Consider the following 56,158-nt stretch of genomic DNA (forward strand, 5'->3'; position numbering starts at 1 on the left):
CTGTTGATAGAGTTCGCGCAGCGTTGTGCCGAACTCGGTGTATTGACGATCCACGCCCTCGACCCGTCCGCTCAGGCCATGAATCAGGGCGTCAGGGTAGCGCTGCTGGATCTGTCGGGCGGTGGCGAGACTGCCCGGGCCGAGGATGACAATGGCCGGCACTTTGGAAGTCATCAACCCTGCCACCGTTCGCCGGGCACGATGATCAGCGAGAAGTACGGCGAGGACATCGGCTCGACTTCATCCAGCGGCACGATCTTCTGGTTGGCCATGGTTGCCCGCTCGACGTACAACGCCCGACCGTCCAGGCCCAAATCCTGGAGCACCTGCCGGACCTTGGGGAAGTTACGCCCCAGTTTCATGATGACCGCCGCATCGGCGTCGGCCAGGCGGCGCTTGAGTTCCTCAAAGGGCAGCACGCCAGAGAGCACCGACAGGCTCTGGTTGCGATAGACCAGCGGCGCACCGAGCACCGAGGCGCCACCGAGCATCGAGCACACGCCAGGAATCACCTCGGCGTCATAGCGCTCGGCCAGGCGATCGTGCAGGTACATGTAAGAGCCGTAGAAGAACGGATCGCCCTCGCAGATCACCGCCACATCACGACCGGCATCCAGATGCACGGCCAACTGCTCGGCAGCGGTGTCGTAGAAGTCGGCGATGACCTGTTCATAGGACAGCGGGGCCGGCAGCGCTTCGGTAGTCACCGGATAGACCAGCGGCAGCAACGTCTGCGCCTCCTGCAAATGCGCCTCGATGATGCCGAAAGCGTTGCCCTTCTTGCCCTTGGCGACGAAGTACGCCACCACCGGCGATTCGCGCAGCAGGCGCAGGGCCTTGACCGTAATCAGTTCCGGGTCACCGGGGCCTACGCCGAGGCCGATCAGACGTCCAGGCTGCTGCATCATTCAATCTCCGTAGCGAGGGCGTTGACGGCGGCGGCGGCCATGGCGCTGCCGCCGAGCCGGCCTTGCATGATCACGAACGGCACGCCACGGCTGTTGGCTGCCAGCATCGCCTTGGACTCGGCGGCACCGACGAAGCCCACCGGGAAGCCCAGGATCAGTGCCGGTTTCGGCGCGCCGGCATCGAGCATTTCCAACAGGTAGAACAGGGCGGTCGGCGCGTTGCCGATCACCACGACACTGCCTTCCAGATGCGGACGCCAAAGCTCCAGGGCGGCCGCCGAACGGGTGTTGCCCAATTCAAGGGCCAACGCCGGCACGCTCTCGTCGCGCAAGGTACAGATCACCGGATTGTTCGCTGGCAGGCGAGCCCGGGTCACGCCTTCGCTGACCATCCGCGCATCGCACAGGATCGGCGCACCGGCGGCCAGCGCCTGGCGTCCCGCCGTGCCGGCGCCCTCGGAAAACTGCAGGCCATCGACGGCCTCGACCATGCCGCAGGCGTGAATCACCCGCACCGCGAGTTTTTCCAAGTCGGCCGGAATGCGCGCCAGGTTGGCTTCGGCGCGAATGATCGCGAAGGAGTTGCGATAGATCTCCTGACCGTCGCGGATGTAATCAAGCATCAAGGGGGCTCCGGGGGCGAGCGTCGAGCCAGTGGCCGAGCGCTTCAATAGTTAGATCGTGCGCCTGCAACGCGCCGAAACCCGGCAGCGTCGCATCGCGAAAATACAGGTCGTAACGACCGGGGGCGACCGCCAGCAAGGTGGCGGGCGCGACATGGGCCGCTGCGCAGGAACGCGGACAGCCCGAGAGATGGATCTTCAGGGCACGGCCCTGGCGTTGCAGCAGCTCGGCCAATTGACGAGCATCGGCCTTGGTGTCGGCCAGGGCTTTGCCACAGCCACTGGAGCCGGTACACGCGATGAGTTGCGCCAGGGGTTGCTCGAGCGAGCACAACAGCCCCAACTCCTCGAGCCGCGCCAGCACATCGGGCGCATCCTCGCGGCGCACGTTGGGCAGCAACAGGCTCTGCCAGGGGCTGAAACGCAGGCTGGCGTCGCCCTTGTCCCGCGCCAATTGCGCCGCTGCGCGCAGCATGACGGCGTCGAGCCGGCCCAGAGGTGCCGCCGCGCCAACGTAGACCCGGTCGTCGTGCTGGGAATGGATGCCGATGTGCAATCCGTCGATGGACTCGCCCCGCCGCCAATCCGGAGGGGGCTGCAACGCCACGCGGCGGGCCAACTGGACGAGGAACTCACCCCTCGGGATTTCGGCCAGCACGTGACGCATGCGCGTCTGGTCGGGACGGGCCAGGTCGAGAAACAACTCCAGCACCGCCACCACCAAATCATGTCCCTGGGCCAGGCGCACAGCGCCGTCCGGCTTATCCAGCGGGGTGCCGGCCAGCCCGAAGGCCAGCCACGGTTCGCCGTTGCGAACCAGCGCCGAGAGCCACAGGTCATGGTGATGTTCAAGCATCGCCAACCCTTCCCCGCCGTCCAATTGCACGGCGAACTTGGCCGACAGTTCATGGAAGCGTTCATGGGTTTGCAGGGTGAAAAGAATCCGCGCGGCCAACGGACGGGTATCGAGCAGCATCTGCCGGTCGATCCCGGCCGTGGGGCTGAGCATCAGGTTGCGCACGTCATCGCCGGCTAGTTTGCGGGGGCCAAGTCCGGCGTTCAGCAAGGGCTCGATCAACGCATCGTGCTGGGGCCCAATCCCACGGATTTGCAGGTTGGCGCGGTTGGTCGCCTCGATGACGCCACCGGCGAACCGCTCGGCCGCCAACGCCACGGCGTCGGCCTGATCCGCCTGGATGGAACCACCGTCGAGCTTGATCCGGCAGATCCCTCCGTCCAGCGCCTGGACGACACGCAGCAACCCCGGACAACCCGAGGGGCGTATGACGCTGGATGATGGACGTTCGTTCAAGGGCAAACCGGTCGATAAGGCACGCCGCAACGGCGAGGGCCCGCCATTATGCCTGCTTTGCCGGGGGGCATGAAAAGCTTGCTGGTCGGATTGCGGGCATCGCGCTGCGCCAGGGAGCCGATCACGGCCACAAAACGGGGGGAGCGAGCCTGTTCGCGATAGCGGTCCACCTGAAAGGGTGATGTTGAATGTGTCAACGCCTTCGCGAGCAAGCCCGCCAAAGGGGTTCGGTGTCAGGCACGCTGACGTAAGTTTCCGGCGCCTTCCATGTAGGGATTTTTACCTTAAAAAACAGGCACATATCTTGGAACACATGCTCATTTGAACAAGCCGCAAAACCCCGCTTTATTCAAAGGGCAACCACTCACTTCACTTCATGGGAATCTTTGATAAGGACATCAGGATATGCCACACACATCGAATTACGCCTACACCCCGGAACAGGTCACGACCGCATTCACCGGGATCACCGACACGCTGTTCAATGGCATTACGGTCGAGTCCGTCCCCAAAATGCTGATCGTCGCCGGATCGCAGGGATCGGGTAAAACCTATCTGCTGGAAAAAAGCCTCCTGCCCTCCCAACGCTACGACAATCATGTGCGCCTGTACCTGCCCGAGTACCGGGAAAAACACCCTCACTACGCCGAAATGATCAAACACGGTGTGCTGCATGCTTATGAGCATACAGAGGCCTTTGTTCGAGAGGTTTGCTCGAAAATCTTCGCAGAGGCGTTCAGGAAAAAATACAACATCATCATGGAATGCGCGTTCGACAGCATCGATTTCGCGGCCTTCCCGGCGATGGCCACGGCAGCGGGCTATCAGCTGGAAACCCACATCATCGCCTGCAAAAAAGAGTTCGCTCATCTATCGAGTATCAAAAGAGCCCTCAGAAGCCTGGAAAAACAGGAGCTGGAAAGGTTCGTCACGCTATCGGCGCTCAATGCCAGCCTGGGCAACGCCCAGCCGACCCTGCTGGCTATCGAGACGGCGGCCAAAGCAGTCAGCGGCTCGCAGATATGCTTGTACGAGCGCGGGTTCGGCCCTTTGAAGGAACGGATCCTGCGCACCCAAAGCACCTATACCCTCGATCCGGACGGGACTTTGCTCATCGCGGGACCGAAGGTGGTTTATGCAAATGCCTTCGAGATCATCACCAACAACCGCCTCCACCTCATCGGCGACCGCGAAGAAATGGTAAAGGAGTGCCACCTGACACTGCTCAAGACCCAGCCCCATGCTGAACACGTACCCGACTCGGTCTACAACGATCTGTATGCCTATATCCTCAAATACGTCTACCGATGAATCGGCTGCCTGCTTGAGAAGGTGATGTTGAATGTGCCGGCGCCATCGCGAGCAAGCTCGCTCCCACAGGGGATTTGTGACGGCCTCAGACTCTGCGGGACCTGTGGCAAACACAAACCTAGTGCCTCCCCCAATCAAAACTGTGGGAGCGAGCCTGCTCGCGATAGCGGTCTGTCTGAATCGGCGCCGCACGCCGGCAGGCTCCCAACAGCCCACGCCATAACCGAAGGCGCACGGTATGATGGCGGCCCGGTTCGCGTGCGCAACAAGCCCGTCGATCAAACCTATCCATTCGAGGAACAGAGATGACCCCCTGGCTGACCGTAGTGGGCATCGGTGAAGACGGCTTCAAGGGCCTGGGCCGAGCGGCTCGCCACGCTTTGCTGCAGGCCTCGCGTATTCTGGGCAGTGAGCGCCAGTTGGCGCTATTGCCGCTGTGCATCCGCGGTGAACGGGAGCTGTGGCCCAGTCCATTTTCCCTCGAACCGCTGCTGGCACGGCGCGGAGACCCCGTGTGCGTGCTGGCCAGCGGCGATCCCATGTTCTATGGCGTAGGCGCCAGCCTCGCCAAACACCTGCCTGGCGAGCAGATGCGGGTCATTCCAGCGCCATCGTCCTGTTCGCTGGCGGCGGCCCGCATGGGTTGGCCCTTGCAGGAGGTGGTCACCCTGTCGCTGGTGGCACGGCCCCTGGCGGCACTCAGCGCTCACTTATCCACAGGCGTCCGGCTGTTGCTGCTGAGCAACGACCGCCACAGTCCTGCCGCCGTGGCGGCGCTACTTCGCGAGCGCGGCTTCGGCCCCAGCCCCATGACCGTGCTCGAACATCTGGGCGGCGCCGCCGAACGGCGGATCGAAAGCTGTGCGGCACAATGGTCCGATCCCACCGTCGCGGACCTGAACCTGATCGCCATCGAATGCCGCGCCGAACCCTCGGCGTTGCGCCTGTCGCGCCTGGCCGGTTTGCCGGACACTGCGTTTGAACATGACGGCCAGCTCACCAAACGTGACGTGCGCGCCATTACCCTCGCCCGTCTGGCCCCGATGCCCGGTGAATTGCTCTGGGATGTGGGGGCGGGCAGCGGCTCCATCGGTATCGAATGGATGCGCGCCCACCCCAGTTGCCGAGCCCTGGCCATCGAGGCCGACGAAGGCCGCCAAGGGTTGATCGAACGAAACCGCGACACCCTAGGCGTGCCCGGTCTGCAACTGATCCGCGGGCGGGCACCGCAGGCTCTGGAAGGACTGGAGCCGCCGGACGCGGTATTCATCGGCGGCGGCGTAACCCGCGAGGGCGTGCTCGACGCTTGCTGGGCTCGACTCAAGCCCGGCGGACGGCTGGTGGCCAACGCCGTGACGCTGCAGAGCGAGATGACGCTGATGAACTGGCGCGAACTTCATGGCGGCGAACTGACCCGTATCCACATCGCCCAGGCCCAGCCATTGGGCGAGTTCGACACCTGGCGCCAGGCATTGCCCATCACCTTGCTCGACCTGGTCAAACCCTTCGATGCGTGACGAAACCGCCGAACAACCCGCGCCCCTGCGCAGCGGCCTGACCACCGGCAGTTGCGCCACCGCCACCAGTCTGGCGGCCGCCCGGCTGCTGCTTTGCGGCATCCAGGCCGATGCCGTGGAGATCGTGCTGCCCAAAGGCAAGCACGTGCAGATGCGCCTGGAATTCTGCCGCCTGACCGAGCAAGGCGCCGAAGCCGGGACGATCAAGGACGCCGGCGATGACCCGGACGTGACCCACGGCGCGCTGCTGTTTTCCCAAGTGCGGCTGACAGCCGAGCCTGGGGTGCGCTTCATTGCCGGGCGTGGCGTGGGCACCGTGACGCGGCCAGGATTGGTATTGGACGTCGGTGAGCCGGCGATCAATCCGGTACCACGTAAAATGATCGGCGACCACCTGGGACGGCTGGCCGAGCAAGCCGGGTATGCCGGCGGCTTCGAGGTCACGGTCAACGTTGAGGGCGGCGAAGCGCTGGCGCTGAAAACCATGAATCCCCGGCTGGGGATCCTCGGCGGCCTGTCGATCCTCGGCACCAGCGGCATCGTCCGACCATTCTCCTGCGCGGCCTACATTGCCTCGATCCACCAGGGCATCGACGTGGCGAAAACCAACGGTTACCTGCACATCGCCGCCTGCACCGGCAACGCCAGCGAAGACACCATGCGCCGGGTCTACAACCTGCCGGAAATCGCCCTGATCGAAATGGGCGATTTTGTCGGGGCGGTGCTCAAGCATGTGCGCAAGGTGCCCGTGGAGAAACTCAGCCTCTGTGGCGGCTTTGGCAAAATCAGCAAATTGGCCGCCGGTCACATGGACCTGCACAGCCGTCATTCAAGTATCGACCTGCCACAACTGGCGCAATGGGCAGCCGCCATCGGTGCCGATGAGGCATTGCAGCAAGGCATTCGCCAGGCCAACACCAGCCAGCAAGCCCTGGCGATGGCCAGCGCCGCTGGCATCGCCCTCGGCGACGCAGTCTGCGAACACGCCTTGGCCTTCGCTCGCGGCATCGTACCAGCCCAGGTCCAGGTCGAAGTCTTCGCCATCGACCGCCAGGGCGCCGTCGTCGGTCACGCCGGAGCTTTCAAATGAAACGCATCCTGCTGCTGGGGGGTGTCACCGAAGCCCTGGCCATCGCCCGCACCCTGGGCCCAACACACCTCTACAGCCTGGCGGGGATCGGCCGCGTTCCCACCGACCTGACCTGTCAGGTGCGCGTCGGCGGCTACGGCGGCGCCGAAGGGCTGACGCAATTCATTCGTGACCAAAGCATCGACCTGTTGCTGGATGCGACCCACCCCTACGCCGCACAGATCAGCCACAACGCCGCCCACGCAGCCCGCGCTTGCGGCATTCCCTGCTGGGCCCTGCGCCGTCCGGCATGGCAACCCCAGGCCGGGGATGACTGGCGCGAAGTGGCCGACTGGGCCGAACTGATCCAGGCCCTGCTGCCGTTCCACCGCCCCCTCTTCACCCTTGGCCGCGAGCCGCTGCAACACCTGCACGAAATCCCGCCCGAGCAATTCTGGACCCTGCGGGCCCTGGAGGTTTACCCCGGTAATGAGCGCTGCGAAGTCATAGGTGCTCGTGGACCGTTTCATATTGACGGTGAGCGCGAACTGTTCGAACGGCGGCGGATCGATGTGCTGATCAGCAAGAACAGCGGCAGCACGGCCACCGAGCCGAAGCTGGAAGTAGCGCGGGAGCGGGGGCTGCCGGTGTTGGTGTTGAAGCGGCCGGTGTTGCCGGGGGTGGATCGGGAGTTTGGGACGGTGGGTGAGGTGCTGCAGGGGCTTCGGCATTTGGTCTGACAGTCCCCTGCACCCAGGGCCGCTTCGCGCCCCAACGGGGATAAATCCCCTCGCCACAAAGAGTGCGCACACCCCTAGATTTTCAAAGGAATGCTATGGCCCTGACACGAAGCTATAAACACATGATGAAGCCCCTACTCTGCTTTTGAACGCAGAGCCGGAGATGATCAAAATCCCTTGCCATAAAAGCACTTCCTTGAAGATCTGTTGCTACTGTTAACCCAAGCCCTGCGACCCTACACCGCACGTGCTCTTTTTACTTATCAACCCCGATCAGGCTAAATACCGCCACCTGATCGACCATCGAGCGGATTGCCCCATGTCCCGACAACGGCTTGCATTTGCCTGGATCGCCTGCTTCGCAGTGCTGTTCAACATGCTTGCCATGCCGCTTTCCGGCAGCGGTGGGGCGATGGCACAGGCCCAGTCGCCAGCCGAGCAATTGCTGTGGGGCAGTTTCTGCTCTTCCAGCGGAACGAAACTGGTGGCGATTTCCCTGGGCAAGTTCGAGCAGAGCACGCCGCAGAACGACGATCACTCGACGATGCAGCATTGCTGGTGCTGTGCGGGGTCGCCGCCCTTGGTGGCGCTCACCGGGCACGAGCCGCAGTTGTACCTAAATGCTCAGCCGGCCCATCGCGGCGCTGCCCACCCACTGCTCGACAGCCCCACACCGCGCCAGCAATGGCCGAGCCTCAATCCCCGCGCCTCACCTCTGGCCTGATTCTTCCCGCATGCCCCTGCGCCCTGAATCGTTCCGGAGAATGACCCATGCTGAACAGACTTATCCTGCTGGCCGCCCTGCTGCTTCCCGTCGGCTTCGCCCAAGCTCACCAGTACAAAGCGGGCGAGCTTGAAATCGCTCATCCATGGTCCCAGGAGTTGCCGCCCAATGCGCCGACCGTGGCCGCGTACTTCGTGATTCACAACAAGGGCACAACCGCCGACAAACTGCTCAGCGTCGATTCGCCGATTGCCGACAAAGCCGAGCTCCACGAACACGTGATGCAAAACGACCTGATGAAAATGCAAGCGGTGCCCGTCGTTGATATCGCCCCCGGTGCGACTGTCACCTTCGCGCCGATGGCTTATCACGTGATGCTGCTGGGGCTGGAGGATCGCAGCCTGCTCAGCGACGGCAAACGCTTCCCTCTGACCCTGCATTTCGAAAAAGCGGGGGATGTCACGGTCGATGTCGCGGTGCAGAAAAAAGCCCCCGACAGCAGCAAAACCCAAACGCACGCCCACTGATCACCTTTGCCCATGCGAACGCCCCGCGCCAGGTCGGTCATGCCCCGCCGTCAGCTGATGAGCCTGACACGCGGCAGCTGGATCAGCCTGTTCGCCATGCTGATGATCTTTATCGGTCCGCTGATTTCTCAGTCGATGCCGATGGATCAGCGCATGTCTTCGTCCATGACCATGAACATGGAAATGGACATGTCGGCGGGCGTTCACGCCGAGCATGAAGCACCGAAAGCCGAACATTGCCCGCCCCAGAGCGAGCATCACGTACTGTGGGAAAAGTGTGGTTATTGCAGCCTGCTGTTCAATTGCCCTGCGCTGACGGGGGGGCATAGCTTCGCCGTCTTCGATACCCCGCCACCCCACACCTACACCAGCCCCTCGCCACGCCTGGGCCATGCCCGGACGTCATTCTTCCCCGGTGCCCGCACCCGCGCACCGCCCCTCGACGCGTAGACCCCGACACTTACTTCACCCGGTCGCAAAAGACAGCCCCAGGTTGCCCGACCGTGTCGTTTACGTCTGTTCGATGGAATCATCATGTCCAGGTTTTCTGCCGACATCGCATTGGGCGCAGCCCAGGTTCGCTGCTCCCCGAACGAGCCACGGGTTCGTTTTCGCTACACCGCCACCGCACTGTGCGGCCTGCTGCTCACGCCCTGTGCGCTGGCCGACGAGCATGCTCACCACGAAGCTCAGATCGAAGAGCTGAGCCCGACGGTCATTACCGCCGTCGCTCCCAGCTCGCCCCTGACCGTGGTCACCAACCCCAAGGATCCGCGCCAACCGGTGCCGGCCAGCGACGGCGGCGATTATCTCAAGACCATTCCCGGCTTCGCCCTGGTGCGCAACGGCGGCACCAATGGCGACCCGGTACTGCGGGGCATGTTCGGCTCGCGGCTGAACATTCTCACCAATGGCAGCATGCTGCTGGGCGCTTGCCCGGGCCGGATGGACGCGCCGACGTCCTATATTTCGCCGGAAACCTACGACAAACTCACCGTTATCAAGGGCCCGCAAACCGTGCTCTGGGGCCCTGGTGCATCGGCCGGGACCGTGCTGTTCGAACGCGAGCCGGAGCAGTTCGGCGAACTGGGCACCCGGGTCAACGCCAGCGTACTGGCCGGTTCCAACGGGCGCTTCGACAAGGTCGTGGATGCGGCCGCCGGCGGGTCTTTGGGTTACGTGCGGGTGATCGGCAACACCGCTCATTCAGACGATTATCGTGACGGCAACAACGACACGGTGCCGTCGCGCTACGACAAGTGGAACGGCGACGTGACGCTGGGCTGGACGCCGGATGCCGATACCCTGCTGGAACTGACCGCTGGCAAGGGCGACGGTGAAGCACGCTACGCCGGACGTGGCATGGATGGCTCGCAGTTCAAGCGTGAAAGCCTGGGCTTGCGTTTCGAGCGTTCGAACATGGGCGATGTACTGGATACGCTCGAAGCGCAGGTCTACTACAACTACGCCGACCATGTGATGGACAACTACACGCTGCGCACGCCGTCCGGCACCGGGATGATGGCCGGCCCCATGGCGTCCAACGTCGACCGCCGCACCCTCGGCGCACGCATCAAGGCCACCTGGCGCTGGGCCGATGTGCAATTGATCAGTGGCCTGGACGCCCAGACCAACGAGCATCGCCAACGTAGCAGCATGGGCATCGACACCTACAAGGAACGGCCGCGCACCAAGGACGCCGACTTTCATAACTACGGCGTGTTCAGTGAGTTGACCTGGTACGCCGCCGACCGCGATCGGTTGGTCAGCGGCGCCCGCCTCGACCGCGCCTCGGCCAAGGATTACCGCCAAAGCATCGGCTCCGGCATGTCCGCCCGGCCCAATCCCACTGCCGACCAAACCCGCGCCGACACGCTGCCCAGTGGTTTCGTACGCTACGAACACGATCTGGCCGACAGCCCTACTACCCTCTATGCGGGCCTGGGCCACGCGCAACGTTTCCCGGATTACTGGGAGCTGTTTTCGGCCAACGCCGGCCCCGCCGGTTCGCTGAATGCTTTCGACTCGATCAAACCGGAGAAAACCACCCAACTCGACTTCGGCCTGCAGTACAAAACCGAAACCCTCGAAGCCTGGGCGTCGGGTTATGTCGGGCAGGTGCGCGACTACATCCTGTTCGACTACACGCCCGGCATGATGGGCACCACCTCCCGGGCCGAGAACATTGATGCACGGATCATGGGCGGTGAGCTGGGCGCGGCCTACAAACTGACCGAGCGCTGGAAAGCCGATGCAACATTGGCCTACGCCTGGGGCAAAAACAGCAGCGATGGCAGCGCCCTGGCACAGATGCCGCCACTCGACGCCCGCCTGGGCCTGACCTACAGCGAAGACCGCTGGAGCGCCGGTGCCCTGTGGCGCGTGGTGGCCGCGCAAAACCGTGTCGACGAGAACAAGGGCAACGTGGTGGGCAAGGACTACGGCAAGAGTTCCGGGTTCGGGGTGTTCTCCCTCAACGGTGCCTACCGCATCAATAAACACTGGAAGGTCAGCAGCGGCGTCGACAACCTGTTCGGCAAAGCCTACGCCGAACATCTGAACCTGGCCGGCAACGCCGGGTTCGGCTACCCGGCGAGTGACCCGCAAGCCATCAACGAACCGGGGCGCACGCTCTGGACCAAGGTAGATATGAGTTTCTGAAAGCATCGCGGGCAAGCCTTGCTCCCACAGGTAGTTCATTGCTGAGGGGCACAACTTGTCCCACTGCACTGACAAGTACTGTGGGAGCAAGGCTTGCCCGCGATCGGTTGCGCAGCAACCGCAAAAAACATAACGATCACATTTGCCCTGCGGAGCGCTTCTAAAATGAGCCAACCGAAACCCAATTTCTACAACCTGGCCTGGCGCTGGCATTTTTATGCCGGGCTGTTCGTGGCGCCGTTCATGGTGATGCTGGCCCTGACCGGCATCATTTACCTGTTCAAGCCGCAACTCGACCCTCTGATGTACGGCAGCCTGCTGAACGTGCCGGCCGGCCATCACACGATGGCGGCGGACGACCTGCTCAAACAGGTCCGCCAGGCCTACCCCGAAGGCCAGGTCAAACAGTACCTGCCGCCGATCAATGCCGAGCGCAGTGCGCAATTCGTGGTGATCGACAAGAGCCGCGAGCTTAACGTGTTCATCGACCCGTACCATGGCGATGTCCTCGGTGAACAGGACGCCAAGGACAACCTGCAAGCCATCGCCCGGGCCATCCACGGTGAGTTGATGATCGGCACCGTGGGTGACCGACTGGTGGAAATGGCCGCCGGCTGGGGCGTGGTCCTGGTGGTGTCGGGCCTGTACCTGTGGTGGCCTCGCGGGCAGTCGTCGGCCGGAGTGTTGTGGCCACGCTGGAGCGCTCGCGGTCGTTTGTTCTGGCGCGACCTGCATGGGGTCGTCGGCTTCTGGGGCGCGGCGTTTCTGCTGGTGATGCTGCTCAGCGGCATGACCTGGACCGGCTTCTGGGGCAAGCAATATGCTGACCTCTGGAACCGCTTCCCGGCTGCCATGTGGAACGACATGCCCAAGTCCGACGTCGCGGCCGGCAGCCTCAACAATGCGCACCGCCAGACCGTACCCTGGGCCGTGGAAAATACCCCGATGCCGATGTCCGGCGACCATGCCGAACACATGGCCCACGGCGGCGCCCATGAAGGTCCCGCCGCGCCGACCGTAAGCCTGCAAGCGGTGCAGGACATCGCCACCGAACGCAAAGTGGAACCTGGCTACAGCATCACCCTGCCGACCACCGCTACCGGCGTATTCACCATCGCTGTATTCGCCGACGACCCGCGCAACGACGCGACCCTGCATGTGGACCAGTACACCGGCAAGGTCCTGGCGGATGTGCGTTGGGAACATTACGGCGTCGTCGCCCGCGCCACCGAAACCGGCGTGATGCTGCACGAAGGCAAGATGTTCGGCCCGCTGAACCAGATCATCGTGCTGCTGATTTGCCTGATGATCCTGCTCAGCGCCGTCAGCGGCGTGGTGATCTGGTGGAAGCGTCGGCCCCAGGGCAAGTTCGGCGTACCGGCGCTGCGTCACGACTTGCCGACCTGGAAGACCGGGGTGTTCATCATGCTGGCCCTGGCAGTGGTGTTTCCGCTGGTGGGGGCGTCGCTGCTGGTGATGGGGTTGCTGGATCGGCTCGTCACCCGTTTCAATCGCCAGCCTGAAGTGGTTTCATCTTCAAGTTGAAGACCGTGCGTTAACGAAAGACGGCGCGAAACCTCTACAATCGCGCCCGCCTTGCGAATTGTGAACACGGTGTTCCTGTGGGAGCGAGCCTGCTCGCGATAGCGGTCTGTCAGCCACCTCTGCGCAGGCTGATCCAGCGCTATCGCGAGCAGGCTCGCTCCCACAGGGGGCTGTGTCTCGATCCAACCATTTGAGTAGCTGCATGACCGCACTAACCCTCTCCCACCTCGCCTGGACACCCCTGGGCCATGGCCACTGCCATCATCAGTTCCAGCTGCGTGACGCCACGTTGCAGGTGGGTGCCGGGGAGTTTGTCGGGTTGATCGGGCCCAATGGCAGCGGCAAGACCAGTCTGTTGCGCTGCGCCTATCGGTTCAGTCAGCCGGAGGCGGGCGAGGTCAAACTTGACCATCACAACGTCTGGAAACAGTCCTCGCGCTGGTGCGCCCAACGCATCGCTGTGGTGTTGCAAGAGTTTCCCGACGCCTTCGGTCTGACGGTCCAGGAAGTGGTCGCCATGGGGCGCACGCCACACAAAGGCCTGTTCGATGGCGACAATCAGCGAGACCTGAGCCTGGTCAGCCAGTCACTGGAATCGGTGGGGCTGCAAGGTTTCGGCGACCATGCTTTCGCCACACTCTCGGGCGGGGAAAAGCAACGGGTGATCCTGGCTCGCGCCCTGGCGCAGCAGCCGCAGGTGCTGATCCTCGATGAGCCGACCAATCACCTCGACCCGCGTTATCAACTCCAACTGCTGCAACTGATCAAACGCCTGGGGATCGGCACCCTCGCCAGCATCCACGACCTGAACCTGGCCGCTGCGTTCTGTGATCGGCTCTACGTCATCGACCACGGACACATCGTCGCCAGCGGCACGCCCAAAGAAGTGCTAACGGCCACGCTATTGCGCGACGTCTTTGGCGTGCAGGCGCTGATTGACGAACACCCCTTGGCCGCCCACCCCCGAATCACCTGGATAACCCAACCATGATCTTGCGTTCCCTGCTGCTTCTGTCGCTGCTGCTCGGCAGTGCACATGCTTTGGCCGAGGCCACCCGCTACCCATTGACGATCCAAAGCTGCAATCGCGAAGTCACCTTCAACCAGACGCCGAAACACGCCGTCAGCCATGACATCAACATGACCCAGATGATGCTCGCCCTGGGGCTCAAGTCGCGCATGGTGGGCTACAGCGGCATCAGCGGCTGGAAGTCAGTGACGCCCGACATGGAGAAAATCCTCGATGGCCTGCCGGAGCTGGCGGCCAAATACCCGTCGGTGGAAACCCTGCTCAATGCCAACGTGGATTTCTTCTTTGCCGGCTGGGACTACGGCATGCGGGTGGGCGGCGACCTGACGCCGCAAACCCTGCAACCGCTGGGCATCAATGTGTACGAGTTGACCGAATCCTGCGCGTTCGTGATGAAACGCCCGCCGGCCACCCTGGAAGACACCTATAACGACCTGCGCAACCTGGGAAGGATTTTCGATGTGCAGGATCGCGCCAATGAGTTGATCGCCTCGATGCATGCCCAGGTGGCGCAAGTGCGCAAGCAGTTGCCTGCTGATCAGCCCCGAGTGTTCCTGTACGACAGTGGCGAAGACCGCGCCATGACCTCCGGCCGTCTCGGCATGCCACAGGCCCTGATCGATGCGGCCGGCGGGCGCAACATTCTTGATGACGTGCAGACCAGTTGGACCCGGGTGAGCTGGGAGAACGTGGTCGAGCGCAACCCCGAAGTGATCGTGATTGTCGATTACGGCGAAGTCAGCGCCGAGCAGAAGCAGCAATTCCTGCTGAACAACCCGGCCCTGCAATCGGTGGATGCGATCAAGCACCGGCGCTTCATCGTGATCCCTTACGTTCAGGCCACGCCGGGTATCGATAACGTATTAGCGGTGCAAACCCTGGCAAAGGGTTTTCACCGTCCATGAGCAATCGTCGCTATGGCGCGTTGCTGGTGTGCCTCGGTGCACTGATGCTGGTGTCGTGCGTGGTGTCCCTGGGGTTCGGTCCGGCGCGGGTGCCGGTGGCTGTGGTCTGGGACATCCTGCTGAACAAGGCTTTCGGTTTGGGTGACGTGTATTGGTCGCCCGGCCAGGAACATATCGTTTGGCTGATCCGCGTACCGCGCCTGCTGCTCGGTGCCTTGGTGGGCGCGGGGCTGGCGTTGATCGGTGCGGTCCTGCAAGCGGTGACGCGCAACCCCCTGGCCGACCCGCACCTGCTGGGCGTCACGTCCGGCGCGACCCTGGGTGCGGTCATTGTGGTGCTGCATGTCGGTGAGATCATTGGTCTGCTGACCCTGCCGCTGGCCGCATTTATCGGTGCATTGTTGAGCATGTTGCTGGTACTGGCCATCGCCAGCCGCCAAGGCCGTCTGGAAAGCGATCGCTTGTTGCTGTGCGGCGTGGCGGTGTCATTCGTGATGATGGCGGCGGCCAACCTCTTGCTGTTTCTGGGTGACCATCGCGCCAGTTCCGCAGTGATGTTCTGGATGCTCGGCGGCCTGGGCCTGGCGCGCTGGGAATTGCTGGCGGTGCCGGCGGCCAGTGTGTTGCTGGGGCTGGGATTGCTGCTGGGCATGGCCCGGCCGCTGAATGCACTGATGGCGGGCGAACAGACCGCCGTGACCCTGGGCCTGAACGCGGCGAAGGTGAGGTTGTGGATTTTCCTGATCGCCTCGCTGATGACCGGCGTGCTGGTGTCCATCAGCGGCTCGATCGGTTTTGTCGGGCTGATGGTGCCGCACATTGCCAGGCGCCTGGTGGGTGCCGAACACCGTCGGCTGCTGCCTGCGTGTGTTCTGCTGGGCAGCCTGTTCCTGGTGTGGGTGGATGTGGCGGCCCGGACCCTGATCGCACCGGAGGACTTGCCCATTGGCGTCGCCACTGCCGCTATCGGTGGCCTGTTCTTCATCGGCCTGATGCGCCGTCGCTGAATCCACCCCTGTTTCCCTGACTTGCAAATAACAGGGGAACCGCAAGCCTTCGCCCCAATGTGGCGCATCTGATCGCACCAGCACCTAGGCCGCGGTCGCTAGTGGTGCATTCGCACTTTTACCCCAGCGCGCCAACCCCGCATTCTCAACGCCTTTGCCCAACCGGGCACACCCCTTGCAAAAGCCCTTTCAGCGTCCGCATCTGCCATCGAAAAAAACTCATAATTGCACGGAGATCGCACAATGAAGCGTCGTAGCTTGATCAAGGCTTTTACACTCTCGGCAAGCATTGCCGCGATGGGCATGGCCTGGACCGTCCAGGCCGCCGAAACCATCAAGGTCGGCATCTTGCATTCATTGTCCGGCACCATGGCGATCTCCGAGACGTCCCTCAAGGACATGGCGCTGATGACCATCGACGAGATCAACGCCAAAGGTGGGGTCAACGGCAAGCAGCTCGAAGCGGTGGTCGTGGACCCGGCCTCGAACTGGCCGCTGTTCGCCGAAAAAGGCCGTCAATTGCTGACCCAGGACAAGGTCGCGGTGGTGTTCGGCTGCTGGACGTCGGTGTCGCGCAAATCCGTGTTGCCGGTGTTCGAAGAGCTCAACGGCCTGCTGTTCTACCCGGTGCAATACGAAGGCGAAGAGATGTCGCCGAACGTCTTCTACACCGGCGCGGCGCCGAACCAGCAGGCCATTCCGGCGGTGGAATACCTGATGAGCGAAGAAGGCGGCAGTGCCAAGCGCTACTTCCTGCTGGGCACCGACTACGTCTACCCGCGCACCACCAACAAGATCCTGCGTTCGTTCCTGCATTCCAAAGGTGTGGCAGACAAGGACATCGAAGAGGTCTACACCCCGTTCGGCCACAGCGACTACCAGACCATCGTGGCCAACATCAAAAAGTTCTCGGCCGGCGGCAAGACCGCGGTCATCTCCACGGTCAACGGCGACTCCAACGTGCCGTTCTATAAAGAACTGGCGAACCAGGGCCTGAAAGCCACCGACGTACCAGTGGTGGCGTTCTCGGTGGGCGAAGAAGAGCTGCGCGGCATCGACACCAAGCCGCTGGTGGGTAACCTGGCGGCGTGGAACTACTTCGAGTCCGTGGAAAACCCGGCGAACAAGAAATTCGTCGACGCCTGGAAGGCCTACGCCAAAGCCAAGAACCTGCCGGGCGCCGACAAAGCCGTGACCAACGACCCGATGGAAGCCACCTACGTGGGCATCCATATGTGGGCGCAAGCGGTTGAAAAAGCCAAGTCCACCGACGTCGACAAAGTCCGCGAAGCCCTGGCCGGCCAGACCTTCGACGCACCGTCGGGCTACACCCTGACCATGGACAAGACCAACCACCACCTGCACAAGCCGGTGATGATCGGCGAGATCCAGGCCGACGGTCAGTTCAACGTGGTCTGGCAGACCGAGGGCCCGATCCGCGCCCAGCCGTGGAGCCCGTTCATCGAAGGCAACGACAAGAAGCCTGACTATGCGGTGAAGAGCAACTGAGCCCGGGAAGAAGCCCCTAACCCTGCTGATCGTTCCCACGCTCTGCGTGGGAATGCCTCACCGGACGCTCTGCGTCCACCATGGGACGCGGAGCGTCCCGGGCTGCGTTCCCACGCGGAGCGTGGGAACGATCAAACACGCAAGGCCAAGCATATGCCCACCGCCCTCTACCGCCTCATCCTCGCCCTGGTGCTGCTGTTGCCACTGGAGGCCCACGCCGGTGATGCCGAAGATTTCCTCGCCGCCAAGCCGCCCCAGCAAGCCGCGCTGCTGGAAACCTGGGCCGCGCAACCGGAACCTGAGCGTGTCGAACTGATCAACGCCTTGCAACAAGGCCAGTTGACCGTCGACGGCCAGCCCAAGACCCTGCGTCTGAACAACCGCTTGCGAGGGTTGATTGAAACCGCCCTGGCCAGCCATCAACTATTGGCCGCTGACGCCAGCGTGCGCCTGAGCGCCGCCCAGCAACTGCAAAAAAGCGCCCGCCCGGCCCAACTGGCATTTCTCGATCGACAACTGGCCGGCGAGCAGGACGAAGACGTGCATGCAGCCCTGAGCCTGGCGTTGGCGAACCTGCAACTGGTAGACCCCAACCCGTCGGTTCGCCTGGCTGCCGTCCGGCTACTGGGGGAAACCGGCGATCCGTTGGCCCGCACCCGCCTCGAAGGCCTGCTCGAACCCGGCGTTGAAACCGACGCCACGGTACGCACCGCCGCCGAAACCAGCCTCAGCCAGGTCAAGCGCAAGCTGCTGATCGGTGAATTGCTGGGCCAGGCCTTCAGCGGCATGTCCCTGGGCTCGATCCTGCTCCTGGCCGCCCTGGGCCTGGCAATCACCTTCGGCCTGCTGGGGGTGATCAACATGGCCCACGGCGAGATGCTCATGTTGGGGGCCTATTCCACCTACGTGGTGCAGATGCTGTTCCAGCGCTTCGCCCCGAATGCCATCGAGTTCTACCCGTTGATCGCCCTGCCGGTGGCGTTTTTCATCACCGCCGCCATCGGTATGGTTTTGGAGCGCACGGTGATTCGCCATCTCTACGGAAGGCCATTGGAAACCCTGCTCGCCACCTGGGGCATCAGCCTGATGCTGATCCAACTGGTGCGCCTGGTGTTCGGCGCGCAGAACGTCGAAGTCGCCAACCCGGCCTGGCTGTCCGGCGGCATCCAGGTACTGCCGAATCTCGTACTGCCCTACAACCGCATCGTGATCATCGCCTTCGCCCTGTTCGTGGTGGCGCTGACCTGGCTGTTGCTGAACAAGACCCGCCTGGGCCTGAACGTGCGCGCGGTGACCCAGAACCGCAACATGGCCGCTTGCTGCGGCGTGCCCACCGGCCGCGTGGACATGCTCGCCTTCGGCCTCGGCTCGGGCATCGCCGGGCTTGGCGGCGTGGCCCTGAGCCAGATCGGCAACGTCGGCCCGGACCTGGGCCAGAGCTACATCATCGACTCGTTCCTGGTGGTGGTGCTCGGTGGCGTCGGTCAGTTGGCCGGCAGTGTGTTCGCCGCGTTCGGGCTGGGCATCGCCAACAAGATTCTTGAACCGCAGATCGGCGCCGTGCTCGGCAAGATCCTGATCCTCGCGCTGATCATTCTGTTCATCCAGAAGCGTCCGCAAGGCCTCTTCGCGCTCAAAGGACGGGTAATCGACTGATGAACCAGCCCCTGATGCTCACGGCCGCGCAAAAGGCCGGCCCGAAAGTCACCCTCGCCGTCGGCGTGGTGATCCTGGCAGTGCTGTTGAGCCTGCCGCTGCTGTCGCTGTTGGCAGTGGATAACCCGCTGCATGTCTCGGCTTACACCCTGACCCTGGTGGGCAAGATTCTCTGCTACGCCATCGTCGCCCTGGCGCTGGACCTGGTCTGGGGCTACGCCGGCCTGCTCTCCCTGGGCCACGGTCTGTTCTTCGCCCTGGGCGGCTATGCCATGGGCATGTACCTGATGCGCCAGGCCGCCGGTGACGGCTTGCCGGCGTTCATGACCTTTCTGTCGTGGAGCGAATTGCCCTGGTACTGGAGCGGCACGGACAGCTTTGTCTGGGCCATGTGCCTGGTGGTGCTGGCACCGGGGTTGCTGGCGCTGGTGTTCGGCTTCTTCGCCTTCCGCTCGCGGATCAAGGGCGTGTATTTCTCGATCATGACCCAGGCCCTGACGTTTGCCGGGATGCTGCTGTTTTTCCGCAACGAAACCGGGTTTGGCGGCAACAACGGCTTCACCAACTTTCGCTCGATCCTGGGCTTTGGTATCACCGAGCCGGGCACCCGAGCGGTGCTGTTCCTGGCCACGGTGCTGCTCTTGGTGGCGAGCCTGTTCATCGGCTGGCGCCTGGCCCGCAGCAAGTTCGGCCGAGTGCTGACCGCCCTGCGCGACGCGGAAAACCGCCTGATGTTCTGCGGCTACGATCCCCGTGGCTTCAAGCTGTTCGTCTGGGTATTGAGCGCGGTGTTGTGCGGCCTGGCCGGGGCGTTGTATGTGCCGCAGGTGGGCATTATCAACCCCAGCGAAATGTCGCCGACCAACTCCATCGAGGCCGCCGTGTGGGTGGCCCTCGGCGGGCGCGGCACGCTGATCGGGCCGCTGCTGGGGGCCGGTGTGGTCAACGGCATGAAGAGCTGGTTCACCGTGGCCTTTCCCGAGTACTGGCTGTTCTTCCTCGGCGCGCTGTTCATCGTTGTGACCCTGTATCTGCCCAAGGGTGTGATCGGGCTACTCAAGAAAAGGGGCGAATGATGCGAATCACACCCACAGCCGATTTCATGCTCGAACCCATACTGGATCCCAACAAAGACCAAGGCAGCAGTCGCGACGCCATCGGCCTCGGTCAGGCCGCCGGCAAGGGCCTGAACACCCGTCACGGCACCATCCTGACCCTGGAAGACATCAGCGTCAGTTTCGACGGTTTCAAGGCCCTGAACGCTCTGAACCTGTACATCGGCGTCGGCGAATTGCGCTGCATCATCGGCCCCAACGGCGCGGGCAAGACCACGCTGATGGACGTGATCACCGGCAAGACCCGGCCCAGCCACGGCAAGGCCTGGTTCGGTGAAACGCTGGACCTGACGAGCATGAGCGAAGTGCAGATCGCCCAGGCCGGCATCGGTCGCAAATTCCAGAAACCCACGGTGTTCGAAGCCTTGAGCGTGTTCGAGAACCTGGAGCTGGCGCTGAAAACCGACAAATCGGTGTGGGCCAGCCTGCGGGCCAAACTCACTGGCGAGCAACACGAGCGCATCAGCGAAGTGCTGGAGACCATCCGCCTCACGACGTCGGTCAATCGCGCCGCCGGGTTGCTGTCCCACGGGCAGAAACAGTTTCTGGAGATCGGCATGCTGCTGGTGCAGGACCCACAACTCTTGCTGCTCGACGAACCCGTGGCGGGCATGACCGACGCCGAAACCGAGTTCACTGCCGAGCTGTTCAAATCACTGGCGGGCAAGCATTCGCTGATGGTGGTGGAACACGACATGGGCTTCGTCGGCGCGATTGCCGACCACGTCACCGTGCTGCACCAGGGCAGCGTGCTGGCCGAAGGGTCGCTGGCGCAGGTGCAGGACAATGAGCGGGTGATCGAGGTGTATCTCGGGCGCTGAGGCGCAAAATTGCTTTTTATGTGGGAGCGAGCCTGCTCGCGATGGCGGTGTGTCAGTCAGCATCCATTCTGAATGTTCTGACGCTATCGCGAGCAAGCTCGCTCCCACAGGGGTTCGAGGAGAATCTGGAAAATGCTGCAAGTCGACAAGCTGCACCAATACTACGGCGGTAGCCACATCCTGCGCGGCCTGTCATTCGACGTGAAGGTCGGCGAGGTGACGTGCCTGCTGGGCCGCAACGGCGTGGGCAAGACCACCCTGCTCAAATGCCTGATGGGCCTGTTGCCGGCCAAGGAAGGGGCGGTGAGCTGGGAAGGCAAACCCATCACCACCTTCAAACCGCACCAACGGGTGCACGCCGGTATTGCCTACGTGCCTCAGGGCCGGGAGATTTTCGGACGGCTGACGGTGGAAGAAAACCTGCTGATGGGCCTGTCGCGTTTTCCCGCCGCCGAGGCCAAAGAGGTGCCGGCGTTCATTTACGAATTGTTCCCGGTGCTGCTGCAAATGAAACAACGCCGTGGCGGTGACCTGTCCGGTGGCCAGCAACAGCAACTTGCCATTGGCCGGGCCCTGGCCAGCCGTCCGCGCCTGCTGATTCTCGACGAGCCCACCGAAGGCATTCAACCGTCGGTGATCAAGGAGATCGGCGTGGTCATCAAGAAACTGGCGGCCCGGGGCGACATGGCGATTTTGCTGGTGGAGCAGTTCTACGACTTCGCCGCCGAACTGGCCGATCAATACCTGGTGATGTCCCGGGGCGAGATCGTGCAGCAGGGGCGCGGAGAAAATATGGAAGCCGAGGGTGTGCGCGGGCTGGTTACGATCTAGTCTGTAGCGCTCTAACGATAATCGGAAATCATGAACCTACCTGTCTCCTTACTGGCGCCTTCGGCCCTGTTCACCCCCAGCTGGCATGCCGAGCTGGAACTGGGTTATGCCCGGTTCGGTGACTGCACGCGTCCGGTGCAGCGCCGCCACAAAGGTCCGCTGCGGGTGCAAAAACACCTGTACGCCGAGGGCCCCGAAGTGTGCCAACACATCATCGTCCACCCGCCCGGCGGGATTGCCGGCGGTGATCGGTTGGACATCGCGGCCCACGTCGGCCCCGCTGCCTGGGCGCAGTTGACCAGTCCCGGCGCGGCCAAGTGGTATCGCGCCGCCGGCCCGGCCTATCAGCAACTGAACCTGAGCGTGGCCGCGGGGGCGACCCTGGAATGGCTGCCCCAGGAAACCATCGTCTTCAGCGCCGCCCAGGCCGAACTCAGCACCAGCATCGACCTGCAGGGTGACGGGCGCCTGTTCTACTGGGACATGGTGGCCCTCGGCCGGCCGGCCAGCGGTGAACGATTTGACCTGGGGCACTTCCAGTCGCGGCTGGACATCCGCCGCGACGGGCAGTTGCTCTGGCATGAACGCCAGCGCATTGTGGGCGGTGACGGATTGCTCGACTCGCCCATCGGGCTGGGCGGCGATCCGGTGTTTGCCACGTTGTTGGTGACCGGGGAAATCGATAGTGCGTTGCTGGAACAGTGCCGATCTCTGGGCCATGACGTGCGCGGCGACCTGACTCAATTGCCCGGCCTGATCGTGGCCCGGTGTCTGGCGAGCGAGGCGCTGCTGGCGCGGGGTTGGTTGATTGAATTGTGGCGTTTGCTCAGGCCTGCATTGCTTGGAAGAGAGGCCATGCCGCCCAGAATCTGGAGTACATGAATCTGCTTTCCTGTGGGAGCGAGCTTGCTCGCGATGGCGATGGAACATTCAACATTAATGTCGACTGACACACCGCTATCGCGAGCAAGCTCGCTCCCACAAAGGATCTCCCACAAGGAGATCTGTGTTTACAGCAAGAATTTTTTATCTGCCCTTATGGATTGCACATGGACCTGACCCCACGCGAAAAAGACAAGCTGCTGATCTTCACCGCCGGCCTCGTCGCCGAGCGACGGTTGGCTCGCGGCTTGAAGCTCAACTACCCGGAGGCGATGGCCTATATTTCCGCCGCCCTGCTCGAAGGCGCCCGCGATGGCCAGACCGTGGCCGAGCTGATGCATTACGGCACCACGCTGTTGACCCGCGAACAGGTAATGGAGGGCATCCCGGAAATGATCCCGGAGATCCAGGTCGAGGCGACGTTTCCCGACGGCACCAAACTGGTCACTGTCCACCAGCCGATCGCGTGAGGCCGCACCATGACCTATGACATTCGAGACGCCCGCCACGCCGACTTGCCAGCGATCCGTGACATCTACAACGACGCGGTGCTGAACACCACGGCGATCTGGAACGAACAGGCCGTGGACCTGGGCAATCGCCAGGCATGGTTCAGCGCCCGTCAATCGCAAGGCTATCCGGTGCTGGTGGTGGTCGATGACGAAGATAACGTCCTCGGCTATGCCTCGTTCGGCGACTGGCGACCCTTCGATGGTTTCCGGCACACCGTGGAGCATTCGGTGTACGTACGTGATGACCAACGCGGCAACGGCTTGGGCTCACTGTTGATGACGGCCCTGATCGAGCGCGCCAGGGCGTGCGGCAAACACGTCATGGTCGCGGCCATCGAAAGCGGCAACGCCGCCTCGATTCGCCTGCACGAGCGGGCTGGCTTCATCACCACCGGGCAGATGCCCCAGGTGGGCACCAAGTTCGGCCGTTGGCTGGACCTGACTTTCATGCAGTTGATCCTCAACCCAGGGGCGCTACCGCCTGCCGTCGACAAGGAGTGATGCCTATGAACCCCGCCCAGTTGCGCCGAGTCCACGCCGAGAGCTTTGCGCACTACCGCCAGGGCCTGATTGATCTGTTGCTCGACGCCGTCGGCTATGGCGCCAGCGTGGGGTTCATGGCCGATCTCGATGCGGTCCAGGCACGCGCCTATTTCGATGAGGTTCAGGCCAGTCTCAATCAGGGCCACTTGCTGCTGTGGGTGGTGGTCAAGGATGAACAGGTGCAGGCCAGCGTCCAACTTGCCCTGTGCCAGAAACCCAACGGCCTCAACCGTGCCGAAGTGCAAAAGCTGCTGGTGCGCGGCGAGGCTCGCCGCCGCGGCCTGGGCCAGCAATTGATGAGCGCCCTGGAACTCGGCGCCCGCCAGCACAAGCGCGGCCTGTTGTACCTCGACACGGAGGCTGGTTCCGAGGCCGAGGCATTCTACCGCGCCATGGGCTACACCCGCGTCGGTGAACTGCCCGACTACTGCCAGAGCCCGGACGGGACGTACACCCCGACCGCCATTTACTACAAGACTTTGGGGCAACCGCAATGATTCCAGGCCAATACCAGGTCCAGCCCGGCGACATCGAACTCAACGTCGGTCGCCGCACCCTCACCCTGAACGTCGCCAACAGCGGCGACCGGCCGATCCAGGTCGGCTCGCACTATCACTTTTTCGAAACCAACGACGCCCTGACCTTCGACCGCGCCGCCAGCCGTGGCATGCGCCTGAACATTCCGGCCGGCACCGCGGTGCGCTTCGAACCGGGCCAGAGCCGCGAGGTGGAACTGGTGGATTTGGCGGGCCATCGCCGGGTGTTCGGGTTTGCCGGGCGGGTGATGGGCGACCTTTAAGCCATAGGGTGCCAGCACCGGCCCCATCGCGAGCAGGCTCGCTCCCACAGGGGAATGCGATCAACTGTGGGAGCGAGCCTGCTCGCGATGAGTGAGCGAAGCGAACGGTTTCCACATTCAATTGAATTCCAAGGCAAGCACATGAAGATTTCGAGACAAGCCTACGCCGACATGTTCGGCCCCACCGTCGGCGACAAGGTCCGCCTGGCCGACACCGAACTGTGGATCGAAGTGGAAAAGGACTTCACCACCTATGGCGAAGAAGTGAAATTCGGCGGCGGCAAGGTGATTCGCGACGGCATGGGCCAGAGCCAGCTGCTGGCCGCCGAGGTCGTCGACACGCTGATCACCAACGCGCTGATCATCGATCACTGGGGCATCGTCAAGGCCGATGTCGGTCTCAAGGACGGGCGCATCAAAGCCATCGGCAAGGCCGGTAACCCGGACATCCAGCCCGATGTGACCATCGCCATTGGCGCCAGCACCGAAGTGATCGCCGGTGAGGGCATGATCCTCACCGCCGGCGGTATCGACACCCACATTCACTTCATCTGCCCGCAGCAGATCGAAGAAGCCTTGATGAGTGGCGTGACCACCATGATCGGCGGCGGTACGGGCCCGGCCACCGGGACCAATGCCACCACCTGCACCTCCGGGCCGTGGCACCTGGCGCGCATGCTCCAGGCCGCCGACGCTTTCCCAATGAACATCGGCTTCACCGGCAAGGGCAACGCCAGCCTGCCAGAGCCGTTGATCGAGCAAGTCAAGGCCGGTGCCATCGGCCTGAAGCTGCACGAAGACTGGGGCACCACGCCGGCAGCCATCGACAACTGCCTGAGCGTGGCCGATCAGTACGACGTGCAGGTGGCGATCCATACCGACACCCTCAACGAATCGGGTTTCGTGGAAACCACCCTGGCCGCGTTCAAGGGCCGCACCATCCACACCTATCACACCGAAGGCGCCGGTGGCGGCCATGCGCCAGACATCATCAAGGCCTGCGGCTTTGCCAATGTGTTGCCCAGCTCCACCAACCCGACCCGGCCATTCACCCGCAACACCATCGACGAACACCTGGACATGCTGATGGTCTGCCATCACCTGGACCCGAGCATCGCCGAAGACGTGGCCTTCGCTGAAAGCCGCATCCGTCGTGAAACCATCGCCGCCGAAGACATCCTCCACGACCTGGGCGCGTTCTCGATGATCAGTTCCGACAGCCAGGCCATGGGCCGCGTCGGTGAAGTCATCACCCGCACCTGGCAGACCGCCGACAAGATGAAAAAGCAACGCGGCGCCCTGCCCGGCGATGGCGAAGGCAACGACAATTTCCGCATCAAGCGCTACATCGCCAAGTACACCATCAACCCGGCGATCACCCATGGCATCAGCCATGAAGTGGGCTCCATCGAAGTGGGCAAGTGGGCCGACCTGGTGCTGTGGCGCCCGGCGTTCTTCGGCGTCAAGCCGACCCTGATCCTCAAGGGCGGGGCGATTGCCGCCAGCCTGATGGGCGACGCCAACGCCTCGATCCCGACACCGCAACCGGTGCACTACCGACCGATGTTCGCAAGCTTCGGCGGCTCGCGGCACGCCACCAGCCTGACGTTCATCAGTCAGGCCGCCGCCGAGGCGGGGCTGCCCGAACAGCTTGGACTAAAGAAGAGAATTGCCGTGGTCAAAGGCTGCCGGAATGTGCAGAAAACCGACCTGATCCACAACGACTACCTGCCGAACATCGATGTCGATCCACAGACCTACCAGGTCAAGGCCGATGGGGTGTTGTTGTGGTGTGAACCGGCTGATGTGCTGCCGATGGCGCAGCGCTATTTTCTGTTTTGAATGGAGTGAGGACCTGAGAGCAAGACTTGTGGGAGCAAAGCTTGCTCGCGATACAGGTGCCTCAACTCTTGAGAACCGAGTTGAATTCATCGTGGGCAAGCCTTGCTCCCACAGGTTGGCGCTTGTTCATTGAGCGTTTTTTACTCCACCAACCGCCCCAACCGCTGCTTGAGCATGCGGTTTTCGCTGCGCAGTTGCTGCACTTCTTCCAGCAGGTCCAGCGCCAGGGCGACACCTTCCCATTCCAGTTCCAGCTCGCGGCGCAGCTTGGCCGCACGCCGGGCCAAGACCAGTTCGTAATCGGTGAAGCGCCAATCCGCCGGGGCCGCGCCATGGGGTTCGAGAATGCCATGCTCGACGATTTCGATCACATGGACATCCGCCAACGCAGCGGCCTCGCAAAATTCCATCAGGTTCAGTTCAATGATCGGGTTGTTCATGGTCTGCTTCTCCCAATGCTTTAACTGTCGAGTCTAGCGCCTCAAAACAGTCAGAAATTCTCCCGCGGATCGAACGCAGCCTTCTTTGCCAGCTCCGCCCACAACGCCTTGACTGCCTCGTCGCTGGCCTTGGGCATCACGGCCTTGAGCTGTACGAACAGGTAACCGCGCTCGCCGGCCTTGTTGCGCAGGCCGTGGCCCTTGGCGCGCATGCGCTGGCCATTCTGGCTGCCGGCCGGAACCTTGAGGTTGATCTTGCCCGTGAGGGTCGGCACCGCCACTTCAGTGCCCAGTGCCAATTCCCACGGCGCCAGGGGCAACGTGATGATCAGATCCTGGCCTTCGACGTCGAACGTGGGGTGCGGGGCAAAACGAATGGTCAGGTACAAATCGCCATTGGCACCGCCGCCAATACCCGGCGCACCCTGGCCCTTGAGGCGGATGCGTTCGCCGTCGGTCACGCCCAGGGGAATCTTCACGTTCAGGCTTTTGCTGGTATTGCTGACGTGCTGGCCGGCGGCGTTGTACTGCGGCACCTGGAAGCTGACCTTCTTCGATTCGCTCGACAGGGTCTCTTCCAGGAAAATCGGTAGTTCCATTTCCACGTCTTGCCCTCGACGGCCGGTGCTGCGGCCTGACTGTCCGCCACCGAAACCCGGCCCGCGATTACCAAAAATCGAGCTGAAGAAATCCGAAAAATCGCCGGTGTCCTGTCCACCGCCAAAGCCGCCCCGGCTTTGCCAGCCCGGCGGTCCCTGGAAAGGCTGGCCGTGCTGGCCATAGCGACGCAGGTCATCGTACTCGGCGCGTTTGTCGGCGCTCTTCAGCGCTTCATAGGCTTCGGAGACGTCCTTGAATTTGGTCTCGGCATCCTTTTCCTTACTCACATCCGGGTGGTATTTGCGGGCCAGTTTGCGATAAGCAGCCTTGATCGTGGCGTCATCAGCCGTCGGCTCCACACCCAGAATCTTGTAATAGTCTTTGAAGTCCATCGAAGGATCACCATCCGTTATCGATATCGCACCGCCACCCGCAGCATGCTCGTGATACAAGTCCTGGGGTTTGACCGATCTCAAGGTTTGTGACCGGGCGGCGCTTCAGAAGTTTATCGGCAGCCGGTGGCGGTTCTTGTACTCGCCTTGTGGCTGCCAGGCCCATGCCAGCAAGTTTGGGGGTGCGACGCTGTCTTTCAAGGCCAGAGTTTACGAATTAGCAGATAACCGGCCTTCGAATCCGTGCCGCACTGACATACACTGCGCGGCCGTTTTTTCAACTGGAATCCGAAAGACATGAAAAACGCATCTCCGGCCCGTGCCTGCGGCATCGACTTTGGCACGTCCAACTCCACTGTCGGCTGGCTGCGCCCCGGCATGGAAACGCTGATTGCGCTGGAGGACGACAAGATCACCCTGCCCTCGGTGGTCTTTTTCAATCTCGAGGAACGCCGCCCGGTGTATGGCCGCCTGGCCCTGCACGAGTACCTGGAAGGCTACGAAGGCCGGCTGATGCGCTCGCTCAAGAGCCTGCTGGGGTCCAAGCTGATCAAGCACGACACCAGCGTGCTGGGCACGGCCATGCCGTTCAAGGATCTTTTGGGACTGTTCATCGGCCAGTTGAAGAAGCGCGCTGAGGCCACCGCCGGTCGGGAATTCGAAGAAGTGGTACTGGGTCGCCCGGTATTTTTCGTCGACGACGATGAAATGGCCGATCAGGAAGCGGAGAACACCTTGGTGGACGTGGCCCGCGCCATCGGCTTCAAGGAAGTCTCGTTCCAGTATGAGCCCATCGCGGCGGCCTTCGACTATGAGTCGACCATCGAGAGGGAAGAGCTGGTACTGATCGTCGACATCGGTGGCGGTACTTCGGACTTCTCCCTGGTACGCCTGTCGCCCGAGCGGCGCACCCATGACAACCGTCACGCCGACATCCTCGCCACCGGTGGCGTGCACATCGGCGGCACCGACTTCGACAAGCAGCTCTCGCTGGCCGGCCTGATGCCGCTGTTCGGCTACGGCAGCCGCATGAAAAGCGGCGCCTACATGCCCACCAGCCACCACATGAACCTGGCGACCTGGCACACCATCAACGCGGTGTACTCGCAGAAATCCACCCTGGCTCTGGGCAGCATGCGCTACGACATCGAAGACACCGGCGGCATCGACCGGTTGTTCAAGTTGATCGAACAGCGCGCGGGGCACTGGCTGGCGATGGAAGTGGAAGAAACCAAGATCCAGCTGACCCACTCCGACCAGCGCCATTTGCTCCTGGACCGGATCGAGGCAGGCCTGAGCGTGGACCTGAGCCGGGAACTGTTCGAATCGGCCATCGACGGCCTGCTGGAGCGGGTGCGCGGCAGCGTCACGCAATTGCTCAACGATGCCAACGTACGCGTCGATCAGGTGGATACGGTGTTCTTTACCGGTGGCTCCAGCGGCATCCCGGCACTGCGCAACAGCGTCTCGGCGATGCTCCCCCTGGCCCGGCATGTGGAAGGCAATATCTTCGGCAGTATCGGCAGCGGGCTGGCGATCGAGGCGATGAAGCGTTACGGCACGCAGGTCTGATTCAAGTTCTGCGGCGCATCTATCGCGAGCAGGCTCGCTCCCACATTGAACCGCATTCCCTCTGAAGGAACTCGCTCAACGGTGGGAGCGAGCCTGCTCGCGATGGCGTCAGAACAGGCGACGCCGATCAGATCAAACCATCCCCACCTGCTTCAACTCACTCTTCAAGTAAGCATAATAAATCGGCCCCGCCACCACGCCCGGCAGGCCGAACGCGGCTTCGAACACCAGCATCGCCATGAGCAATTCCCAGGACTTGGCGCTGATCTGCCCACCGACGATGCGGGCATTGAGGAAGTATTCGAGCTTGTGGATCACGATCAGGTAACCCAGCGCCGCCATTGCCACCCAGATCGACAGCGACAAGGCGACGATGGTGATCAGGGTGTTGGACATCAGGTTGCCAATGACCGGCAGCAGCCCCAACAGGAACGTCATGACGATCAGGGTCTTGGTCAGCGGCAGGTGGATGCCGAACAGCGGCAGCACCACCGCCAGGAAAATCCCGGTGAAGAAGGTGTTGAGCAGGGAAATCTTGATCTGGGCGAACACAATGTTGCGGAACGCCTTGACCAACAGGCTCAGACGGTCGAACAGCGCCGCCGCCAGGGGCTTGCGCTTGGTCAGGTCGGGGATGCGCTGCAGGGCGACGATAGCCCCCAGGACCATGCCGATCAACAACGTCACGAACATGTGGGCCGCATCCTTGCCCACCAACTGCAGCTCGCTCAGGTGCTTGCTCATCCAGTCGCCAATGGCCACCCGAAACTCGGCCGCGCTGGCCGGCAGGTAGGCGTCGATGAACGGTGGCAACTGCCCCCGGGCGCGGTCGACCACCGTCATGAACATGTCCAGGGATGCGCCAGGGTTTTCCGCCTCATGGAGCAGGAAACTGAAGGCCCCGGCGAAAATCAACGACAGCACACTGACCACCAGCGTGCCCAGCAGCGCCACCGCCAACCAGCGGGCCCGCCGGCCCTCGATCAGCCGTTGCAACTGCGGGGTGAGCATGTTGACCAGCTCGAACACCAGCAAACCGGCCAAAAGGCTCGGCAACAGGCGCAGTGGCAGCACCAGCAACAACCCACCAAAAATGATCACCCAACTGATCACCAACAAGACATGACGCTGAGAAAACGTTGGCATACAGCCTCAGAACAAAACGGCGTGAAAGGATCGGCAGTCTGCCAGCGTTCCACCAACAGCACTAGGGATTGTATCGGCTGACCTCGATCACAGTGCAGGTGTTTTTTGTAGCGCCTTTGCCGGCCCCATCGCGAGCAGGCTCGCTCCCACAATGGACCGGGCAGTGCAAATCAACTGTGGAAGCGAGCCTGCTCGCGATGAGGCCTTCACCGTCTGAAAAAATCCCGGCGGTTATTTTTTCTTCAGACACTCACTCATGAACGCTTTACGCGCATCGCCTTTCAGTGCCTGGGTCGTGGCCGTGGCGTTGCAGGTTTTCATGCGTTCCTGCGGGGTGCTGGCATCGACGGGGGTGGCCTTGAGGCAGTTGCTCATGAAGGCTTTGCGCTCGTCGCCCTTGAGGGCCTTGGCGGTGGCGTCGGCATTGCAGGTGGTCATCTTGTTCTGTTGGGCCGTGGCGGCGAAACCCTGGGAAGACAGCAGCAACCCGATCACCAACAAAGGAACACGCAGCATCTTCATGATGTTTTCTCCTGGCTGCCGCACGATGGGTACGGCGATGAGGTGCAGTGTAGACAACGCCTGTTACACCTTCATCTGCGCGAATTTCCGTGCCTGATTGACCGTCATCGCGAGCAGGCTCGCTCCCACAGTTGACCGCACTCCGCCAGAAGAAACCCAATCCGAATGTGGGAGCGAGCCTGCTCGCGATGACGGACAACCCGACCTGAAGCCCTACACGCCGGCAGCCTTCAACCGCTGCGCATGCTCGACGAACAAGCGAACCGGCTCGGCGCCCTTGCCCACCAGCCCCAGCGACTGGTTGATGATATCGAAGTGATCCAGCGGATAGTCATCGCCGATCACCATGCCCAAATGCGAGCTGTAACGCCCGACCATGCCGTCGCACTGCCCGGCCTCACGCACGAAAGTGCGGGCGAACAGCCGGCAGCTCCGGTGGGTGCCATCAAACAGGTTACGCCCCCTGTTGGTCTTGCCTGGCTGCAAGGTTCCGGACCAGGAGTAATAACGCACGCCATTGACCACTTCCGGTCCGTTCCCGCCCCACGTTTCCGGCAGGCCCTGGGGATACTGCTGGTTGAACAGGGCCACGCCCGCGGTAGTGAGAGAGGCGTGGGACGCCTGGATATCCACCGGCAACCGGGGCCCGCGATAACCGGTTTCCAGCAGGCTCATTAGGGCGCCGATCAACCGCAGCAAAGCACTGAGCAGGCGACCCTTGGCGCTGTTGGCCGGGTAATGGGCCTGCAGGTAATCAGCCAGCTCGGACCCATGGTTGGTGCCGGCCACCGAAGTGACCGATGCCACCAGGTCCGGGCGCTTGGCCGCCGCGTAGCGTGCCGTGAGGGCGCCCTGGCTGTGGCCGATCAGGTTGACCTTCTGCGCACCGGTTTGCGTGAGGATCTCCTCGATCCGCGCGAGCAACTGCTCGCCGCGCACCTCGGATGAGTGCAGCGGTGACACCTGCACAGCAACCACCACTGCCCCACCCCGGCGCAACGCCGAGACGATCCCGTACCAATACGGATACAGCACCAGACGAATGAACCCGAGCATTCCGGGGACCAGCACCAGCGGGTAACGAGTGGCGCACTGTTGTGACATGGCGACATCCTTGATCAATAGGTGGTCAGCATCGGTATCGATGATGACCAGTCTATGACACCCGCGCCATCAGAACGTCTGCGCCAACCCCAGCAAGCGTTGCTCGGCCTCGGCACAGGATTGGGCGAAACTGCGCTCAGCCGACTCCTCACCTTCGGCGGCAACCACCGTCACATCGGTGATACCGATAAAGCCCAGCACGGTGCGCAGCAGCGTGTCGGCGTGGTTCATCCCTTCAAGCTGACCACCAGGCCCGAAACCGAAGTCGCCACGACTGGTCACGATCAGCGCTTTCTTACCCAGTACCAGCGGTTCGTACTGCGACACGCCGTTATCCAGGCTGTGGTTGAACGTCAGCCCGATCCGCACGATCTGGTCGATCCAGGCTTTTACACCGCTGGGCACGCTGAAGTTGTGCATGGGCGCGGAGATGACCAACCGATCATGGGCCTGCAATTCCGTCACCAATGCATCACTGAGCGCCAGATCCGCCTGCATGGTCAGCGGTCGGGCTTGCGGTTCGGGGTAGAACGCCGCCGCGATGAACGCTTCGTTGACCGGAGGAATCACGGTGCGCCCCACTTCGCGCCGGCTCAGCTGGGAGTGCGGATGGGCCGCCTGCCAGGCCGAGACAAAGCCTTCGGTCAGGCGTCGGGAGTGAGAGCGCTCGCCACGAGGGCTGCCATGCACGACAAGAATTTTGCTCATCTGAATCTCCTTGGGTTGCGACTACAATCAAAAGAACTTTTCGGCTTTCAGCTTGATGTTCCGCGCTGATTCCGGGCAAATGAGCGCTTGTCACGCTAGATGAGATAATTTCATCCATGGCACTTCAGGAGATGAGTAATGTTTGCCACGCTGCCCCTCAACGCACTGCGGGCCTTTGAGTCTGCCGCACGGCTGCTCAGCTTCAAGGCTGCGGCGGCGGAGCTGTCGGTGACACCCACAGCGGTTTCCCATCAGATCCGCGCCCTGGAAACCTGGCTAGGTGTGCAGCTGTTCGAACGCCAGCCGCGCCAGGTGCGGCTCACCGACGGCGGCCAACGCTTGTTCCACAGCCTGCACGGGGCCCTGCTGGAAGTGGCGCAAAGCGTCGACACCCTGCGCCCGCAACGCACCAACACTCACCTGACACTGTCCACCACCGCAGCGTTTGCCACCCTGTGGCTGGTGCCGCGCCTGGGCCGGTTTTATGCGCGTCATCCGAATATCAACGTGCGCCTGGACACCCACTGCGAAGTGGTCGATCTGCATCAGGACGCCAGCGTCGATCTGGTGGTGCGCTACAGCCTGGACAGCTACCCGAACCTGTACGGCCTGTGCCTTTTCGATGAACACTTCGGCGTGTACGGCTCGCCGGAACAAGTGGCCCTGGCCGCGCAGAGGCAGCCCACGCTGATCAGCGTGCGCTGGCACAATTCCAAACTGTATGCCCATGGCTGGGAAGCCTGGTGCGCTCAGGCCGGCGAAACCTGGCTGGCCCGGCAACCTTGCATGCGCGAGTACGATGAGGAGCATTACGCCCTGCAAGCGGCGATAGCCGGGCAAGGCCTGGTACTGGCGAGCAACATCCTCGCTTCCGAAAGCCTCGCCAGTGGCCTGTTGGTGGCTTATCGGCCGCAGATTCAGGTCAACGGCGCTGGCTACAGTGCCCTGTGCGTTCCAGGCCGTGAACGCCATCCGCCGGTGCGGGCATTCTTCCAGTGGCTGGAGGAAGAGGCGCGGCAGTCCGCTCATGCACTGAAAAATTCGGTAAAACTTTTCGAGGATCGCGTCACTCAGATTTAGAGCGATCACGCCAACAGAGCGTGACGCCCTACCGGATCAGCCTCCAGGAGAATGCTATGAGTGACATGCACCTATCCGATGTAACCACCCTGCGCGAACGGGCACGGCAGAACGTGCAGAACGGCGCGGTGACCGAGGGCTACAGCGCCGATCGACCGGAAGTCATTCGCCTGCTCAATGAAGCGCTGGCCACGGAGCTGGTGTGCGTGCTGCGCTACAAGCGCCACTACTTCATGGCCACCGGCCTCAAGGCCAGCGTGGCGGCCAGCGAGTTTCTCGAACACGCCAACCAGGAAGCCGAACACGCCGACAAGCTCGCTGAGCGCATTGTACAGTTGGGCGGCGAGCCGGAGTTCAACCCCGACCTGTTAACCCGTAACTCCCACGCCCAGTACGTGGCGGGGAACACCCTCAAGGAAATGGTCTACGAAGACCTGGTCGCCGAACGGATCGCCATCGACAGCTACCGGGAAATCATCCAGTACATCGGCGAAAAGGACCCGACCACCCGGCGAATCTTCGAAGACATCCTGGCTCAGGAAGAAGAGCATGCCGATGACATGGCCGACATCCTGGCCGATTTGTAATACCGCTATCGCGAGCAGGCTCGCTCCCCCATTGAATCGTGTCCTGTCGCGGTCGATGTGGGAGCGAGCCTACTCGCGATGGGGCCAGTAACCTCACCGCAAAGCCTGGCTAGCGGGTTGGTTTGACCGTCACCGGTGCCTTGCCGGCCTTCATCTGCTCCAGCAACGGCGCACACTGGTTCGGCTCGCCACCGCTGGGCGCAACCAGGGCCAACAACCCGGCCGCCGGCGCGGCAATGACGCCCAGCGCCACCATCCCGGCCCCACGCAGCATCAACGGCACGGCCTTGACGCCCGCCGCGGGCTTGGCGAAGGTGCCGCGCACGTACAAGGGCGAGCGCAGGGAAATCAAGCGCCAGCCCTTGGACTCCGGAGTGATGGTCAGGTCCAGTTGTTCGGTGGCCATGTTCGCCGTGCCATCGACATAAATGATCGCGTTCGCCGTGTCGAACACGAACAGGCGAGTGGTCGCCAGGCCGGTCTTGATGTCGAAGTCCGCCGCCGCGCAGTTGATCTTCACTTCCTCGTCGCCAAAGATTTTCCCCACCACATAGTTACCGACGTTCAGCCCCGCCAGTTCCATCAGCTCCCGACTGATGGCGCCGTCGTTGATGAGCATTTTCAACGTGCCGTTGGAGGTGCCCAGCAACGCCGCCACCGAATTGCCACGGCCGGTGATATCGGCATCGCCGTTCAGCTCACCGAAGCTGGTTTTCATCGGCGCGAAACCGGGGAACAACTCCTTGAGCTTGAAACCCCGCGCCGTCAGCTTCGCCTGTCCCTCAAGGGGCCGGGTGCGGCCGTTGAGGCGGATCTGCGCGTCGAGCCGGCCACCGGCCACACCGAAGCGCAGGGGCTCAAGGCTTAGTTGGCCGTCGTTGAGCACCAGATGCGTGTAAAGGTCGGTGAACGGTAACTGCTCACTGTGGACGATTCGTTTGCCAGTGAACTCCACATCGGCATCCATCACGCCCCAGCGCTCGGTACGAAACTCTTCCACGGGCAGCACTTTGTCGGACGGCTGTTTGCTCGCGCCGCCTCGGGCCTTTTGTTCGGCGTTGGAATCGGCGCCGATCAGGGGGGCCAGGTCGCTGAACAACAGTTGATTGGACACCAGCGCGCCACTGAGTTTTGGCCGCGGCTGGCTGGCAACGTAGGCCAGGTCACCGTGAATATCGCTATCGCCGATCTTGCCGTTGAAGGCCTCATAACGAAACAGTGCCCCGCCGGGCTCGTGGAGTTTGGCGATCAGGCGGCCATCGGTGGAATAGGGCGGCGAATCCGGCAGGGTCACGCCGGTCAGCGGATAAAGATTGGCCAGGCTGTTCCCGGCCAGCTTCAAGCGCAGATCCAGCGCCCCCAGGTTCATCGGGTCGGTCAGCGTGCCGGCCAGTTCGACACGGGTATCACCGATCTTCGCCTGAGCCTGCAACGGAAAAGGTTGCGAGGCATCCTGCAGAGCCAACAGGCCACCGACCTTGCCGGAGCCTGCCAGGTTCTGCCCGTGGTACTGGCCGTTGACCTTGAAGGCAAACGCATAATCCTGGGGAGCCGCACCTGCGTCCCGGGCTTTTTTCGCAGCATTGTCGCCGACGATATCGCTGAACGGGATGGGTTTGCCCAACGGGTCGATCAACAGGTCCAGGCGGGTTTTCAGCGTCTGGTCATCAATAGTGACATGGCCTTTGTCAAAGCCGATGGTACCAATGTCCACGACCCAGCTGGACGGCTCGGCGTCGGGGTCTTTCGGATCGAACTCGAACGTCCAGTTGGCGCGACCATCGGCCAGGCGTTGCAGGTTGGCGTCGGGCTCGGTCAGGTCGATGCGGGGAATTGCCACTCGCCGGGCCAGCAAGGCCAGGGGCGAAATGCGTAATTCGACGCGCTTGAGCGTGACCATTTGCGCAGTTTTCGACCAGTCCGGGTTGCCCAGGCTCAAGTCTTCGGCCACCACATGGGGCCACGGCACCCAGGCCCGCCAGCCGCCTTCCAGCGGTTCGCGCTGCCAGACCACCGCCAGGTTGCCATTGATGGCGAACGGGCGATGCAACTCTTCGGAAACCTTGGCATTGAGCGGCGGCTTTATCCGGTTCCAATCGAAGAACGCGATGACCAGCACCAATACGGCCAGCAGGAAAACAAGGCTGGCGAAGGTCCAGGCGAAGATTTTTGAGGTGCGCGTCATGCACAAGGCTCCTGATGACAAATCTGCGTCCGGACGGCGACGCCTTGGAAACACGAGCCTGTAATCGGCTCGTTGTGAAGAGTAGGACTGGCGATACGGCCAACTGGTTTAACACTTTGGGCGACGGGCGGTACAAAAAACTGAAAAAATCCTGACCAAACCGCCAACTACCTGTTACCGCCCCCGCACTTTTGCGTGGCATCAATGGGTACAAAATACCCACTGCGGTGCAAAACCACGCCTCGCAAAGGCCCGTTCTAGAGCCTTTCCACAGAACAATCAATTCCGTTGATTATTACCATTGCCTTTATGAACTTTTATATCGACTTATCGAGAGTAGCATTGCCTCCGTACCCACTTTATCGCCCTCCCAAGGAGCAATGATCATGAAACGCCAATTACTGATGAGCCTCACCCTTTCAATGCTGGCCTCCACTGCTTTCGCACTGCCAGCCTCCGAACAAGCCACGCCGCAGGTTAAAGACAGCCGTTCGGTCTATAGCCAGACCGTTGCTGAAGATGGCTTCGACCAGACCCGTCAAGGTCAGGAAGTGGCTGAAGGCGGCTACGAACGTACCCCTCAAGGTCAAGAAGTAGCTGAAGGCGGCTACGAACGTACCCCTCAAGGTCAAGAAGTAGCCGAAGGCGGCTACGAACGTACCCCTCAGGGCCAGGAAGTGGCTGAAGGTGGCTACGAACGTACCCCTCAGGGTCAGGAAGTCGCTGAAGGTGGCCGTGACCGCCTGGAAGAAAAAGGCCTGGTTGAAGGTGGCTACGAGCGCACCCCACAGGGCGCCATTGCCGAAGGTGGTGGTGACCGTGTGATCGAACGCAACAGCGCAGTGAGCTGAGCCCATGGTGGCCTGGAAAAAAGCCCGATTCCTGCAATCGGGCTTTTGACTTTCCGAGAACCTCGTTTTCCCCGCTATATCCCCCTCTACCGTTCGACGTCGGCAAAGCCGATTTGCTAGAGTGCGTCGCTTCCGTGAATCAGAAGTCAGCCCTGCGATGCTGCCCCGCGCCGAACAGAAACAACAGACCCGCAATGCCTTGATGGATGCAGCCCGTCATTTGATGGAGTGCGGCCGAGGGTTCGGCAGCCTGAGCCTGCGCGAAGTCGCCAGGACCGCCGGCATCGTACCCACCGGGTTCTACCGGCATTTCGACGACATGGACCAACTGGGCCTGGCTCTGGTCAGCGAAGTCGGTCAGACCTTTCGCGAAACGATCCGGCTGGTGCGCCACAACGAATTCGTCATGGGCGGCATCATTGATGCCTCCGTGCGTATTTTCCTCGACGTGGTCCAAGCCAACCGTTCGCAATTCCTGTTTTTGGCCCGTGAGCAATACGGCGGCTCGCTGCCCGTGCGCAAGGCCATCGCCTGTCTGCGTGAAGGCATCACCTCGGACCTGGCCGCCGACCTGGCATTGATGCCCAAATTGCAGCACCTGGACCTTGCCGCCCTGAGCGTAATGGCCGACCTGATCGTCAAAAGCGTGTTCGCCACCCTGCCTGACATCATCGACCCACCCGCTCACGCTCTCCCCGAACACCTCACGCCCCAGGCGAAGATTACCCAGCAACTGCGGTTCATCTTTATTGGCCTCAAACATTGGCAAGGGCTGGGCAGTACCGAGTAGCCACCGAGACGTTTCCTTTGTGGGAGCGAGCCTGCTCGCGATAGCGGTGGGTCAGTCAGCGTTGATTTTCTGATGCACTGATATCGCGAGCAGGCTCGCTCCCACAGTGTTTCGCGAAAGCTGCAAAATGGTGCGCGATATCGACAAGTGCACCATAACGGCACGCAATCCGCCCCATCCTGAAACGCCATCCCAGCTATTTCCTACACCTTCTTCGATTGGCAAGCCCCTTGCTCTAAACACAGCACCGTTCATTGCTGGAAGCACTCCGATGCTGGTGATTCACCGCAGAATCGACACTCAACCCCGCTGGGACGCCGAGCTGCACCTGACCTTCGACGCCCGCAGCAAAAGCCGCCTGCGCTGTTTCAGTGCCGAGGGTGAAGATGTGGGGTTGTTCCTTGAGCGAGGTCAGCCGCCGTTATACGACGGCGAATGCCTGCAAGCTGAAGACGGACGCATCGTGCGCGTCTGCGCCCGCCCCGAACAATTGCTGCATGTCACCTGCGCCAATGCATTTGAACTGACCCGCGCGGCCTATCACCTGGGCAATCGCCATGTCGCCCTGCAAGTGGGCGATGGCTGGCTGCGCCTGCTGGACGATTACGTGCTCAAGGCGATGCTCGAGCAACTGGGTGCCAGTGCCGAAAACATAGAGGCTCCGTTCCAACCGGAACACGGCGCGTATGGCGGCGGCCATCATCATTCCCGACACGGCGACGAAGATTTCAACTACGCGCCACGCCTGCATCAGTTCGGCGTACGCACATGAACCCGGCGTGGGCGCTGCTGCGTCTGGCCAGCCCGCAATTGCCGATCGGCGGCTACAGCTATTCCCAGGGATTGGAGATGGCAGTGGATAACGGCCAGGTCAAAACCTGCGACGACGCCCGTCGCTGGATCAGCGATCAGTTGCTGTTGAACCTGGCACGCTTCGAGGCGCCTTTGCTACTGGCCCACTGCACCGCCGCCGCCGCCGACGACTGGGACGCCTTGCTGCAACACTGCGAGGAACACCGCGCCAGCCGGGAAACCCGCGAGCTGCATCAGGAAAGTCGGCAGATGGGTTATTCGTTGCAGCAGTTGCTGGGCGGCCTGCCGGAACTCGATGCCGCGGCACGGCGCTTTCTTGAACAACGTACTGAACCGCACCTAGCCCTGGGCTGGGCCTTGGCCGCCCGCGCCTGGAACATCAGCCCCCAGGACGCCCTGGCCGCCTGGTTATGGAGCTGGCTGGAAAACCAGTTGGCCGTCCTGATGAAGACCCTGCCCCTGGGCCAGCAAGCCGCCCAGCGCCTGACCAGCGAACTGCTGCCACTGCTGCAACAGGCTCAACACAACGCCTCGAACATTGATCCCGACCATTACGGCAGCGCCACGTTTGGCCTGTCCCTGGCGTGTATGGCCCATGAGCGCCAGTACAGCCGCCTGTTCCGTTCCTAGGAGACCCTCATGAATACACAACCTCTGCGCGTCGGTATCGGCGGCCCGGTAGGCTCCGGCAAAACCGCCCTGACCCTGGCCCTGTGCCTGGCCCTGCGTGAACGCTACAACCTGGCGGTGGTCACCAACGACATCTACACCCGTGAAGATGCCGATTTTCTGGTGCGTAACGAAGCCTTGGCGCCGGAGCGGATCATCGGCGTGGAAACCGGCGGTTGCCCGCACACGGCGATCCGCGAAGACGCCTCGATCAACCTTGAGGCCGTGGATCAATTGAACCGACGGTTTCCGGGGCTGGATCTGATCCTGGTGGAATCGGGCGGCGATAACCTTTCGGCGACCTTCAGCCCAGAGCTGTCGGACCTGACCATTTATGTGATCGATGTCTCGGCCGGCGACAAGCTGCCGCGCAAAGGCGGACCGGGCATCTGTAAATCCGACCTGCTGGTGATCAACAAGATCGACCTGGCGCCACTGGTGGGTGCGTCCCTGGAAATGATGGACAGCGACACCCGTCGGATGCGCAACGGCAAGCCGTTCGTGTTCAGCAACCAGAAAACCGGCCAGGGCCTGGAGCAGATCATCGCCTTCATCGAACGCCAGGGCCTGCTGACCGCCGCCTGATTTTTCAACTTCAACTGTTCACACGCTCAACAAGGAAGCTTATCCATGACATTCAAACGCCTGCTTGGCGCCCTCGCCCTGTTGCTGACCCCGGCCTTGGCCTTTGCTCACCCTGGCCATGGCGATAACGGCCTGATGGCCGGCCTCGGTCACCCCATCGGCGGGCTGGATCATCTGCTGGCCATGCTGGCGGTCGGCTTGTGGGCCGCCCAACAACAAGGCGCGGCGCGCTGGGCGCTGCCGTGCACCTTCGTCGTCAGCATGCTGATCGGCGGTTTGCTGGGCTTTGAAGGCCTGGACCTGCCTGCGCTGGAAAGCGGGATTGCCGCCTCGGTGCTGGCCTTGGGCCTGGCGGTGGCACTGGCGGTGCGCCCGCCGCTGAGCCTGGCGATTGGCGCGACGGCGGTGTTCGCGCTGTTCCATGGCGTGGCCCATGGTCTGGAACTGCCGGACATGACAAGCCCTTGGGCTTATGCGGCCGGTTTTGTCGCGGCGACGGCGGCGTTGCATGGCGCAGGCTACGCCGTGGTTCGCGTCTTGCCGCAAGCGGCCGCCCCTCTGGTGCGTCTGGCCGGAGCGGGTTCGGCGGCGGCTGGAGTGTGGTTGTTGGCGGGTTGATTTTCAGCACCCATCAAGGCTAATCGCGAGCAGGCTCGCTCCCACAGGGTATGGCATACGCCAATAAATGTGGGAGCGAGCCTGCTCGCGATGACGGACTGGAAGGCCTCGCCTCTCTCGAACTTGCCACTCTGCTACCATGTCGCGCAATCACCCCTCCAGCCGTGACGACGTCCACCAATGCCCGATGCTTCCCGCCCCGCTCCTGCACCTGAACTGACTGCCCTGTTCGCCACGGTACGTCAGCACTTTCACGACGTGATCGTGCCGATGTGGCAAGGCCCGGGATGGAATGCCGAGCTGGCGCTGCCCTATGAATCCCTCGATACCCGGCACAAGCCGCTCGAGCCCCAGCGCTACCGGGCGATGGCCTGTGCGCGACAGCTATACGTGTTCGCCAGCCTGATCGGCGAAGCGCCACAGGCCGAAGAACGGGCTGGCGCACTGTTCCGCTCCCTGCAGCGGCACTTCCATGATGGCGAACATGGTGGCTGGTTCTACAGCATTGACCCCCAAGGCGTACCGCTGGACACCGGCAAAGACCTTTACACCCACGCTTTCATCCTGTTTGCCTGCGCCCATTACTGGAGCAAGGTTCGCGAGCCGCTGGTGGAGTCGGTACTCAACGCGGCCCTGGAAGTCATCGCCCGGCGCTTTGCGACCGGAGACGGCCTTTACGAGGCCAGCCTGGGACGCGATTGGTCGACCCGCGCATCCGGCCCGCTGCAAAACCCGTTGATGCACCTGGCCGAAGCCTTCCTCGCCACCCTCTCGGTTCGCGACGACATCAACGTGCGCCAGGCATTGCTGGCCCTGTGCGATGCCATGTTCAAGCACTTCATCGACCCGCAGCAGCGCGTCATGATGGAGAAACCGGTCAAGGCTGTGGATAACTGGTTTGAGCCAGGCCATCAGTTCGAGTGGTATTACTTGCTGGCCTCATCGCCCTTGTTGCGCGGCGGCAAGTTGCACACAGCCCTTGATAGCAGCTTCAGCCGTACCGAACAGCAAGGCGTGAGCCCGCAGTCCGGCGCGGTGTGCGCCATGCTGAGCCTGGGATCACAGGTACCGCGGGACGCCACCCAGCGCATCTGGGCTCAGGCGGAATATTTGCGGGCACTGACATTACGCCCGGGCAATCAGGGCGCATTGCTGCATCAACTACGGGCGTTGCAGCAGCACTTCCTGCATGCCAAAGGCTGGAACGAATGCCTGGACGCCGACGGCACTGTCAGCCGCCAGGACATGCCATCGACCACGCCGTATCACCTACTGACCTGCTACCGCGGGCTGGCTGATTATCTGGCCTGACCGGTAAATCGCTATCGCGGGCAAGCCTTGCTCCCACAGACATTTGGCCGACCTTGCCCCATAGATGAGTCAACTCTTTGGGAGCAAGGCTTGCCCGCGATGAACGATAACGCGGTCTTACGCCTTGTTGCGCTCAATGGCAAACCCGGCCCAGGTCTGGCTCACAGGCATCAATTCCAGGCTGTTGATATTGATGTGGGCCGGAGTGTTGAGCACCCAGAAAATGGTGTCGGCGATATCCTGCGGCTGGATCGGCTCGGCCCCGGCATAGGTCGCGTTGTAGCGTTCCTGGTCACCCGCAAAGCGCACCAGGGAAAACTCGCTCTCGCACAGACCCGGCTCAATGTTGCTTACCCGCACGCCAGTGCCTTGCAGATCGCAACGCAGGTTCAGGGAGAACTGTTTGACGAACGCCTTGCTCGCCCCGTACACGTGGCTGCCAGGGTACGGATAGTTGCCGGCGATGGACCCCAGGTTGACGATCCCGGCACCACGGCCATGAGCGATCAGCCGCGGCAACAGCAGGCGGGTGCTGTAGATCAAACCTTTCACGTTGGTATCGACCATCGTGTCCCAGTCATCGAGGTCGCACTTGGGCGCAGGATCAACGCCCAGCGCCAGACCGGCGTTGTTGATCAAGCCCCGCAATTTGGCGAAGGACGGTGGCAGGTTGGCGATCGCCTCCTCCATGGCTGTGCGGTCACGCACATCAAGCACCAGACCATGGACTTCAGTCTGCTTCGACAACTCGGCGCACAGGGCAGTGAGGCGTTCTTCACGACGACCGGTCAGCACCAGTTTCCAGCCTGCTTCGGCAAAACGACGGGCACAGGCTTCACCGAAACCGGACGTTGCGCCGGTAATAAACAGGGTGTTGGACATCGTGTTCTCCTTGGGGCTCAAAACAGCCAATGAATGGAAATCGGCCCACAGCATGCCCGGCCTGGCACAGCATGGGCAAGACTTCTGGAAGCGAGGTTTCATTCGAGCATTGCTCATAAAACAACCAATCGGCGCCAGGCCTTATGAAACAAGGGCCACAGGCGGTTGCCCGCACCTTATCCACAGGCGGGTCCACAGCAATCGGGGGCAAGTGCAAACTCCCCAAGCCGCTGTGCATAAGGCTTTGCGAGGGATTTGGAAAATTTTTTCCCTTGACCCTGCAATGCAGGTTGTGCAGATCGACTTATCTGCTATAAGCCGACAGTAAAAAGAACGATGGCTTCAAGCCAGCAAATTCGGCCCTCAGCGCGGTCTTTCCAGAGTTTAATCACAGACTTATCCACAGGCTTGCGCACAGATTTCCAAGCCTTTGGCGACCCTCATAAAAGTGTTGACAACCCTCGTACCCGCTTGACCGAAAACCCCTGATCAAAAAACAACCACACGCCTGAAAGCCACGTATTCAGAGGCTTGCAGCCAGCTACTCCCACGTTACCCACAGCCGGTTCCACAGCAAACGGGGACAAGTCAAAACCGTGACAAAACAACTGTTTGCGGCGACTTTATGTCGCGGTTTCGCAGGGGCTCAGGATTGTTGTCCACAATTCTCGGGCACAGCGCCAAACCCTGTGGGAGCGAGCCTGCTCGCGATAGGGTCATGTCCGATATAAAGAGGTTGGATGGTCCGGCGCCATCGCGAGCAGGCTCGCTCCCACAAGGGGAATGGTGGTGGCTTTGAAAGATAAAAAAACCGGCGATTCAATCGCCGGTTTTTTCATGGCTGGCCTTGTGTCAATGGCCGCCCAGATACGCGTTGCGCACCTCTTCGTTGACCAGCAGTTCCTTGCCGGTGCCGGTCAGGCGGATTTCACCGTTGACCATCACATAGGCCCGGTCCGACAGCCTGAGGGCGTGGTTGGCGTTCTGCTCCACCAGAAAGATCGTCATGCCGGTGGACGCCAGTTCCCGCAAGGTGGCGAAGATCTGTTTGACCACGATCGGCGCCAATCCCAGGCTGGGTTCATCGAGCAGCAACAACTTGGGCCGGCTCATCAGCGCCCGGGCGATGGCGAGCATCTGCTGCTCGCCCCCGGACATGGTCATGGCCCGCTGGTTGCGCCGCTCCTTGAGCCGCGGGAACAGCTCGAACATGCGCTGCATGTCTTCGCTGGCGTGCTTGTCACCGATGGGAATGGTGCCCATCAACAGGTTTTCCTCAACGGTCATGTCAGGGAATACCCGCCGTCCTTCCGGCGATTGCGCGATGCCGTTGGAGGCGATGTAGTGGGACGACTTGTGCGTGATGTCCACGCCCTGGTAGATAATCTGCCCACTCGCCGCCCGCGGCTGGCCGAAAATCGACATCAGCAACGTGGACTTGCCGGCACCGTTGGAGCCAATCAGGCTGACGGTTTCACCTTCCCCAATGTGCATCGAGACTTTTTTCAGGGCCTGGATCGGCCCATAGAATACGTCCAGCTCCTTGAGTTCGAGGATAGGTCCACTCATACCAGCTCCTCTTCATCGGCACCCAGGTAGGCCGCGATCACCTTCGGATCGTTGCGAATCGCCTCGGGACCGCCCTCGGCGATCACGTTGCCGTGGTCCAGCACCACGATGTGGTCGGAAATGCTCATTACCATGCCCATGTCGTGTTCGATCAGCACCACGGTCAGATCGTGCTCGTCGCGCAGCAGCCGGATCATCGCGCTCAGCGCTTCGGTTTCCTGAGGGTTTAGGCCGGCGGCCGGTTCGTCGAGACAGATGATCTGCGGGCGGGTGCACATGGCCCGGGCAATTTCCAAGCGCCGTTGCTGGCCATAGGAAAGTTCGCCCGCCAGCCGGTTGGCGCAATCCACCAGGTCCACCACTTCCAGCCAGTAGAAGGCGTGGTCCAGGGCATCGCTTTCTGCCTGGCGGTAACCCTTGGTGTTGAGCACGCCCGCCACCAGACTGCGATTGACCCACATGTGCTGAGCCACCAACAGGTTCTCCAGCACGGACATTTCCTTGAACAGGCGAATGTTCTGGAAGGTCCGCGCCAGGCCTGCACGGTTCACCAGGTGGGTGCCGCCGAACATCTTGTAGAACACCCGGCTGGCGAAGGATTTGGGGGACACGAAGTCAGTGGGACGAAACGGTTCGCCCAACAGCTTGATGACATCGGTCCGCTCGCCGCGCACATTGAGCTCGATTTTGCCGCCTGTGGCCTTGTAGAAACCGGTCAGGCAGTTGAACACCGTGGTCTTGCCCGCACCGTTGGGGCCGATCAGGGCGAAGATCGAGTTGCGCTTGACTTGCAGGCTGACGTCGCTGAGGGCCTTGATCCCACCGAATTGCATCATCAGGTTTTCAACGGTAAGCACGACTTCGCTCATGGCGCTACTCCCTTACGCGGCGTCACCCCGGTACGACTGATGCGAATCAGGCCGCGCGGGCGCCAGATCATCATCAACACCATCAGCACGCCGAACAGCAGCACCCGGTATTCCGAGAAGCTGCGCAGCAACTCCGGCGCCACGGTGAGGACAAATGCAGCGATGACCACGCCCACTGTCGACCCCATGCCGCCCAGTACCACGATCGCCAGAATCAGCGCCGACTCGAAGAAGGTGAACGACGAGGGGTTGACGAAGCCCTGGTAACTGGCAAAGAACACGCCTGCCAGGCCCGCCGTGGAAGCACCAATGGTGAACGCCGAGAGCTTGACCAGCACATGGTTCAGGCCCATGGAGCGGCAGGCGATCTCGTCTTCGCGCAAGGCTTCCCAGGCGCGACCGACCGGCATGCGGGTCAGGCGATGCTTGACGTAGAGCACCAGCAGCACGGTGATGAACAGGACGATGTAGATGAACAGGAATTTGACGTTGGGGTTGTAGGCCATGCCGAAGAACTCGTGGAACGGCACCCCGCCCTCCTTCGCTCGCCGGCCGAACTCCAGGCCGAAGAAGGTCGGCGACGGCACCGGCATGCCATTCGGCCCGCCGGTAAACGACAGCCAGTTGTTGAGCACCAGCCGGATGATCTCGCCAAAACCCAGGGTCACGATGGCCAGGTAGTCACCGTGCATTCGCAACACCGGGAATCCCAATATGCACCCGGCCATCGCCGCCGCAATCGCCGCCAGCGGCAGCACCGTCCAGAACCCCAGGCCCAGGTATTGGTAACCCAGCGCCAGGCCATAAGCGCCGATGGCATAGAACGCCACGTAACCCAGGTCAAGCAGCCCGGCCAGGCCGACCACGATGTTCAGGCCCAGGCCCAGCAATACATAAATCAGCCCGAGGATGACCACCGTGAGCACGTATTTGTTGGCAAAAAACGGGAACACGATGGCAATCACGATCAACGCCGGGATGATCCAGCGCAGGCGCGACTTGTAGTCTGGCGGCAGCACATGCACGCCGGAGCTGGTGCTTTCGAACCCCTGGAGAATCTTCAGACCCTTGGGGGTTTGCAGAAACAGGCTCAAGGCAAAGCGCCCGACCATCACGATCGCCACCAGCCAGCCCACGCGGGCCGGTTGCAGGTTGAAGCTGTAGCCGTCGAGCACCACGCCGACAATCGGCCCGAACACGATCAGCGAGATCAGGCCGGCCAGGATCGCGTCGATGACGCTCTTTTTGATATCAATCGGTTTATTGGCAGCAGACATACTTATACCTTCGCCACGTGTGGGCGACCCAACAGGCCTTGGGGACGGAAAATCAGAATCAGCACCAGCAGCGAGAAACTGAACACGTCTTTGTAGTCAGAGTTGATCAGACCGGCGAACAGCGACTCGGAGATGCCGAGGATGATCCCGCCCAGCATCGCCCCAGGCAGGGAACCGATGCCGCCGAGTACCGCCGCGGTGAACGCCTTGATGCCGATAATGAAGCCGGCATAGAAGTCGAAGGTGCCGTAGTTCATGGTGATCAGCACACCGGCCAGGGCCGCCATGGCCGCACCGATGACGAACACATAGGAAATCACCCGGTCGGTGTTGATCCCGAGGATGGAGGCCATCTTGCGGTCTTGCTGGGTCGCGCGGCACATACGGCCGAGCTTGGTGTACTTGATGATGTAGGTCAGCAAGGCCATCCCGGCGAATGCGGCGACCAGGATGAAGATCTTGGTGTAGGTCAGTTGGACGAAGCCGCTGCCGATGTCCACGCGCATGGCGCCTTCGAGCAACGTGGGCACGCCCTGTTGGCGAGCGCCCTGGCTGATCTGGGCATAGTTCTGCAGGATCAGCGAAATGCCGATGGCACTGATCAGCGGTGCCAGGCGAGTGGAGTTACGCAGGGGTTTGTAGGCGACGCGCTCGATCACCCAGCCGTAGACGCCGGTCACCACCACGGTGAACACCAGCGTGCCGAGAATCATGAGGGGGAAGGATTCGATACCGAACCAGGCCAGCAGAGCCAGACTGATCGCCGCGAGGTACGCAGAGATCATGTAAACCTCGCCATGGGCGAAGTTGATCATGCCGATGATGCCGTAGACCATTGTGTAGCCGATGGCGATCAGACCATAGACCGACCCGAGGGTCAGGCCATTGATCAGTTGCTGCAGGAAAATACCATCCATAACGCAATCTCACGCATTTGAGAGACTGCACGCACACCGCTGCGACGGACCGGGGTTCAGCCGCCGACGCTGCACGATGTGCGCGCAGCTCTCGGGAGAAAAGACAGGTACTGCATGAACACGGGTAAACCGCCCGGCACCAGGGGCGCCGGGCGATTCAGCCGTTCATGTCACTTCTGTTTTTCCAGCTGATGGTATTTGCCGTCCTTGTCCCACTGGTAAACCACGTAGTCGGAGACTTTCAGGTCGCCCTTGGAGTCCCACTCCTTCTTGCCCATCACGGTCTGGACCGGATTGGCCTTGAGCCATTCGGCCGCGGCTTCGCCGTCATTTTTCTTGGCGCCGTTGAAACCGGCCGCCAAGGCCTGGACCGAGGCGTAGGCGTACAGGGTGTAGCCTTCCGGCTCGGTGCCCTTGGCACGGAACGCGTCCACCACGGCCTTGCTGTCTGGCAGCAGGCGTGGGTCGGCGCCGAAGGTCATGTACACACCATCCACGTATTGCGGGCCGCCGGCGGTGGTGACCAGTTCGTCGGTGACGATGCCGTCGTCGGACATGAATTTCACGTCCTTGAGGCCTTGCTCACGCAACTGGCGGACCAGTGGGCCGGCTTCCGGGTGCAGACCGCCGAAGTAGACCACGTCGGCACCGGCCGAACGGATCTTGGTGACCACGGCGCTGAAGTCTTTCTCGCCACGGGTCAGACCTTCGTACAGCACCGGCTCCACGCCACGCTTGGCCAACTGCGCCTTGGTAGCATCCGCCAGGCCCTGGCCGTAGGTGTCCTTGTCGTGCAGGACGACGACTTTCTTGCCCTTGAGCACGTCAACGATGTAGTCGCCGGCGACGATGCCCTGCTGGTCGTCACGACCGCACATACGGAACATCGCGCTCAGGCCACGCTCGGTGACCTGCGGGTTGGTGGAACCAGGGGTGATGGAGATGATGCCGGCATCGCCGTAGACCTCGGACGCCGGGATGGTGGACGAGGAACAGAAGTGACCGACCACGCCAAGAACCTTGTCCTGATCGACAAAGCGGTTGGCCACGGCCACGGCCTGCTTCGGTTCGCAGGCGTCATCGCCCTGCACCAGAACGATTTTCTCGCCGTTCACGCCACCCTTGGCATTGATCTCGTCTGCCGCCGCTTGTGCGCCTTTCATGTACTGCTCGCCAAATGCCGCGTTGGCACCGGTCATCGGACCCGCTACGCCGATCTTGACGTCGGCCTGAGCAAACGCAGAAACACCCAGCGCAGCTGCCACTGCGAGGGCCAGAAAGCCTTTCTTGTAAAACGTCTGGGACATGAGGTGGTGCTCCAAGGTTTTTTTTAGTTGGCACTGCGACTTCACTGAAAAGCTCAGAGCAAGCGCCGTGCCATCGGTTTTTTATTCTTAAAAAAGTCGCTGCTTTATTGTTATTTCGACTGTTTCGAGCCCTTTTTTATTGGGCGTGCAACCGTCTAAACCGCACAAGGTACAACCATAGAACCAAATGGGTACAACCCTCCCTGAGCCATCATTGCAACCATCACACGAAACGACGTGCAACCCACCTGTAACAACCCGCGTCACCGAACTGCACACTGGCGGTGCACAACTGCTACAACCCGCACCATAACAGGCTAGACGTTGTGGTGGAAAACGAGCGCTGCGGCAACATTTTTCAACATTCAGATCACAATTCGCAGGCACTGGCCGGCGTGATACAGCGAAAAACCCGCTTCATACAAGCAGCTGCGCAAGCCTGTCCCGGCCAGTGGCCGCATGGCGGCGAAGGGAATCGGCAGCGCGCTGGCGTCGCCGTGACACAGATAGTCGGCAAAGGCTTTGCCCACTACTGTGCCAGTCGTCACGCCGCGGCCGTTGTAACCCGTCACGGCCACCAGACCGGGGGCCGGCTCGAACAGGCGCATCAGGTGATCGGGGGTGAAGGCGATACACCCGGTCCAGGTGCATTCCCATTCCACCGGCTTGAGGTAAGGGAAATAGTGCTGTTGCACCCGGTCGGCCCACGCCTTGAGGAACCAGGTGGGTTTGCGATTGCCATTACCCAGGCTGCCCAGCAACAGACGCCCGTCCTTGTCCCGACGAATGCTGCTCAGTACCTGGCGGGTGTCCCACGAGCCCTGGCCGCCTGGCAGGATGCGCTGCGCCGCTTCGTCGGTCAGCGGAGCGGAAGCAACCTGATAGTAGTAACCGGGAAAGAAATTGCGCCGCAGCTCCGTCCAGTCACCTTCGGTGTAGGCATTGGACGCGATCACCACTTGCTCGGCCAGTACCGAACCCTGGGCAGTTTGCACCGACCAGCGCTGCCCTTGGCGTTCCAGGCGCGTGACGGGGGAATGATCAAACAACTGGCCACCAAGGTCGCCGGCAGCCTTGGCCAGTCCACTGGTGTAGGCCATCGGATTGAGCGTGCCGGCACGCCGGTCGAGCAATGCCGCAGCGATTTTCGAGGTGCCCGTGGCCTGGGCACACGCCTGGCCGGTGAGCAACTCCACCGGGGCGCCACGGCGCTTCCATTGTTCTTCACGACTGCGCAGGTCCGCTTCGCCCCTGGCGTTGTGAGCCATGTGCAGCGTGCCTTCGCGCCGCAGCTGGCAATCAATGTTGTATTTATCGACGAGGCTGAACACCAGCGCCGGCGCCGCCCCGAGCATGCGATTGAGCTGGCTGCCCACCGCTTCGCCGAAGCCGGCTTCTATCTCATCCGGCGGGATCCACAAGCCGGCGTTGACCAATCCGACATTGCGCCCCGACCCACCATGCCCGGCCCGATGGGCCTCCAGCACAGCCACGCGCTTGCCTTGTTCGAGCAAATGCACCGCCGCCGACAAACCGGTAAAACCTGCGCCGATCACGCAGACATCCACCGTGATTTCGCCGGTGAGGGCGGTATTTTCAGGTCTTTGCGGCGTCAGTTTTTCCCACAGACATTCTTCGCGTAACGGCATTGCCAGACTCCGGAAATGAAACCCAACCACTGCACATAAACTCATGGTGGGAGCGAGCCTGCTCGCGATGCGGTTTACCTTGCAACATCCATGTTGGCTGATCCGACGCTATCGCGAGCAGGCTCGCTCCCACAGGGGACACTCGTTGACACGACCTCAGTCGAAGGTAATCCCCTGCGCCAACGGCAGCTCCAGCGAGTAGTTCACGGTGTTGGTCTGGCGACGCATGTAACCGCGCCATGCATCGGAGCCTGACTCACGTCCGCCGCCAGTCTCTTTCTCGCCGCCGAACGCGCCGCCGATTTCCGCGCCGCTCGGGCCGATGTTGACGTTGGCGATGCCGCAGTCGCTGCCCACTGCTGACATGAATTGCTCGGCTTCACGCACGTCCGTGGTGAAGATGCAGGACGACAGGCCTTGAGGCACCGCGTTATTGAGTTGCAGGGCCTGGGCAAAATCCTTGTAGCCGACCACATAAAGGATCGGCGCGAAGGTTTCGTGGCACACCACATCGCTCTGCTCCGGCATCTCGACGATGGCCGGCGATACGTAGTAGGCATTCGGGAACTGGTCTTCAAGCTGGCGTTTGCCACCAAATACTCGCCCGCCTTCGCTCAAGGCCTGCTCCAGTGCATCCTGCATGTTTTCGAAGCTCTGCTTGTCGATCAGCGGCCCGACGAGGTTGCCTTCCAGCGGATGGCCGATGCGCACTTTCGAATAAGCGGCCTTGAGCCGGCTGACGATCTCTTCTTTCACTGACTCATGGGCAATCAGGCGGCGCAGCGTCGTGCAACGTTGGCCGGCGGTGCCGACGGCGCTGAACAGGATGGCGCGCACCGCCATGTCCAGATCGGCGCTGGGGGCCAGGATCATCGCATTGTTGCCACCCAGCTCGAGGATGCTGCGGGCAAAGCGCGCGGCGACTTTCGGCGCCACTTCACGACCCATGCGGGTGCTGCCGGTGGCGCTGATCAACGCCACGCGCGGATCGTCCACCAGCGCTTCGCCGGCATCGCGACCGCCGATGATCACTTGACTGAGGTACGGTGGCGCATCGCTGAAGTTCTTCAGCACACGTTCGAACAACGCCTGGCAGGCCAGGGCGGTGAGCGGGGTCTTTTCCGAGGGTTTCCAGATCACCGCATTGCCGCAAACCAGGGCCAGCGTGGTGTTCCAGGCCCAGACCGCCACGGGGAAGTTGAAAGCGCTGATCACGCCGACCACGCCCAGCGGATGCCAGGATTCACGCATGTGGTGGCCCGGACGCTCGGAGGCGATGGTCAGGCCGTACAGCTGACGGGACAGACCGACTGCGAAGTCGCAGATGTCGATCATCTCTTGCACTTCACCCAAACCTTCCTGGGTGATCTTGCCGGCTTCCCAGGACACCAGCTCGCCGAGGTCGGCCTTGTACTCGCGCAGCAGATCACCAAATTGACGTACCAACTCGCCGCGGCGAGGGGCCGGCACCTGGCGCCACAGGTCGAACGCATGCTCGGCGCGGCTGACCTGCTGCTCAACCTCTGCGGCGCCCTCCCAGTTCACGGCGCCGATGCGACTGCCGTCGATGGGCGAATGCACCGGTTGTGTGCCGCTCTGGTACAAGGCCGGTTCGACACCCAGACGATCAAGCAATGCAGCAACCATGGTTAATTCCTCAAACAAAAGACAAAGAATTGGCAGCCGGACGATCACGGCTGATCAGACCTGTAGTTGTAGCTGGCCCGAGACTTGCCAACAAACGACCTTTAAGCGAGATATCATTCCGTTTATTCATGCTGGCCATGACCGGATAAGCAGCGCCACAAGAAATAAGGCCTCATCATGATCAATAAACGCTATTTGCCGTCGATCACGGCGCTACAGTGCTTCGAAGCGGTGACCCGACACCTGAGCTTCACTCGCGCCGCCGAAGAGCTGAACCTGACTCAGAGCGCCGTCAGCAAACAGGTCGCACAGTTGGAGGAACTGCTACAGCATTTGCTGTTTCGCCGCGTACGTCGACGCTTGCAGCTGACACCGGCCGGGGATTTGTACCTGGGGGAGGTACGAAAAATCCTTACGCAGGTGGAGATGTCGACCCACTACTTGCGCTCCTACGGCGGCGATACCGAAGTCCTACGGGTTTCCACACCGCCAACCTTCGGAGCTCGCTGGCTGGTCCCACGGCTCAAAGGCTGGCGCCTGCGGCACCCGAAAATTCATCTGGACCTGTGCAGCGAGCAGGAGGCCGACGACTTGCTTCAGGGGCGCAGCGACCTGGCGTTCTATTTCGGCCAGGGCTCACGGCCCGGCGCCGAATCCCTGAAACTGTTCGGCGAAGAACTGGTGCCGGTCTGCGCGCCTGGCAATCTGCCGGCCCAGCCCTTCAGCGACCCGACGCAACTGACCGATCTGGTGCTGCTGCAAAACGCCTCACGCCCCCAGGCCTGGCACGACTGGTTCGCCAGCCAGGGTTATCACACCGAACACAGCTACCACGGGCCGCGCTTCGAAACGTTCTACATGTGCATCCGGGCCGCCCAGGTTGGCTGCGGCGTCGCCCTGCTGCCGCGCTTTCTGGTGGAAGAAGAACTGGCTGACGGCAAGCTGGTGATCCCCTGGCACTATGCGATGCCCAGTACCGATGCCTATTACCTGGCCTATCCTGAACATTCGGCGGAAGTGCCCAAGGTCAGGCTTTTTGTGGAGTGGATGCTGGAGCAGATCGAGGCCTCAATGGCACCTTGAGCATGGCTATCGCGGGCAAGCCTTGCTCCCACAGGGGGTGTGCACAGCTGCCGGTCGCCCACTCTCTTGTGGGAGCAAGGCTTGCCCGCGATGAGGCCCGTTGGCATATCCAGACACTCCAGCGGGGTACCCGCCGTTAAAAAATCGCTGGCAATACTCACCAGGGTTATGCGCCACTAGCCCCTTCACCACCAACCGCTGCACCCCGCTGCCCGCCGCAGCGGCCTGTCTGGAGATTCCCGCCATGAGCGAGAGTGTATTTGCCGATCGTATCGTGCAGAACCTGCTCGACACCGACTTCTACAAACTGACGATGATGCAGGCGGTGCTGCACAACTACCCCAACGTCGAAGTCGAATGGGAATTTCGCTGCCGCAACAGCGAAGACCTGCGCCCGTATCTGGCGGAGATCCGCTTTCAGATCGAACGCCTGGCCGAGCTGAGTCTGAGCGTCGACCAGTTGGGCTTCCTGGAGCGCATCAGCTTCCTCAAACCCGATTTCCTGCGTTTTCTGGGCCTGTTCCGTTTCAATCTGCGCTATGTGCACACCGGTATCGAGAACGGCGAGCTGTTTATCCGCCTGCGTGGGCCATGGTTGCATGTGATTCTGTTCGAAGTGCCGCTGCTGGCCATCGTCAGCGAGGTACGTAATCGCTATCGCTACCGCGAGATCGTTCTGGAGCAGGCGCGCGAACAGCTGTATCGCAAGTTCGACTGGCTGACCGCCAACGCCAGCGCCGACGAGTTATCCGAACTGCAGGTCGCGGACTTCGGCACCCGCCGGCGGTTTTCCTATCGCGTCCAGGAAGAAGTCGTCAACGTGCTCAAGCACGATTTCCCTGGACGCTTCGTCGGCACCAGCAATGTGCACCTGTCCCGCGAGCTGGACATGAAACCCCTGGGCACCATGGCCCACGAATGGATCATGGCCCATCAGCAACTGGGCCCGCGGCTGATCGACAGTCAGATCGCCGCCCTCGATTGCTGGGTGCGTGAGTACCGGGGCCTGCTGGGAATCGCACTGACCGATTGCATCACCATGGACGCTTTCCTCAAGGACTTCGATCTGTTCTTCGCCAAGCTGTTCGACGGCTTGCGCCATGACTCCGGGGACCCGGTCATCTGGGCCGAAAAAGCCATTGCTCACTACCACAAGCTCGGTATCGACCCGATGAGCAAGACACTGGTGTTCTCCGATAGCCTGACACTGCCCAAATGCCTGGAGATTTTTCGGGCATTGCGTGGTCGCATTAATGTCAGCTTCGGTATCGGCACCAACCTGACGTGTGACATCCCGGGTGTGGAGCCGATGAGCATCGTGCTTAAAATGATCAGCTGTGACGGGCAACCCGTGGCCAAGATTTCAGACGAGCCCGGCAAGACCCACTGCAAAGACCCGAATTTCGTCGCTTACATGCGACACGTTTTCCAAGTACCTGCCGCCCTTTGACACACCAAGCAAGGAGTGAATTCATGCAAGCCGTACAGCGTGAGATTGCTGAACAGCTCAAGGTTCAGCCACCGTTCGCCGATGACGCTGCCCTCAAGGCCGAAGTCGCTCGTCGGGTGGGCTTTATCCAGGATTGTCTGGTCAACTCCGGACTCAAGACCCTCGTACTGGGCATCAGCGGCGGGGTCGATTCGCTGACCGCCGGCCTGCTGGCCCAACGCGCAGCGCGTGAACTGCGGGAGAAAACCGGCAACGCCGCCTACAAGTTCATTGCCGTGCGCCTGCCGTACGAAACCCAGTTCGACGAACATGAAGCCCAGGCCTGCGTGGACTTCATCGAGCCGGACGAGCGCCATACCGTCAACATCGGTCCGGCGGTCAAGGCACTGGCCAAGGAAGTGCTGGCGTTCGAAGGCAAAGGGCCGGGCTCCCGGGATTTCGTGCTGGGCAATACCAAGGCGCGGATGCGCATGGTGGCGCAGTACACCATCGCCGGTGCCGAGCAAGGCCTGGTCATCGGCACCGACCATGCGGCCGAAGCCGTGATGGGTTTCTTCACCAAGTTCGGTGACGGCGCCTGTGACCTGGCGCCGTTGAGCGGCCTGGTGAAAAACCAGGTCCGGGCTATTGCCCGAGACTTCGGCGCGCCGGAATCGCTGGTGGAAAAAGTCCCCACTGCCGACCTTGAGGACCTGTCGCCCGGCAAGCCCGACGAAGCCGCCCACGGCGTGACCTATGGCGAGATCGATGCGTTCCTGCATGGGCTGCCGGTGCGCGAAGAAGCCGCTCGAATCATTTGCGAGACCTATCGCAAGACCGAGCACAAGCGGGTGATGCCGTACGCGCCGTGACCGGCAATCCCTGTGGGAGCGAGCCTGCTCGCGATAGCGGTGGGTCAGTTTGCATTGATGTTGAATGTGCTGCCGTCATCGCGAGCAGGCTCGCTCCCACAGGATGTGCGGTTATTGGCGAGGCACAAAAAAGCGCCCTGAAACGGGCGCTTTTTTTATGCCTGATGTGATTACTTCAGGGTAACCGTGCCTTTCATCATCGAGATGTGGCCCGGGAACGAGCAGAAGAAGCCGTATTTCTCATCGGCGCTCAGTTTCGACACATCGAAAGTCACCGAGTCCTTCTCCTTGGCCC

At 61.9% G+C, this 56,158-nt stretch carries 56 protein-coding genes (2 of these 56 only partly in view); 36 read left to right on the top strand and 20 right to left on the bottom strand.

What is annotated here, in order from left to right:
• The 4 genes in view from cobJ to cobG are tightly spaced (each overlapping or abutting the next) and all read right to left on the bottom strand, a layout consistent with a single transcriptional unit that may run on beyond the window.
• On the bottom strand, window positions 1–174 hold the beginning of the coding sequence (cobJ, locus tag BW979_RS00215) for a precorrin-3B C(17)-methyltransferase (RefSeq protein WP_076382846.1). It extends 1,518 nt beyond the left edge of the window; 174 of the gene's 1,692 nt are visible here — the first part of the coding sequence; the start codon lies at window positions 172–174; its stop codon lies beyond the left edge, outside the window.
• The gene (locus BW979_RS00220) at window positions 174–908 is read right to left on the bottom strand and encodes a precorrin-2 C(20)-methyltransferase (RefSeq protein ID WP_083714353.1); all 735 of its coding nucleotides are present in this window, start codon (window positions 906–908) and stop codon (window positions 174–176) included. Before BW979_RS00220 ends, cobJ begins: the two co-directional genes overlap by 1 nt.
• A complete protein-coding gene (locus tag BW979_RS00225; protein WP_047227378.1) occupies window positions 905–1,531 on the bottom strand; it encodes a precorrin-8X methylmutase in 627 nt (208 codons plus the stop codon). The genes BW979_RS00220 and BW979_RS00225 overlap by 4 nt, the downstream gene beginning before the upstream one ends.
• Window positions 1,524–2,843 (bottom strand): precorrin-3B synthase, encoded by a 1,320-nt coding sequence (gene cobG / locus BW979_RS00230; protein ID WP_231990601.1) that lies wholly within the window; start codon window positions 2,841–2,843, stop codon window positions 1,524–1,526. The genes BW979_RS00225 and cobG overlap by 8 nt, the downstream gene beginning before the upstream one ends.
• Before the next feature lie 405 nt (window positions 2,844–3,248).
• Here cobG and BW979_RS00235 point away from each other — a divergent pair, with 405 nt between their 5' ends.
• The 23 genes from BW979_RS00235 (at window position 3,249) to ureC (ending at window position 26,389) form a co-directional block, all read left to right on the top strand.
• The gene (locus BW979_RS00235; RefSeq protein ID WP_076382852.1) at window positions 3,249–4,154 is read left to right on the top strand and encodes a zeta toxin family protein; all 906 of its coding nucleotides are present in this window, start codon (window positions 3,249–3,251) and stop codon (window positions 4,152–4,154) included.
• Window positions 4,155–4,459: 305 nt separating this feature from the next.
• Window positions 4,460–5,671, top strand: coding sequence for a precorrin-6y C5,15-methyltransferase (decarboxylating) subunit CbiE (cbiE, locus tag BW979_RS00240; protein ID WP_076382854.1), 1,212 nt, complete (start codon window positions 4,460–4,462; stop codon window positions 5,669–5,671).
• Window positions 5,664–6,761, top strand: coding sequence for a cobalt-precorrin-5B (C(1))-methyltransferase (locus tag BW979_RS00245; RefSeq protein ID WP_047227374.1), 1,098 nt, complete (start codon window positions 5,664–5,666; stop codon window positions 6,759–6,761). Before cbiE ends, BW979_RS00245 begins: the two co-directional genes overlap by 8 nt.
• On the top strand, window positions 6,758–7,480 hold the full coding sequence (locus BW979_RS00250) for a cobalt-precorrin-6A reductase (protein ID WP_047227373.1): 723 nt from the start codon (window positions 6,758–6,760) through the stop codon (window positions 7,478–7,480). Before BW979_RS00245 ends, BW979_RS00250 begins: the two co-directional genes overlap by 4 nt.
• Before the next feature lie 319 nt (window positions 7,481–7,799).
• Entirely contained in the window at window positions 7,800–8,204 is a 405-nt protein-coding gene (locus tag BW979_RS00255) for a DUF2946 domain-containing protein (RefSeq protein WP_076382856.1), read from the top strand.
• Between the two features lie 47 nt (window positions 8,205–8,251).
• Window positions 8,252–8,731, top strand: a complete 480-nt coding sequence (locus BW979_RS00260; RefSeq protein WP_047227371.1) for a copper chaperone PCu(A)C — start codon at window positions 8,252–8,254, stop codon at window positions 8,729–8,731.
• Between the two features lie 57 nt (window positions 8,732–8,788).
• Entirely contained in the window at window positions 8,789–9,181 is a 393-nt protein-coding gene (locus tag BW979_RS00265; protein ID WP_076386486.1) for a DUF2946 domain-containing protein, read from the top strand.
• An 84-nt stretch (window positions 9,182–9,265) separates the two neighbouring features.
• Window positions 9,266–11,392 (top strand): TonB-dependent copper receptor, encoded by a 2,127-nt coding sequence (locus BW979_RS00270; RefSeq protein WP_076382858.1) that lies wholly within the window; start codon window positions 9,266–9,268, stop codon window positions 11,390–11,392.
• Window positions 11,393–11,557: 165 nt separating this feature from the next.
• Window positions 11,558–12,937: a PepSY-associated TM helix domain-containing protein gene (locus BW979_RS00275; protein WP_076382860.1), complete on the top strand. Its 1,380-nt coding sequence runs from the start codon at window positions 11,558–11,560 to the stop codon at window positions 12,935–12,937.
• Between the two features lie 202 nt (window positions 12,938–13,139).
• Complete coding sequence (locus BW979_RS00280) at window positions 13,140–13,928, top strand: ABC transporter ATP-binding protein (RefSeq protein WP_076382862.1); 789 nt, start codon at window positions 13,140–13,142, stop codon at window positions 13,926–13,928.
• Complete coding sequence (locus BW979_RS00285) at window positions 13,925–14,872, top strand: ABC transporter substrate-binding protein (protein WP_076382864.1); 948 nt, start codon at window positions 13,925–13,927, stop codon at window positions 14,870–14,872. Before BW979_RS00280 ends, BW979_RS00285 begins: the two co-directional genes overlap by 4 nt.
• On the top strand, window positions 14,869–15,879 hold the full coding sequence (locus BW979_RS00290) for a FecCD family ABC transporter permease (protein WP_076382866.1): 1,011 nt from the start codon (window positions 14,869–14,871) through the stop codon (window positions 15,877–15,879). The genes BW979_RS00285 and BW979_RS00290 overlap by 4 nt, the downstream gene beginning before the upstream one ends.
• Window positions 15,880–16,122: 243 nt before the next feature.
• Entirely contained in the window at window positions 16,123–17,388 is a 1,266-nt protein-coding gene (gene urtA, locus BW979_RS00295; protein WP_076382868.1) for an urea ABC transporter substrate-binding protein, read from the top strand.
• 153 nt (window positions 17,389–17,541) lie between these two features.
• The gene (gene urtB / locus BW979_RS00300) at window positions 17,542–19,044 is read left to right on the top strand and encodes an urea ABC transporter permease subunit UrtB (protein WP_076382870.1); all 1,503 of its coding nucleotides are present in this window, start codon (window positions 17,542–17,544) and stop codon (window positions 19,042–19,044) included.
• Window positions 19,044–20,120: an urea ABC transporter permease subunit UrtC gene (urtC, locus tag BW979_RS00305; protein WP_047227363.1), complete on the top strand. Its 1,077-nt coding sequence runs from the start codon at window positions 19,044–19,046 to the stop codon at window positions 20,118–20,120. Before urtB ends, urtC begins: the two co-directional genes overlap by 1 nt.
• The gene (urtD, locus tag BW979_RS00310) at window positions 20,120–20,980 is read left to right on the top strand and encodes an urea ABC transporter ATP-binding protein UrtD (protein ID WP_047227437.1); all 861 of its coding nucleotides are present in this window, start codon (window positions 20,120–20,122) and stop codon (window positions 20,978–20,980) included. Before urtC ends, urtD begins: the two co-directional genes overlap by 1 nt.
• 132 nt (window positions 20,981–21,112) lie before the next feature.
• Window positions 21,113–21,811, top strand: a complete 699-nt coding sequence (gene urtE, locus BW979_RS00315) for an urea ABC transporter ATP-binding subunit UrtE (protein WP_047227362.1) — start codon at window positions 21,113–21,115, stop codon at window positions 21,809–21,811.
• A 30-nt stretch (window positions 21,812–21,841) separates the two neighbouring features.
• Entirely contained in the window at window positions 21,842–22,693 is an 852-nt protein-coding gene (locus BW979_RS00320; protein ID WP_047227361.1) for an urease accessory protein UreD, read from the top strand.
• Between the two features lie 167 nt (window positions 22,694–22,860).
• Window positions 22,861–23,163: an urease subunit gamma gene (gene ureA / locus BW979_RS00325; protein WP_047227360.1), complete on the top strand. Its 303-nt coding sequence runs from the start codon at window positions 22,861–22,863 to the stop codon at window positions 23,161–23,163.
• Between the two features lie 9 nt (window positions 23,164–23,172).
• Window positions 23,173–23,706, top strand: coding sequence for a GNAT family N-acetyltransferase (locus BW979_RS00330; protein ID WP_047227359.1), 534 nt, complete (start codon window positions 23,173–23,175; stop codon window positions 23,704–23,706).
• Between the two features lie 5 nt (window positions 23,707–23,711).
• On the top strand, window positions 23,712–24,245 hold the full coding sequence (locus BW979_RS00335) for a GNAT family N-acetyltransferase (protein ID WP_003197345.1): 534 nt from the start codon (window positions 23,712–23,714) through the stop codon (window positions 24,243–24,245).
• The gene (locus tag BW979_RS00340; RefSeq protein WP_014336352.1) at window positions 24,242–24,547 is read left to right on the top strand and encodes an urease subunit beta; all 306 of its coding nucleotides are present in this window, start codon (window positions 24,242–24,244) and stop codon (window positions 24,545–24,547) included. Before BW979_RS00335 ends, BW979_RS00340 begins: the two co-directional genes overlap by 4 nt.
• 141 nt (window positions 24,548–24,688) lie before the next feature.
• Window positions 24,689–26,389 carry an urease subunit alpha gene (ureC, locus tag BW979_RS00345; protein WP_047227358.1) on the top strand — a complete coding sequence of 567 codons (1,701 nt, stop codon included), beginning with the start codon at window positions 24,689–24,691 and terminating at the stop codon, window positions 26,387–26,389.
• A gap of 140 nt (window positions 26,390–26,529) precedes the next feature.
• Here the strand turns inward: ureC and BW979_RS00350 are convergent, their stop codons facing one another.
• Window positions 26,530–26,829: a chaperone modulator CbpM gene (locus tag BW979_RS00350; RefSeq protein ID WP_047227357.1), complete on the bottom strand. Its 300-nt coding sequence runs from the start codon at window positions 26,827–26,829 to the stop codon at window positions 26,530–26,532.
• Window positions 26,830–26,879: 50 nt separating this feature from the next.
• Window positions 26,880–27,821 (bottom strand): DnaJ C-terminal domain-containing protein, encoded by a 942-nt coding sequence (locus BW979_RS00355; RefSeq protein ID WP_076382872.1) that lies wholly within the window; start codon window positions 27,819–27,821, stop codon window positions 26,880–26,882.
• A gap of 297 nt (window positions 27,822–28,118) precedes the next feature.
• Between BW979_RS00355 and BW979_RS00360 the strand changes: the two genes are divergently transcribed.
• A complete protein-coding gene (locus tag BW979_RS00360) occupies window positions 28,119–29,393 on the top strand; it encodes an Hsp70 family protein (protein ID WP_076382874.1) in 1,275 nt (424 codons plus the stop codon).
• A 132-nt stretch (window positions 29,394–29,525) separates the two neighbouring features.
• Here the strand turns inward: BW979_RS00360 and BW979_RS00365 are convergent, their stop codons facing one another.
• From BW979_RS00365 to BW979_RS00380, 4 genes are all read right to left on the bottom strand, one after another.
• On the bottom strand, window positions 29,526–30,539 hold the full coding sequence (locus BW979_RS00365; protein WP_047227354.1) for an AI-2E family transporter: 1,014 nt from the start codon (window positions 30,537–30,539) through the stop codon (window positions 29,526–29,528).
• Between the two features lie 231 nt (window positions 30,540–30,770).
• Window positions 30,771–31,061 carry a PsiF family protein gene (locus BW979_RS00370; protein WP_047227353.1) on the bottom strand — a complete coding sequence of 97 codons (291 nt, stop codon included), beginning with the start codon at window positions 31,059–31,061 and terminating at the stop codon, window positions 30,771–30,773.
• A 213-nt stretch (window positions 31,062–31,274) separates the two neighbouring features.
• Window positions 31,275–32,165, bottom strand: a complete 891-nt coding sequence (locus tag BW979_RS00375; RefSeq protein ID WP_076382876.1) for an esterase/lipase family protein — start codon at window positions 32,163–32,165, stop codon at window positions 31,275–31,277.
• 69 nt (window positions 32,166–32,234) lie between these two features.
• Window positions 32,235–32,873, bottom strand: coding sequence for an FMN-dependent NADH-azoreductase (locus BW979_RS00380; RefSeq protein WP_076382878.1), 639 nt, complete (start codon window positions 32,871–32,873; stop codon window positions 32,235–32,237).
• A gap of 138 nt (window positions 32,874–33,011) precedes the next feature.
• Here BW979_RS00380 and BW979_RS00385 point away from each other — a divergent pair, with 138 nt between their 5' ends.
• Both BW979_RS00385 and BW979_RS00390 read left to right on the top strand, forming a co-directional pair.
• Entirely contained in the window at window positions 33,012–33,953 is a 942-nt protein-coding gene (locus BW979_RS00385; protein WP_047227350.1) for a LysR substrate-binding domain-containing protein, read from the top strand.
• A gap of 56 nt (window positions 33,954–34,009) precedes the next feature.
• Window positions 34,010–34,540 (top strand): ferritin-like domain-containing protein, encoded by a 531-nt coding sequence (locus BW979_RS00390; protein ID WP_047227349.1) that lies wholly within the window; start codon window positions 34,010–34,012, stop codon window positions 34,538–34,540.
• 109 nt (window positions 34,541–34,649) lie between these two features.
• Here the strand turns inward: BW979_RS00390 and BW979_RS00395 are convergent, their stop codons facing one another.
• A complete protein-coding gene (locus tag BW979_RS00395; RefSeq protein WP_076382880.1) occupies window positions 34,650–36,725 on the bottom strand; it encodes an AsmA family protein in 2,076 nt (691 codons plus the stop codon).
• Window positions 36,726–37,111: 386 nt separating this feature from the next.
• Between BW979_RS00395 and BW979_RS00400 the strand changes: the two genes are divergently transcribed.
• The 7 genes from BW979_RS00400 (at window position 37,112) to BW979_RS00430 (ending at window position 42,362) form a co-directional block, all read left to right on the top strand.
• Entirely contained in the window at window positions 37,112–37,576 is a 465-nt protein-coding gene (locus BW979_RS00400) for a hypothetical protein (RefSeq protein ID WP_047227347.1), read from the top strand.
• A 157-nt stretch (window positions 37,577–37,733) separates the two neighbouring features.
• Window positions 37,734–38,366 (top strand): TetR family transcriptional regulator, encoded by a 633-nt coding sequence (locus BW979_RS00405; protein ID WP_076382882.1) that lies wholly within the window; start codon window positions 37,734–37,736, stop codon window positions 38,364–38,366.
• 271 nt (window positions 38,367–38,637) lie between these two features.
• Window positions 38,638–39,138 carry an urease accessory protein UreE gene (gene ureE, locus BW979_RS00410; protein ID WP_047227345.1) on the top strand — a complete coding sequence of 167 codons (501 nt, stop codon included), beginning with the start codon at window positions 38,638–38,640 and terminating at the stop codon, window positions 39,136–39,138.
• Window positions 39,135–39,809, top strand: coding sequence for an urease accessory protein UreF (locus BW979_RS00415; protein ID WP_076382884.1), 675 nt, complete (start codon window positions 39,135–39,137; stop codon window positions 39,807–39,809). The genes ureE and BW979_RS00415 overlap by 4 nt, the downstream gene beginning before the upstream one ends.
• Window positions 39,810–39,818: 9 nt before the next feature.
• Window positions 39,819–40,433, top strand: coding sequence for an urease accessory protein UreG (gene ureG / locus BW979_RS00420; protein ID WP_047227343.1), 615 nt, complete (start codon window positions 39,819–39,821; stop codon window positions 40,431–40,433).
• Between the two features lie 45 nt (window positions 40,434–40,478).
• A complete protein-coding gene (locus BW979_RS00425) occupies window positions 40,479–41,051 on the top strand; it encodes a HupE/UreJ family protein (protein WP_047227342.1) in 573 nt (190 codons plus the stop codon).
• A 180-nt stretch (window positions 41,052–41,231) separates the two neighbouring features.
• Window positions 41,232–42,362 carry an AGE family epimerase/isomerase gene (locus tag BW979_RS00430; RefSeq protein WP_047227341.1) on the top strand — a complete coding sequence of 377 codons (1,131 nt, stop codon included), beginning with the start codon at window positions 41,232–41,234 and terminating at the stop codon, window positions 42,360–42,362.
• Between the two features lie 117 nt (window positions 42,363–42,479).
• Here BW979_RS00430 and BW979_RS00435 read toward each other — a convergent pair whose 3' ends face one another.
• From BW979_RS00435 to amaB, 8 genes are all read right to left on the bottom strand, one after another.
• Entirely contained in the window at window positions 42,480–43,244 is a 765-nt protein-coding gene (locus tag BW979_RS00435; RefSeq protein WP_047227340.1) for an SDR family oxidoreductase, read from the bottom strand.
• Between the two features lie 852 nt (window positions 43,245–44,096).
• Window positions 44,097–44,813 (bottom strand): ABC transporter ATP-binding protein, encoded by a 717-nt coding sequence (locus BW979_RS00445; protein ID WP_076382886.1) that lies wholly within the window; start codon window positions 44,811–44,813, stop codon window positions 44,097–44,099.
• Complete coding sequence (locus tag BW979_RS00450; RefSeq protein WP_047227338.1) at window positions 44,810–45,682, bottom strand: ABC transporter ATP-binding protein; 873 nt, start codon at window positions 45,680–45,682, stop codon at window positions 44,810–44,812. Before BW979_RS00450 ends, BW979_RS00445 begins: the two co-directional genes overlap by 4 nt.
• The gene (gene livM / locus BW979_RS00455) at window positions 45,679–46,959 is read right to left on the bottom strand and encodes a high-affinity branched-chain amino acid ABC transporter permease LivM (RefSeq protein ID WP_076382888.1); all 1,281 of its coding nucleotides are present in this window, start codon (window positions 46,957–46,959) and stop codon (window positions 45,679–45,681) included. The genes BW979_RS00450 and livM overlap by 4 nt, the downstream gene beginning before the upstream one ends.
• A gap of 2 nt (window positions 46,960–46,961) precedes the next feature.
• Window positions 46,962–47,876: an ABC transporter permease subunit gene (locus BW979_RS00460; protein ID WP_047227336.1), complete on the bottom strand. Its 915-nt coding sequence runs from the start codon at window positions 47,874–47,876 to the stop codon at window positions 46,962–46,964.
• 170 nt (window positions 47,877–48,046) lie between these two features.
• Window positions 48,047–49,183, bottom strand: a complete 1,137-nt coding sequence (locus BW979_RS00465; protein WP_047227335.1) for a branched-chain amino acid ABC transporter substrate-binding protein — start codon at window positions 49,181–49,183, stop codon at window positions 48,047–48,049.
• A gap of 365 nt (window positions 49,184–49,548) precedes the next feature.
• Window positions 49,549–50,832 carry an L-pipecolate oxidase gene (gene amaA, locus BW979_RS00470; protein WP_047227334.1) on the bottom strand — a complete coding sequence of 428 codons (1,284 nt, stop codon included), beginning with the start codon at window positions 50,830–50,832 and terminating at the stop codon, window positions 49,549–49,551.
• 156 nt (window positions 50,833–50,988) lie between these two features.
• Window positions 50,989–52,479, bottom strand: coding sequence for an L-piperidine-6-carboxylate dehydrogenase (gene amaB / locus BW979_RS00475; RefSeq protein ID WP_047227333.1), 1,491 nt, complete (start codon window positions 52,477–52,479; stop codon window positions 50,989–50,991).
• A gap of 177 nt (window positions 52,480–52,656) precedes the next feature.
• Here amaB and BW979_RS00480 point away from each other — a divergent pair, with 177 nt between their 5' ends.
• The 3 genes from BW979_RS00480 (at window position 52,657) to nadE (ending at window position 55,863) form a co-directional block, all read left to right on the top strand.
• On the top strand, window positions 52,657–53,562 hold the full coding sequence (locus BW979_RS00480; protein WP_047227332.1) for a LysR family transcriptional regulator: 906 nt from the start codon (window positions 52,657–52,659) through the stop codon (window positions 53,560–53,562).
• A 244-nt stretch (window positions 53,563–53,806) separates the two neighbouring features.
• The gene (gene pncB, locus BW979_RS00485; protein WP_047227331.1) at window positions 53,807–55,012 is read left to right on the top strand and encodes a nicotinate phosphoribosyltransferase; all 1,206 of its coding nucleotides are present in this window, start codon (window positions 53,807–53,809) and stop codon (window positions 55,010–55,012) included.
• Window positions 55,013–55,035: 23 nt separating this feature from the next.
• Entirely contained in the window at window positions 55,036–55,863 is an 828-nt protein-coding gene (gene nadE / locus BW979_RS00490) for an ammonia-dependent NAD(+) synthetase (RefSeq protein WP_047227330.1), read from the top strand.
• A 170-nt stretch (window positions 55,864–56,033) separates the two neighbouring features.
• Here the strand turns inward: nadE and azu are convergent, their stop codons facing one another.
• A protein-coding gene (gene azu, locus BW979_RS00495) for an azurin (RefSeq protein WP_047227329.1) crosses the window boundary here: on the bottom strand, window positions 56,034–56,158 show its end. 322 nt of this gene lie beyond the right edge of the window; the window shows 125 of its 447 coding nt (coding positions 323–447); its start codon lies beyond the right edge, outside the window — the gene reads right to left on this strand; the stop codon is at window positions 56,034–56,036.

The organism is Pseudomonas sp. A214, assembly GCF_900156295.1.
GTDB classification, from domain to species: Bacteria; Pseudomonadota; Gammaproteobacteria; order Pseudomonadales; family Pseudomonadaceae; genus Aquipseudomonas; species Aquipseudomonas rhizophila.

Bases quoted from the DNA above. Each gene is read 5' to 3' on its own strand.
- BW979_RS00320 (WP_047227361.1), top strand. From the start codon at position 21,842: ATGAACCTACCTGTCTCCTTACTGGCGCCTTCGGCCCTGTTCACCCCC.
- BW979_RS00270 (WP_076382858.1), top strand. From the start codon at position 9,266: ATGTCCAGGTTTTCTGCCGACATCGCATTGGGCGCAGCCCAGGTTCGC.
- urtC (WP_047227363.1), top strand. From the start codon at position 19,044: ATGAACCAGCCCCTGATGCTCACGGCCGCGCAAAAGGCCGGCCCGAAA.
- BW979_RS00245 (WP_047227374.1), top strand. From the start codon at position 5,664: ATGCGTGACGAAACCGCCGAACAACCCGCGCCCCTGCGCAGCGGCCTG.
- BW979_RS00460 (WP_047227336.1), bottom strand. From the start codon at position 47,876: ATGGATGGTATTTTCCTGCAGCAACTGATCAATGGCCTGACCCTCGGG.
- livM (WP_076382888.1), bottom strand. From the start codon at position 46,959: ATGTCTGCTGCCAATAAACCGATTGATATCAAAAAGAGCGTCATCGAC.
- cbiE (WP_076382854.1), top strand. From the start codon at position 4,460: ATGACCCCCTGGCTGACCGTAGTGGGCATCGGTGAAGACGGCTTCAAG.
- urtE (WP_047227362.1), top strand. From the start codon at position 21,113: ATGCTGCAAGTCGACAAGCTGCACCAATACTACGGCGGTAGCCACATC.
- ureG (WP_047227343.1), top strand. From the start codon at position 39,819: ATGAATACACAACCTCTGCGCGTCGGTATCGGCGGCCCGGTAGGCTCC.
- BW979_RS00235 (WP_076382852.1), top strand. From the start codon at position 3,249: ATGCCACACACATCGAATTACGCCTACACCCCGGAACAGGTCACGACC.
- ureA (WP_047227360.1), top strand. From the start codon at position 22,861: ATGGACCTGACCCCACGCGAAAAAGACAAGCTGCTGATCTTCACCGCC.
- BW979_RS00450 (WP_047227338.1), bottom strand. From the start codon at position 45,682: ATGAGCGAAGTCGTGCTTACCGTTGAAAACCTGATGATGCAATTCGGT.
- BW979_RS00360 (WP_076382874.1), top strand. From the start codon at position 28,119: ATGAAAAACGCATCTCCGGCCCGTGCCTGCGGCATCGACTTTGGCACG.
- BW979_RS00380 (WP_076382878.1), bottom strand. From the start codon at position 32,873: ATGAGCAAAATTCTTGTCGTGCATGGCAGCCCTCGTGGCGAGCGCTCT.
- BW979_RS00220 (WP_083714353.1), bottom strand. From the start codon at position 908: ATGATGCAGCAGCCTGGACGTCTGATCGGCCTCGGCGTAGGCCCCGGT.
- BW979_RS00425 (WP_047227342.1), top strand. From the start codon at position 40,479: ATGACATTCAAACGCCTGCTTGGCGCCCTCGCCCTGTTGCTGACCCCG.
- pncB (WP_047227331.1), top strand. From the start codon at position 53,807: ATGAGCGAGAGTGTATTTGCCGATCGTATCGTGCAGAACCTGCTCGAC.
- BW979_RS00390 (WP_047227349.1), top strand. From the start codon at position 34,010: ATGAGTGACATGCACCTATCCGATGTAACCACCCTGCGCGAACGGGCA.
- BW979_RS00275 (WP_076382860.1), top strand. From the start codon at position 11,558: ATGAGCCAACCGAAACCCAATTTCTACAACCTGGCCTGGCGCTGGCAT.
- BW979_RS00465 (WP_047227335.1), bottom strand. From the start codon at position 49,183: ATGTCCCAGACGTTTTACAAGAAAGGCTTTCTGGCCCTCGCAGTGGCA.
- BW979_RS00430 (WP_047227341.1), top strand. From the start codon at position 41,232: ATGCCCGATGCTTCCCGCCCCGCTCCTGCACCTGAACTGACTGCCCTG.
- BW979_RS00415 (WP_076382884.1), top strand. From the start codon at position 39,135: ATGAACCCGGCGTGGGCGCTGCTGCGTCTGGCCAGCCCGCAATTGCCG.
- BW979_RS00290 (WP_076382866.1), top strand. From the start codon at position 14,869: ATGAGCAATCGTCGCTATGGCGCGTTGCTGGTGTGCCTCGGTGCACTG.
- urtD (WP_047227437.1), top strand. From the start codon at position 20,120: ATGCGAATCACACCCACAGCCGATTTCATGCTCGAACCCATACTGGAT.
- BW979_RS00285 (WP_076382864.1), top strand. From the start codon at position 13,925: ATGATCTTGCGTTCCCTGCTGCTTCTGTCGCTGCTGCTCGGCAGTGCA.
- BW979_RS00405 (WP_076382882.1), top strand. From the start codon at position 37,734: ATGCTGCCCCGCGCCGAACAGAAACAACAGACCCGCAATGCCTTGATG.
- BW979_RS00445 (WP_076382886.1), bottom strand. From the start codon at position 44,813: ATGAGTGGACCTATCCTCGAACTCAAGGAGCTGGACGTATTCTATGGG.
- amaB (WP_047227333.1), bottom strand. From the start codon at position 52,479: ATGGTTGCTGCATTGCTTGATCGTCTGGGTGTCGAACCGGCCTTGTAC.
- BW979_RS00280 (WP_076382862.1), top strand. From the start codon at position 13,140: ATGACCGCACTAACCCTCTCCCACCTCGCCTGGACACCCCTGGGCCAT.
- BW979_RS00375 (WP_076382876.1), bottom strand. From the start codon at position 32,165: ATGTCACAACAGTGCGCCACTCGTTACCCGCTGGTGCTGGTCCCCGGA.
- BW979_RS00350 (WP_047227357.1), bottom strand. From the start codon at position 26,829: ATGAACAACCCGATCATTGAACTGAACCTGATGGAATTTTGCGAGGCC.
- BW979_RS00400 (WP_047227347.1), top strand. From the start codon at position 37,112: ATGAAACGCCAATTACTGATGAGCCTCACCCTTTCAATGCTGGCCTCC.
- ureE (WP_047227345.1), top strand. From the start codon at position 38,638: ATGCTGGTGATTCACCGCAGAATCGACACTCAACCCCGCTGGGACGCC.
- BW979_RS00355 (WP_076382872.1), bottom strand. From the start codon at position 27,821: ATGGACTTCAAAGACTATTACAAGATTCTGGGTGTGGAGCCGACGGCT.
- BW979_RS00370 (WP_047227353.1), bottom strand. From the start codon at position 31,061: ATGAAGATGCTGCGTGTTCCTTTGTTGGTGATCGGGTTGCTGCTGTCT.
- BW979_RS00435 (WP_047227340.1), bottom strand. From the start codon at position 43,244: ATGTCCAACACCCTGTTTATTACCGGCGCAACGTCCGGTTTCGGTGAA.
- BW979_RS00255 (WP_076382856.1), top strand. From the start codon at position 7,800: ATGTCCCGACAACGGCTTGCATTTGCCTGGATCGCCTGCTTCGCAGTG.
- BW979_RS00250 (WP_047227373.1), top strand. From the start codon at position 6,758: ATGAAACGCATCCTGCTGCTGGGGGGTGTCACCGAAGCCCTGGCCATC.
- BW979_RS00225 (WP_047227378.1), bottom strand. From the start codon at position 1,531: ATGCTTGATTACATCCGCGACGGTCAGGAGATCTATCGCAACTCCTTC.
- BW979_RS00395 (WP_076382880.1), bottom strand. From the start codon at position 36,725: ATGACGCGCACCTCAAAAATCTTCGCCTGGACCTTCGCCAGCCTTGTT.
- nadE (WP_047227330.1), top strand. From the start codon at position 55,036: ATGCAAGCCGTACAGCGTGAGATTGCTGAACAGCTCAAGGTTCAGCCA.
- BW979_RS00365 (WP_047227354.1), bottom strand. From the start codon at position 30,539: ATGCCAACGTTTTCTCAGCGTCATGTCTTGTTGGTGATCAGTTGGGTG.
- BW979_RS00265 (WP_076386486.1), top strand. From the start codon at position 8,789: ATGAGCCTGACACGCGGCAGCTGGATCAGCCTGTTCGCCATGCTGATG.
- BW979_RS00260 (WP_047227371.1), top strand. From the start codon at position 8,252: ATGCTGAACAGACTTATCCTGCTGGCCGCCCTGCTGCTTCCCGTCGGC.
- urtA (WP_076382868.1), top strand. From the start codon at position 16,123: ATGAAGCGTCGTAGCTTGATCAAGGCTTTTACACTCTCGGCAAGCATT.
- BW979_RS00480 (WP_047227332.1), top strand. From the start codon at position 52,657: ATGATCAATAAACGCTATTTGCCGTCGATCACGGCGCTACAGTGCTTC.
- BW979_RS00335 (WP_003197345.1), top strand. From the start codon at position 23,712: ATGAACCCCGCCCAGTTGCGCCGAGTCCACGCCGAGAGCTTTGCGCAC.
- amaA (WP_047227334.1), bottom strand. From the start codon at position 50,832: ATGCCGTTACGCGAAGAATGTCTGTGGGAAAAACTGACGCCGCAAAGA.
- BW979_RS00330 (WP_047227359.1), top strand. From the start codon at position 23,173: ATGACCTATGACATTCGAGACGCCCGCCACGCCGACTTGCCAGCGATC.
- BW979_RS00340 (WP_014336352.1), top strand. From the start codon at position 24,242: ATGATTCCAGGCCAATACCAGGTCCAGCCCGGCGACATCGAACTCAAC.
- ureC (WP_047227358.1), top strand. From the start codon at position 24,689: ATGAAGATTTCGAGACAAGCCTACGCCGACATGTTCGGCCCCACCGTC.
- urtB (WP_076382870.1), top strand. From the start codon at position 17,542: ATGCCCACCGCCCTCTACCGCCTCATCCTCGCCCTGGTGCTGCTGTTG.
- BW979_RS00385 (WP_047227350.1), top strand. From the start codon at position 33,012: ATGTTTGCCACGCTGCCCCTCAACGCACTGCGGGCCTTTGAGTCTGCC.